At 62.0% G+C, this 57,671-nt stretch carries 45 protein-coding genes, 8 pseudogenes and 1 other annotated feature (1 of these 54 running past the window's edge); of the genes and pseudogenes, 40 read left to right on the top strand and 13 right to left on the bottom strand.

Annotated elements, in window-relative coordinates; all coding sequences use genetic code 11:
- A protein-coding gene (locus ACTJLC_RS11025; protein WP_175705371.1) for an SDR family NAD(P)-dependent oxidoreductase crosses the window boundary here: on the top strand, positions 1-562 show its 3' portion. It extends 179 nt beyond the left edge of the window; only the last 562 of its 741 coding nucleotides appear in the window; its start codon lies beyond the left edge, outside the window; its stop codon occupies positions 560-562.
- Positions 563-630: 68 nt separating this feature from the next.
- Positions 631-1,512 (top strand): annotated as a pseudogene (locus ACTJLC_RS11020) (LysR family transcriptional regulator).
- A gap of 189 nt (positions 1,513-1,701) precedes the next feature.
- On the opposite strand, the gene ACTJLC_RS11015 reads toward ACTJLC_RS11020, so the two are convergent.
- Complete coding sequence (locus ACTJLC_RS11015) at positions 1,702-2,634, bottom strand: AraC family transcriptional regulator (protein ID WP_440843889.1); 933 nt, start codon at positions 2,632-2,634, stop codon at positions 1,702-1,704.
- Between the two features lie 101 nt (positions 2,635-2,735).
- Here ACTJLC_RS11015 and ACTJLC_RS11010 point away from each other — a divergent pair, with 101 nt between their 5' ends.
- The 3 genes from ACTJLC_RS11010 to ACTJLC_RS11000 all read left to right on the top strand — a co-directional run bounded on the left by ACTJLC_RS11010 (position 2,736) and on the right by ACTJLC_RS11000 (position 6,563).
- Positions 2,736-3,647, top strand: a complete 912-nt coding sequence (locus ACTJLC_RS11010; RefSeq protein WP_440843887.1) for an SDR family oxidoreductase — start codon at positions 2,736-2,738, stop codon at positions 3,645-3,647.
- Positions 3,648-3,669: 22 nt separating this feature from the next.
- On the top strand, positions 3,670-4,659 hold the full coding sequence (locus tag ACTJLC_RS11005; protein WP_440843886.1) for an SDR family oxidoreductase: 990 nt from the start codon (positions 3,670-3,672) through the stop codon (positions 4,657-4,659).
- 197 nt (positions 4,660-4,856) lie between these two features.
- On the top strand, positions 4,857-6,563 hold the full coding sequence (locus ACTJLC_RS11000; RefSeq protein WP_440843884.1) for a CocE/NonD family hydrolase: 1,707 nt from the start codon (positions 4,857-4,859) through the stop codon (positions 6,561-6,563).
- Between the two features lie 180 nt (positions 6,564-6,743).
- Here the strand turns inward: ACTJLC_RS11000 and ACTJLC_RS10995 are convergent, their stop codons facing one another.
- Complete coding sequence (locus ACTJLC_RS10995; protein WP_279608134.1) at positions 6,744-7,067, bottom strand: winged helix-turn-helix transcriptional regulator; 324 nt, start codon at positions 7,065-7,067, stop codon at positions 6,744-6,746.
- Positions 7,068-7,336: 269 nt separating this feature from the next.
- Between ACTJLC_RS10995 and ACTJLC_RS10990 the strand changes: the two genes are divergently transcribed.
- The 16 genes from ACTJLC_RS10990 (at position 7,337) to ACTJLC_RS10915 (ending at position 22,036) form a co-directional block, all read left to right on the top strand.
- Positions 7,337-8,218, top strand: a complete 882-nt coding sequence (locus ACTJLC_RS10990) for an SDR family oxidoreductase (protein WP_440843882.1) — start codon at positions 7,337-7,339, stop codon at positions 8,216-8,218.
- Between the two features lie 32 nt (positions 8,219-8,250).
- Positions 8,251-9,195 carry a LysR family transcriptional regulator gene (locus ACTJLC_RS10985; RefSeq protein ID WP_175705365.1) on the top strand — a complete coding sequence of 315 codons (945 nt, stop codon included), beginning with the start codon at positions 8,251-8,253 and terminating at the stop codon, positions 9,193-9,195.
- The gene (locus tag ACTJLC_RS10980; RefSeq protein ID WP_175705364.1) at positions 9,192-9,437 is read left to right on the top strand and encodes an EexN family lipoprotein; all 246 of its coding nucleotides are present in this window, start codon (positions 9,192-9,194) and stop codon (positions 9,435-9,437) included. Before ACTJLC_RS10985 ends, ACTJLC_RS10980 begins: the two co-directional genes overlap by 4 nt.
- A gap of 371 nt (positions 9,438-9,808) precedes the next feature.
- A complete protein-coding gene (locus ACTJLC_RS10975; RefSeq protein WP_440843879.1) occupies positions 9,809-11,812 on the top strand; it encodes a conjugal transfer protein TraG in 2,004 nt (667 codons plus the stop codon).
- A complete protein-coding gene (locus ACTJLC_RS10970; protein ID WP_440843877.1) occupies positions 11,809-12,273 on the top strand; it encodes a CopG family transcriptional regulator in 465 nt (154 codons plus the stop codon). The genes ACTJLC_RS10975 and ACTJLC_RS10970 overlap by 4 nt, the downstream gene beginning before the upstream one ends.
- Positions 12,270-13,295: a P-type conjugative transfer ATPase TrbB gene (gene trbB / locus ACTJLC_RS10965; RefSeq protein WP_175705361.1), complete on the top strand. Its 1,026-nt coding sequence runs from the start codon at positions 12,270-12,272 to the stop codon at positions 13,293-13,295. Before ACTJLC_RS10970 ends, trbB begins: the two co-directional genes overlap by 4 nt.
- Positions 13,292-13,663 carry a TrbC/VirB2 family protein gene (locus ACTJLC_RS10960; protein WP_440843875.1) on the top strand — a complete coding sequence of 124 codons (372 nt, stop codon included), beginning with the start codon at positions 13,292-13,294 and terminating at the stop codon, positions 13,661-13,663. Before trbB ends, ACTJLC_RS10960 begins: the two co-directional genes overlap by 4 nt.
- On the top strand, positions 13,660-13,932 hold the full coding sequence (locus ACTJLC_RS10955) for a VirB3 family type IV secretion system protein (protein WP_440843873.1): 273 nt from the start codon (positions 13,660-13,662) through the stop codon (positions 13,930-13,932). The genes ACTJLC_RS10960 and ACTJLC_RS10955 overlap by 4 nt, the downstream gene beginning before the upstream one ends.
- Before the next feature lie 20 nt (positions 13,933-13,952).
- Positions 13,953-16,379, top strand: a complete 2,427-nt coding sequence (trbE, locus tag ACTJLC_RS10950; RefSeq protein WP_440843872.1) for a conjugal transfer protein TrbE — start codon at positions 13,953-13,955, stop codon at positions 16,377-16,379.
- A complete protein-coding gene (gene trbJ, locus ACTJLC_RS10945; RefSeq protein WP_440843870.1) occupies positions 16,376-17,104 on the top strand; it encodes a P-type conjugative transfer protein TrbJ in 729 nt (242 codons plus the stop codon). The genes trbE and trbJ overlap by 4 nt, the downstream gene beginning before the upstream one ends.
- Positions 17,105-17,127: 23 nt before the next feature.
- Complete coding sequence (locus ACTJLC_RS10940; protein WP_244102885.1) at positions 17,128-17,400, top strand: hypothetical protein; 273 nt, start codon at positions 17,128-17,130, stop codon at positions 17,398-17,400.
- On the top strand, positions 17,397-18,752 hold the full coding sequence (gene trbL / locus ACTJLC_RS10935; protein ID WP_440843867.1) for a P-type conjugative transfer protein TrbL: 1,356 nt from the start codon (positions 17,397-17,399) through the stop codon (positions 18,750-18,752). The genes ACTJLC_RS10940 and trbL overlap by 4 nt, the downstream gene beginning before the upstream one ends.
- Positions 18,753-18,764: 12 nt before the next feature.
- Positions 18,765-19,472 carry a conjugal transfer protein TrbF gene (gene trbF / locus ACTJLC_RS10930; RefSeq protein ID WP_440843865.1) on the top strand — a complete coding sequence of 236 codons (708 nt, stop codon included), beginning with the start codon at positions 18,765-18,767 and terminating at the stop codon, positions 19,470-19,472.
- Entirely contained in the window at positions 19,469-20,473 is a 1,005-nt protein-coding gene (gene trbG, locus ACTJLC_RS10925; RefSeq protein ID WP_440843863.1) for a P-type conjugative transfer protein TrbG, read from the top strand. The genes trbF and trbG overlap by 4 nt, the downstream gene beginning before the upstream one ends.
- Entirely contained in the window at positions 20,460-21,749 is a 1,290-nt protein-coding gene (locus ACTJLC_RS10920; RefSeq protein WP_440843861.1) for a TrbI/VirB10 family protein, read from the top strand. The genes trbG and ACTJLC_RS10920 overlap by 14 nt, the downstream gene beginning before the upstream one ends.
- Complete coding sequence (locus tag ACTJLC_RS10915) at positions 21,746-22,036, top strand: DUF2274 domain-containing protein (RefSeq protein WP_175705352.1); 291 nt, start codon at positions 21,746-21,748, stop codon at positions 22,034-22,036. The genes ACTJLC_RS10920 and ACTJLC_RS10915 overlap by 4 nt, the downstream gene beginning before the upstream one ends.
- Before the next feature lie 113 nt (positions 22,037-22,149).
- On the opposite strand, the gene ACTJLC_RS10910 is transcribed toward ACTJLC_RS10915, so the two are convergent.
- The 3 genes from ACTJLC_RS10910 to ACTJLC_RS10900 all read right to left on the bottom strand — a co-directional run bounded on the left by ACTJLC_RS10910 (position 22,150) and on the right by ACTJLC_RS10900 (position 24,797).
- Positions 22,150-23,046: an oxidoreductase gene (locus ACTJLC_RS10910; protein ID WP_175705351.1), complete on the bottom strand. Its 897-nt coding sequence runs from the start codon at positions 23,044-23,046 to the stop codon at positions 22,150-22,152.
- A 98-nt stretch (positions 23,047-23,144) separates the two neighbouring features.
- Entirely contained in the window at positions 23,145-23,759 is a 615-nt protein-coding gene (locus ACTJLC_RS10905) for an NIPSNAP family protein (protein ID WP_440843859.1), read from the bottom strand.
- A 294-nt stretch (positions 23,760-24,053) separates the two neighbouring features.
- Entirely contained in the window at positions 24,054-24,797 is a 744-nt protein-coding gene (locus tag ACTJLC_RS10900) for an SDR family oxidoreductase (RefSeq protein WP_440844031.1), read from the bottom strand.
- Positions 24,798-24,895: 98 nt separating this feature from the next.
- Between ACTJLC_RS10900 and ACTJLC_RS10895 the strand changes: the two genes are divergently transcribed.
- Positions 24,896-25,807: an AraC family transcriptional regulator gene (locus tag ACTJLC_RS10895; protein ID WP_440843857.1), complete on the top strand. Its 912-nt coding sequence runs from the start codon at positions 24,896-24,898 to the stop codon at positions 25,805-25,807.
- 68 nt (positions 25,808-25,875) lie between these two features.
- On the opposite strand, the gene ACTJLC_RS10890 is transcribed toward ACTJLC_RS10895, so the two are convergent.
- Entirely contained in the window at positions 25,876-26,550 is a 675-nt protein-coding gene (locus ACTJLC_RS10890; protein ID WP_440843855.1) for a TetR/AcrR family transcriptional regulator, read from the bottom strand.
- An 82-nt stretch (positions 26,551-26,632) separates the two neighbouring features.
- On the opposite strand from ACTJLC_RS10890, the gene ACTJLC_RS10885 reads away from it, so the two are divergent.
- A complete protein-coding gene (locus tag ACTJLC_RS10885; RefSeq protein ID WP_440843853.1) occupies positions 26,633-27,751 on the top strand; it encodes an FAD-dependent oxidoreductase in 1,119 nt (372 codons plus the stop codon).
- A gap of 346 nt (positions 27,752-28,097) precedes the next feature.
- Positions 28,098-28,320 (top strand): annotated as a pseudogene (locus tag ACTJLC_RS10880) (hypothetical protein).
- Positions 28,321-28,452: 132 nt separating this feature from the next.
- Here ACTJLC_RS10880 and ACTJLC_RS10875 read toward each other — a convergent pair.
- Entirely contained in the window at positions 28,453-31,740 is a 3,288-nt protein-coding gene (locus ACTJLC_RS10875) for an AAA domain-containing protein (protein ID WP_440843851.1), read from the bottom strand.
- A gap of 812 nt (positions 31,741-32,552) precedes the next feature.
- On the opposite strand from ACTJLC_RS10875, the gene ACTJLC_RS10870 reads away from it, so the two are divergent.
- The 6 genes and pseudogenes from ACTJLC_RS10870 (at position 32,553) to ACTJLC_RS10845 (ending at position 38,186) form a co-directional block, all read left to right on the top strand.
- Entirely contained in the window at positions 32,553-33,635 is a 1,083-nt protein-coding gene (locus ACTJLC_RS10870) for a hypothetical protein (RefSeq protein ID WP_440843849.1), read from the top strand.
- Positions 33,623-34,495, top strand: a complete 873-nt coding sequence (locus ACTJLC_RS10865) for a hypothetical protein (RefSeq protein ID WP_440843847.1) — start codon at positions 33,623-33,625, stop codon at positions 34,493-34,495. The genes ACTJLC_RS10870 and ACTJLC_RS10865 overlap by 13 nt, the downstream gene beginning before the upstream one ends.
- Before the next feature lie 10 nt (positions 34,496-34,505).
- Positions 34,506-35,873: a hypothetical protein gene (locus ACTJLC_RS10860; RefSeq protein ID WP_440843845.1), complete on the top strand. Its 1,368-nt coding sequence runs from the start codon at positions 34,506-34,508 to the stop codon at positions 35,871-35,873.
- Positions 35,874-36,347: 474 nt separating this feature from the next.
- A pseudogene (locus ACTJLC_RS10855) lies at positions 36,348-37,397 on the top strand (tyrosine-type recombinase/integrase); the annotation flags it as partial.
- A gap of 52 nt (positions 37,398-37,449) precedes the next feature.
- A complete protein-coding gene (locus ACTJLC_RS10850; RefSeq protein ID WP_440843843.1) occupies positions 37,450-37,704 on the top strand; it encodes a hypothetical protein in 255 nt (84 codons plus the stop codon).
- A gap of 62 nt (positions 37,705-37,766) precedes the next feature.
- Entirely contained in the window at positions 37,767-38,186 is a 420-nt protein-coding gene (locus ACTJLC_RS10845; protein WP_440844029.1) for a DDE-type integrase/transposase/recombinase, read from the top strand.
- 107 nt (positions 38,187-38,293) lie between these two features.
- Here the strand turns inward: ACTJLC_RS10845 and ACTJLC_RS10840 are convergent.
- Positions 38,294-38,641, bottom strand: a pseudogene (locus ACTJLC_RS10840) (Crp/Fnr family transcriptional regulator); the annotation flags it as partial.
- Between the two features lie 331 nt (positions 38,642-38,972).
- Between ACTJLC_RS10840 and ACTJLC_RS10835 the strand changes: the two are divergent.
- The 4 genes from ACTJLC_RS10835 to ACTJLC_RS10820 all read left to right on the top strand — a co-directional run bounded on the left by ACTJLC_RS10835 (position 38,973) and on the right by ACTJLC_RS10820 (position 40,500).
- Entirely contained in the window at positions 38,973-39,260 is a 288-nt protein-coding gene (locus ACTJLC_RS10835) for a DUF1488 domain-containing protein (protein ID WP_310134748.1), read from the top strand.
- Positions 39,261-39,805: 545 nt separating this feature from the next.
- A complete protein-coding gene (locus ACTJLC_RS10830) occupies positions 39,806-39,964 on the top strand; it encodes a hypothetical protein (RefSeq protein WP_310134750.1) in 159 nt (52 codons plus the stop codon).
- A gap of 104 nt (positions 39,965-40,068) precedes the next feature.
- The gene (locus ACTJLC_RS10825; protein WP_167363317.1) at positions 40,069-40,236 is read left to right on the top strand and encodes a hypothetical protein; all 168 of its coding nucleotides are present in this window, start codon (positions 40,069-40,071) and stop codon (positions 40,234-40,236) included.
- Between the two features lie 57 nt (positions 40,237-40,293).
- The gene (locus tag ACTJLC_RS10820; RefSeq protein WP_029972085.1) at positions 40,294-40,500 is read left to right on the top strand and encodes a hypothetical protein; all 207 of its coding nucleotides are present in this window, start codon (positions 40,294-40,296) and stop codon (positions 40,498-40,500) included.
- 587 nt (positions 40,501-41,087) lie between these two features.
- Here the strand turns inward: ACTJLC_RS10820 and ACTJLC_RS10815 are convergent.
- The 4 genes from ACTJLC_RS10815 to ACTJLC_RS10800 form a co-directional block, all read right to left on the bottom strand.
- On the bottom strand, positions 41,088-41,294 hold the full coding sequence (locus tag ACTJLC_RS10815) for a hypothetical protein (protein WP_073432237.1): 207 nt from the start codon (positions 41,292-41,294) through the stop codon (positions 41,088-41,090).
- Positions 41,295-41,457: 163 nt separating this feature from the next.
- Positions 41,458-41,871 carry a type II toxin-antitoxin system HicB family antitoxin gene (locus tag ACTJLC_RS10810; protein WP_440843840.1) on the bottom strand — a complete coding sequence of 138 codons (414 nt, stop codon included), beginning with the start codon at positions 41,869-41,871 and terminating at the stop codon, positions 41,458-41,460.
- Positions 41,872-41,913: 42 nt separating this feature from the next.
- Positions 41,914-42,186, bottom strand: coding sequence for a hypothetical protein (locus ACTJLC_RS10805; RefSeq protein ID WP_440843838.1), 273 nt, complete (start codon positions 42,184-42,186; stop codon positions 41,914-41,916).
- Positions 42,187-42,797: 611 nt separating this feature from the next.
- On the bottom strand, positions 42,798-43,055 hold the full coding sequence (locus ACTJLC_RS10800) for a hypothetical protein (protein ID WP_310136274.1): 258 nt from the start codon (positions 43,053-43,055) through the stop codon (positions 42,798-42,800).
- Positions 43,056-43,989: 934 nt separating this feature from the next.
- On the opposite strand from ACTJLC_RS10800, the gene ACTJLC_RS10795 reads away from it, so the two are divergent.
- The 4 genes and pseudogenes from ACTJLC_RS10795 to ACTJLC_RS10780 all read left to right on the top strand — a co-directional run bounded on the left by ACTJLC_RS10795 (position 43,990) and on the right by ACTJLC_RS10780 (position 56,285).
- Positions 43,990-52,596 (top strand): GH36-type glycosyl hydrolase domain-containing protein, encoded by an 8,607-nt coding sequence (locus ACTJLC_RS10795; protein ID WP_310136272.1) that lies wholly within the window; start codon positions 43,990-43,992, stop codon positions 52,594-52,596.
- A 136-nt stretch (positions 52,597-52,732) separates the two neighbouring features.
- Positions 52,733-53,119: a hypothetical protein gene (locus ACTJLC_RS10790; protein WP_440843836.1), complete on the top strand. Its 387-nt coding sequence runs from the start codon at positions 52,733-52,735 to the stop codon at positions 53,117-53,119.
- Positions 53,120-53,805: 686 nt separating this feature from the next.
- Positions 53,806-55,029 carry an IS110 family transposase gene (locus tag ACTJLC_RS10785; protein WP_440843834.1) on the top strand — a complete coding sequence of 408 codons (1,224 nt, stop codon included), beginning with the start codon at positions 53,806-53,808 and terminating at the stop codon, positions 55,027-55,029.
- Between the two features lie 23 nt (positions 55,030-55,052).
- Positions 55,053-56,285, top strand: a pseudogene (locus ACTJLC_RS10780) (IS3 family transposase).
- Positions 55,334-55,449: a sequence feature (AL1L pseudoknot), on the top strand. It overlaps the preceding pseudogene by 116 nt.
- Before the next feature lie 35 nt (positions 56,286-56,320).
- On the opposite strand, the pseudogene ACTJLC_RS10775 reads toward ACTJLC_RS10780, so the two are convergent.
- Positions 56,321-56,512: pseudogene (locus ACTJLC_RS10775) on the bottom strand (lipid II flippase family protein); the annotation flags it as partial.
- A gap of 337 nt (positions 56,513-56,849) precedes the next feature.
- Here ACTJLC_RS10775 and istA point away from each other — a divergent pair.
- Both istA and ACTJLC_RS10765 read left to right on the top strand, forming a co-directional pair.
- Positions 56,850-57,407, top strand: a pseudogene (gene istA / locus ACTJLC_RS10770) (IS21 family transposase); the annotation flags it as partial.
- 106 nt (positions 57,408-57,513) lie between these two features.
- Positions 57,514-57,671 (top strand): annotated as a pseudogene (locus ACTJLC_RS10765) (IS110 family transposase); the annotation flags it as partial.

Genomic DNA, 57,671 nt, shown 5'->3' with positions numbered 1-57,671 from the left:
GAGTGAGGCGGATTGGGTGCGGGTCGCCGCCGAGGTAGGGCAGAAATTCGGCCGTGCCGACATCCTCGTGCATGCTGCCGGCATTTACCCGATCACCGGGCTCGACGAGATGACGCAGGACGAATGGCGCCGCGTCATGGCTGTGAACCTCGACGCGCATGTGATCGGCGCCCGGGCGATCGTACCGCTGATGCGCAAGGCCGGTGGCGGATCGATCGTCGCGGTCGGTTCCGACGCGGTCGGCATGGTGACACCGCCCGGATTCGGCTTTTCCCATTACATCACGTCGAAAATGGGCGTGGTCGGTCTCGTGCGCGCTCTCGCCAATGAGCTCGCGGCTGACAACATCATTGTCAATGCCGTCCATCCCGGCATCACCGATACGGAAGGTGCGAGCGGCATGCCGAACGAGCAGAAGGCGCAGGTCTACATGATGCAGGCGATCAAGCGGCTCGGCACGCCAGCCGACATCGCCGGACCGGTCGCCTTTCTCACCAGTGAGGACGCGCGTTTCGTGACGGGACAGACGCTCGTGGTTGACGGTGGCCTGATGCGGCTGTGAAAAGGGAAAGGTGATTGCCCTAAATACTGCAACTCGTGACGTGGGCCGGACCGGGCGAGCGATGGCTCATGGAACTGCGCCATTTACGATGCTTCATTGGGCTCGCCGAAGAACTGCATTTCGCTTGCGCAGCGGAGCGACTTCACAACAGCCGTCGCTGTCGCGAGCCATCAAGGAGCTGGAAGAAGACCCAGGTGCCAGCTCTTTGTGCGCACAGGCGAAGCATTCGCCTGTCGCGCGCAGGAAGCTATTTCTGGAACACGTGCCGCCTGTCTTCACTGCCTTGCAGCAGGCGCGTGATAGGGTGAAGGCTGCTGCCAACCGGTTTCACAGTCAGTTGCGGGCTGCGCTCCCGGGCGGCATCGCGCCGTCGCGCCTCTTCTCCTTTCTGGCGCTGCGTCGCGAGGAGGGGTGGAAATCGAGATGCATCTGTCAGAGGTTCCTCTGGCACAGCAAATCAAAGGACTGCACGACGATCTGTATGACCTTGGGTTCGCGCGGTCCGATGAGGTCGGCGATGGCATCTTCGCCGAAGCCGTCTGGAGCGATCCTTTGATGATGGCGGTGCTTGCCCGCCATCCTCTGCTGACGTACAAGCGCATCCCACTGGAGGAACTGCTGCGCTATCCGCTGGTACCGGGAGATACCCATGCATGCGAAGGCTATTCGGGACAGGTTGAAGGAGTGCTACGGCGAGTCGATCGTGAGCCGCTGATTGCTGATCGAGTGGCGTCCCTTGACCTGATGATGGCGATGTTAGCGGCGGGCTTCGCCTTGGATCTTGCCGGCACCTCATAGATCGCCGCTAGCCGTGAACAAGGGATGGTGGCCCGGCCTCTGGCCGGTCACACGTCTGTTCTCGCAACTCGTCTGCTGCATCTGGACAACGGCCTTTCGAGGCGCTGGCTCGATTTATCGAGAGAGTAAGGATCGCCGTTCCGAGCAATTAAGGGCAGACGATCATCTCGTTCTGCGGGATCGCCCGCCTCCACTGCTTGTGCGAGTGCTCCAAAACGTCTGGTTTCCATTCCGCAAAGGCGCGGATCATGGGCGCCAGACTTCCTTGCTGCAGGCTCGGGCATAACGCGTTGCGGCCCCAGCCGATCCGGCGAGCAGGTTCCGGGAAGCGAGTCCAATTCTCACGTCGGTTCTCTGTGACCTGATGCGCGTTGTCCCCGGCCATACTGGCGCGGCGAACAGTTCATGACCCGCTTGAATGCCGTGCTGAAGGACTTCTCGGACTCGTACCCAAGCGCGCGGCCGATCCCGGCAATCGAGTCGCGGGAATGCGTCAGCCTGTCTGCGGCGAGCCTCATTCGCCAGCGCGTCAGGTAATCCATCGGCGAGACGCCGACAAGTTCCCTGAACCGAAGCGCGAAGGTTGTGCGGGACATGGCGGCTTGCCCGGCGAGCGTCTGCAGGGTCCATTTCGTGCCGGGCGCTTCGTGCATGGCATTGATCACCGCGCGCATGCGCTTGTCCGCCAAGGCGAACAGCCAGCCGACACCATCGCTGCTCCTCGCGGAAAGCTGCATCCGCAACGCCTGCACCAGCACCATGGTCGCCAGTTGCTGGGCGACGATGTCGGCGCCAGGTTGCGGCTCGCGCAATTCCTGCCGCATGCGCTCGATGCACCATCGCAATGTTGAGAGGCCAGGTTCGTCGCGCACGTGAACGATGGTGGGCAGCATGTTCAACAGCAGATCGGCCTGAGCATCAGCCAGCGTGAAAAATCCGCCGATGCTCAGGAATTCGCCGCCGCCGTTGTACGTCACGATGCGGCCGTCCTGGACTTGCGGCAGCAGCGTGCGCACATCGACCGGCTCGACTGCCATATCGCTCGCGATGCGAAAGGGCCTTCCGCTCGCGAGCAGGAAGCATTCTCCTTCCACGACTTTCACAGGCTCAGGTTCGCCTTCCACGGCGACCCAGCACTGCCCGCGAAGAACCGCATGGAACTTGATGCCGTCGTGGCGACCAAATCGCACGGCCCAGTCTCCGGCCGCGTCGAAGCCGCCTGATATGTAGCTTCGCAGTTCCAGCAACGACAGCACATCGGATAGCGGATCCATAGCGAGTTCCGAACGAATGAATACCAAATACGAACTATAAGGCATAGATGATCCCGCTCCCATGCCATAACTTGTGCTGGAACCAGAACAGGAGGTGTGTGATGCGCGTATTCGTGACGGGAGCGACCGGCTGGGTTGGCTCGGCGGTGGTGAGGGAACTGGTTGAAACGGGGCATCAGGTCACGGGCCTGGTGCGCTCGACGGAGGGCGCCGTGAAACTCACTGCCGCCGGTGCCCGGCCGCTCATGGGGTCGCTCGACGATATTCAGCGCTTGCAGGGGGGCGCTTCTCGAGCGGATGCGGTGATTCACACCGCGTTCAATCACGACTGGTCGCGCTTTGCCGAGAATAGCGCCCAGGAACGACGCGCTCTTGAGGCAATCGGCGTGACGCTCGAAGGCTCCAGTCGCCCGTTTCTGGTCACGTCCGGCGTCGCTTTTCTGGCCCCAGGCCGGATCGCGACCGAGGACGATCTCGCGCCTGCCGCCTCTGAACGTTTTCCGCGCTCGCCGGAGGCCACCGTTTCGGAACTGATCGCGCGCGGTGTGCGCGCAACCGCGATACGCCTGGCGCCGTCGGTTCACGGTCTGGGCGACCACGGATTTGTGCCGAGGTTGGCGGCTATCGCTCGCGAAAAGGGTGTCTCGGCTTACGTGGGCGAAGGGCTCAACCGCTGGCCTGCCGTGTATCGGCTCGATGCCGCTAGGGTCTACCGGCTTGCATTGGAGAACGTGACGGCGGGGCCTTTTCATGCAATCGGCGAAACGGGCGTCGCGCTCAGGGACATCGCTAAGGCCATCAGCCGTAGCCTGGGCTTACCGCTGGTTTCCGTCTCACCGGATGAAGCGGCCGCGCATTTCGGATGGTTTGCTCCATTCGCGTCAATCGACGCGCCCGCCAGCAGTGATCGCACTCGGGCGCTTCTGGACTGGACGCCGGAGCAGCCAGATCTTCTCGCCGATCTCGCGCAACCGGGCTATTTCAGCACCGGGCCGGCTGCGTCTTCCCACTGACCTGACAGCGAAGGAGGACGGAATGCGCGCTTTCGTTACTGGCGCCACAGGCTTCATCGGATCGGCCATTGTTCGCGATCTTCTCGCCGCCGGCCATCAGGTGACGGGCCTCGCGCGTTCAGGGCACGCCGCCGCTTCGCTTGAAGCCCTGGGAGCGAAGGCCTGTCGCGGGACGATCGAGAATCTGGAAGTTCTGCGCCGGGCCGCGGCAGAAGCCGACGGCGTTATTCACACCGCTTTTTTTCATGCGCTCTCGCATGCCAGTCCCCTTCGTCGCGTACGGATACTGCTCGGCGGTCGACCGACCCACATCGTCAGGCGATTCTCGACCACGGCAGTCGAAGTGGAGCGACGCGCCATCGAGGCGTTCGGTGGCGCACTCGGCGCAAAGAAGGGGTCGCTTGTCATCGCGTTTCCGACGATGGCCATGGCGCCGGAGCGTCCAGCGCTGGAAACCGACGCCTCCGATCCTGGCGCGGTGGGTGGCCTCAGGGCGGCATCCGAAAAGGCGGCCCTGGATCTGGTTCGGACCGGTGTGCGCGCTACGGTCGTCCGGCTGCCGCCGTCGGTGCATGACGAGACCCGGCTCGGGCTCGTCACGCGGTTAATCGACATCGCGCGAAAGAAACGAATATCCGCGTATCCCGGTGATGGGAAAAACCGCTGGGCCGCCGTGCACCGGCTCGATGCCTCACTGCTGTTCCGGCTCGCGCTCGAAAACGGTGAGGCGGGCGCGCGCTATCACGCGGTGGCCGAGGAAGGCCTTCCGTTTCGCAACATCGCCGAGGCCATTGGGCGCCATCTCGATGTTCGGGTGGTGCCTTTGTCACCCGAAGACTCAGCAAGGCATTTCGGCTGGCTCGCCCCGTTCGTCGGCGCGGACAACCCGGTCTCCAGCCAGGCCACGCGGGAACGGCTGCACTGGGAGCCGCAGCATTCGCCACTGATGAACGACCTCGCGGCAGCCATACACGACGCCCCGCGGCAAATGTCACGGCGTCCCGTTCCGTGAACACTGATCCCGGATACCGCACGCGCGATCACCTTCCGTCGAAGCCGGTTCGCTACCTGATGACCGGGCAGCGAAGCTCTCAACCACCAGGAGTACTTAGGATGCGTTTGACCCGACTCGTTCCACTCGCTGCTGCGTTGCTGGTTACGTTTGCCCGACCCGCTTTCGCGGAGCCCGTTAATAGTGGAGTTCCCGGCATGCTCTTCGATCATGATGTGCCCGTCACCATGACCGATGGCCTGAAGCTGCGCGTCAATATCTATCGCCCCGAGAAAGCAGGCCATTACCCTGTGCTGATGCTGATGGGGCCATACGGGAAAGACACCAGCATGGCAGACGCACCAACCTACAAGTCATCGTGGGCGAAGCTGATCGCAAAATACCCGGACCTCTGCAAGCAATCCTCATGTCGCTACATCCGGTTCGAGGCGCCCGACCCCGAACGCTGGGTGGCCAACGGCTACATCGTGATTCATGCCGACGTCCGCGGAGCCGGCGCCTCGCCTGGCGTGCTCGATCCATTCTCGCCGCGCGAGACCGAAGACTATGCAACGCTGATCACCTGGGCCGCCCACCAGCCGTGGAGTTCGGGCAAGGTCGGTCTGCTCGGCACGTCCTACCAGGCGATCAACCAGTATCAGGTTGCCGTCCTTAAACCGGAGGGGCTCGCTGCGATCCTGCCGTGGGAGAGGGCGTTCGACCACTATCGCGAGATCGGCTATTACGGTGGCATCCTCAACGTCGCGTGGGAATACTGGTGGACCCACCAGGTGGTGCCCAACCAGAATGGCAACGCGCAGACGCCGCTCGTGGATTCCATTCATGGCGGCAAGGACACCGGGGCAGCTCTTTCACCAGAAGTCCTGACGCACAACCGCGTTGATCCGGTCGGGGCCTTCGCAAGACACCCGTTCGATGACGACTATTATCGACAGCGCACGCCGGATGGGAGCCGTATCACGGTGCCGCTGCTCGATGTGGCCAACTGGACAGACTGGAGTACGGCAGGCTATCTCGCGGCCGCCAGCAAGCAGAAGTGGCTCCGCATCCAGACCGGCGACCACCTGACGCCTTTCTATTCGGATGAGGCGCTCGCGCTGCAGAAGCGCTTCTTCGATCATTTTCTGAAGGGCGCGGATAACGGCTGGGAAAAAGAGTCGCGCGTCGCCATTCAGATGCGCCGCCCGGACGGAACGGCCTGGCGTACGGCCGCCGCCTGGCCGTTGCCGGGCACGCAGTGGGAACGCTACTACCTCGATGCGGCAAACGGATCGATGAGCCCCGATGTGCAGCATGCCGCACCTGGCCAGAAGTCCTGGCCCGGGCTGGGCGATGGCGTGACGTTTACGACGACACCTTTTGCTGAGCAGACGGAATTTACCGGCCCGATTGGCGTGAAGCTCTGGGTCAGTTCCTCGACCGCGGACATGGATATCTTTGCGGCGCTAAGACTGATCGATCCGCAGGGCAGGGACGTCACTTTCATCGGCAACAGCGATCCGAACGTGCCGCTCGATCTGGGGTATCTCCGGGTATCGCACCGCGCTGTCGATACATCCAGATCGACGGAGTACCAGCCATTTCATCCACATCTTGTTTCCGAGCCGATGACGCCGGGGCAGCTCTACCCGGTCGACGTGGGATTCGCTGAACCGACGAGCATCGTGATTCCCAAGGGGTATCGGCTCGCCTTGACGATCCAGGGGAAGGACTTCGGATATGGGCCCGGTGCGAACATCGTTCATGCCAACGATTACGCGCTTCCCGACGCGCACAATTCAGGGCTCTTTTTCGCGGCGCATCCAAACCGTGACCCAGCGCTGTACGGTGGAACAGATGCCGTTGCGACCGGCGGAGAGCATATGTCCTACCTGTTGCTGCCACACATCGGACCCGGCCACTAAGATTTTTCGCGAGGTAATCCCCAGAGCGACAGGTAGCGCCACGGTGATGATCGACCTCGGTGAATGATTAAAAATTCACTTGCCGACGCTTCAAAGGGTCGCCGAACAGGACGAATTATTGACGCTCACCCATAGCTTTACCTATCGGTTCGCAACGCCTCTCGATGTTTTTTTCGACGATTATCGTGGCCGTTTGTCAAAAGTCTCTCTCGACTTTTTTATCGATTCCCAATTATCTCCAATCCACTCCACTAAATTGTGCAGAGGCTCCAACAAGCTTAGCCCGCGAGCGGTAAGCTCATACTCCACTCTCGGGGGCACCTCCGGGAAAACTTCTCGGATCACGAATCCGTCCCTCTCCAGGCCACGTAACGTCGTGCTAAGCATTCGTTGAGATATGCCCGTGACGAGTTTCTGAAGCTCGGAAAACCGCGCTCGATGCGTAGGGCGCCTTCCTAATAAGACGACCAGCATGATGCTCCACTTGTCACCAATCTTTGCCATGAATTCCCGGACGATCTTGGCTTCGTCGCTATCACACAGTAGTGCAATCGGCTCTCGTCGGGCGTTCTTCAGCGGTTTTTTCATAGTTACTTCTACCTCACTTCCTAAGGTGATAGTGCGTTCTTCCTTTCTACCACATATTCATTCATCATGTAGCTTACTAAAAGTAACTATTGCCCTCTGCCTATGTTTTTCGCGGTTGAGCCCGCCGGTGCCTCTGGGCCACCGAATTTCTATCAAGCACCATTTTTCAGAAGAGGAAATTAGTCATGCGCGTATTTTTGACTGGCGCTACCGGCCTTGTAGGATCAGCCATCATTCCTCAGCTTCTTGAGCATGGCCACAGTGTGATCGGGCTAGCTCGGTCGGAGGCGGGAGAAAAACTTCTGCGCTCCGCTGGTGCAGAAGTGCATCTAGGTCGCCTTGAAGACTTGAATGCTATTTATGCTGGCGCGGCAATGGCGGATGCAGTAGTTCATTGTGCGTTTGAGCATGACTTTTCTAAGTTTAAAGAAAATGCAGAACTTGATAAGCGTGTCATTGAGACATTTGGTGATGCGCTGAAAGGCACGGATCGCCCGCTCCTGGTGAGTACGGGCATGCCTTTGGAGTCACTTATTCGGCCGATAACCGAATCTGTTAGTTTGCCGGCCGTATCTCCAACACCACGCGTATCTGAACAGACAGCGACAGCTTTACAAGCGCGCGGCGTTCATGTGAACGTCATACGTCTTCCACAGGTGCATAGCGTCGCGAAGCAAGGCCTGGTCACTTCTTTGATAGGTATTGCGCGTGAGAAGGGTATTTCTGCTTATATCGATGACGGACTGAATCGCTGGCCTGCTTGCCACGTCGAGGATGCAGCGCGCGTCTACGCGCTCGCTTTGGATAAACATCAAGCTGGAGCCACATATCACGCAGTAGGCGAAGAGGGCATTTCGCTGAAGGCTATAGCAAAGGCTATCGGTGATGGCTTGAATATACCCTTGCTGTCGATTCACTCAGAAGACGCCGATGCGCACTTTGGCTTTTTCGGGAAACTTGTTCGGCGCGACCTCTCAGCATCAAGCGCTATCACGCAGGAATTGCTCGGATGGAAGCCTGCTGGGCCAGGTCTTATCGATGACATTAGAAAGCATTTAAAAAGGTAACCGTGATGAGTCGATGGAATGGAGTGAAGTAAATGGATCTTCGCCACTTACGTTGTTTCCTCGCGGTGGCCGAAGAACTTCACTTCGCACGCGCTGCCGAACGGTTGCATATCGAACAGTCACCTCTCTCCCGCGCGATCAAGGAACTGGAGGAGGATCTGGGCGCGCAACTTTTCGTGCGTACGACGCGCAGCACCCGGCTGACACGCGCCGGACAGCTTTTCCTGGAGCATGTCCCGCGCGTCTTCACTGCGCTGGAACAGGCGCGTGATAGCGTCAAAGCCGCGGTCAACGGCTTTCACGGTAGGTTACGGGTTGCGCTTTCAGACGGCATTTCACCGTCGCGTTTCTCGACGTTTCTGGCGCTGTGCCGACAGGAAGAACCGGAGATCGAGATACGTCTTTCCGAAGTTCCCCTGGAAAAACAGATCAAAGGGTTGCATGACGACCTCTATGACATTGGATTTGCCCGGTCGGATGAGGTCGGTGACGGCATCATCGCTGAAGCGATTTGGAGAGATCCGCTAATGGTCGCGGTGCCTGCTCGCCATCCCCTGTTGACATACAAGCGCATCCCGCTGGAGGAAGTACTGCGTTATCCGCTGGTGCTCGGAGATCCACACATGTGCGAAGGCTACGTTCGGCAGATCGAACGGGTATTGCGGCGAATCGATCGGGAGCCGTTGATCACAGAACGAGTGGCGTCCGTTGACCTGATGATGGCGCTGGTGGCAGCAGGCTTTGCCTTGGGTTTGGTCGGCGCTTCGCAGATTGCGGCAAGAGGGGAGTCAGGCGTAGTCGCAAGGCCATTGGCTGGTCCCATGCCCCCGCTTGTCACTTATCTTCTGCGGTTAGACAGTGAACTTTCGGAGACGTTGGCACGCTTCATCGAGAGAATCCATGTCGTCGAAGCGTCCGCTGTGCAATCACCTCCGGGGCTATCACGTTCCGAACTATCTGACGGAGTCGAATCGTGAACAGGATCATGTTGATGATGCTCGCCGCATTACTGGCCGCTTGCGGTAAATCCGAGCCGACCGATCCGGTCGAGTCATTGCTTGCCGATACTGAACGATTGCACAAAGTTGAACAACAGTGTGCAGAGAACGATGCCAAGGTTTCCAAGGAGGAGTGCAGTGCTGCGAACCAAGCCCGGCATCGGCTATTCATGGGCAGCGGGCCCCAGTATACGCCGCCCAAGACCGCCCCTAAATTGTGAAGCGAGGGCGCGATCTCGGCAATAAGTAACATCGCGAGATCACGGCTCCTGCCGTCTCGTGGCGCACGTCTGGGGTTGAGATGGCGCGGTTTTAACGCATCAGCAAAACCCACCGTCGCGCGTCTCGCGCTCGAAGACCGGTCAAAGTCCCGAATCGTAAATCAAGCAACACGTGATTTCGTTGGTTGCACGCTGTGCCCACGTGCGCGCGAATACCCTGCGTTGCGCTACGCATCTCTCCCGCTAGAAATCTTGCTTTTTCGATCTCGTTTATCACCGTAACGGTCTTTGACCGGCGCTGACTCGCCGCCGATTCTCCAGGCTACGCAGCACGTTTTTGCTGTGTAAAGCAGGAGAACGTCGGAGGCCGCATGAACGGGACAAGTGTGCTGTTCGGCCAGGTGCTGATGGTGTTCGGCATCGTGGTCGCGGGAACCTGGGGCGCTACCCAATGGACCGCCGCACATCTGGGCTACCAGCTACGCCTTGGTTCGCCCTGGTTTGACTGCCTAGGCATTCCGTTCTATCACCCATGGCAGCTATTCGAATGGTGGTACTGGTACGACGCCTATGCGCCGCGCCTGTTCCTGAAGGGCGGCACCATCGCGGCGACCAGCGGTGTCGGCGCCGCCTTCGTCGCCATCGGTATGTCCGTATGGCGTGCGCGGCAATCGCGTCTCGTCACGACTTACGGTTCAGCGCGTTGGGCCGATGCCCGCGACGTCCGCAAGGCCCGGTTGACGCAACCAGCTGGCGTCTTTCTCGGGTTGCATGACGGGCAGTATCTGCGCCATGAAGGCCCGGAGCACGTTCTGACCTTTGCGCCGACGCGCTCCGGTAAGGGCGTCGGTCTCGTAATCCCGACGCTGTTGAGTTGGCCGGCGTCCGCCGTTATTCACGACATCAAGGGCGAGAACTGGGCGATCACCGCGGGCTGGCGCTCGCGATTTTCGCACTGCCTGCTGTTCAACCCGACCGATGCGAGATCGGCCGCATACAACCCGCTGCTCGAAGTCCGGCGCGGCGCGCATGAAGTACGCGATGTGCAGAACATCGCGGACATCCTGGTCGATCCCGAAGGCGCACTCGAGCGCCGCAACCATTGGGAGAAGACCAGTCACGCACTGCTGGTCGGCGCGATCCTGCATGTGCTCTATGCGGGCGAAGACAAAACGCTGCGCGGCGTCGCCAATTTCCTGTCCGATCCCGCATGTCCGTTCGAGTTGACGCTGCACCGGATGATGACGACGCGGCACCTCGGTGATGCGCCGCATTCCGTGGTCGCATCCGCTGCGCGCGAAGTGCTCAATAAGAGCGACAACGAGCGGTCGGGCGTGCTGTCTACGGCGATGTCGTTCCTCGGCCTGTACCGAGATCCCACGGTGGCCGAAGTCACGTCGCGCTGCGACTGGCGAATCGCCGACCTGATCGCGTCCGAGCATCCCGTCTCGCTATATCTGGTGGTGCCGCCTTCGGACATTAGCCGCACGAAACCGCTGGTGCGCCTGATCCTCAACCAGATCGGCCGGCGCCTGACCGAATCACTTGACGGCAGCGACGGCATCGCGCGCCGTCACAAGCTGCTGCTGATGCTCGACGAGTTTCCGGCGTTGGGGCGGCTTGATTTCTTCGAGACGGCACTGGCGTTCATGGCGGGCTACGGTATCCGCAGCTTCCTCATCGCGCAGTCGCTCAACCAGATCGATAAAGCCTACGGCCAGAACCACTCGATTCTCGACAACTGCCATGTGCGTGTGACGTTCGCGACCAACGACGAGCGTACCGCCAAGCGCATCTCCGAAACGCTCGGAACCGCGACAGAACTACGCGCGCAGCGCAACTACGCCGGTCACCGGCTCGCGCCGTGGCTCGGACACCTGATGGTGTCGCGTCAGGAAACCGCACGTCCGCTGCTGACGCCGGGTGAAGTGATGCAGCTTCCGCCCGACGACGCCGTGGTGATGGTGTCCAGCCTGGCGCCGATCAAGGCGAAGAAACTGCGCTACCACACCGACACGAATTTCAAGCGCCGTGTGCTGCCACCGCCCGCACTCGCGGTTGGGCGCTACACCGATGCGCCACCGTTGCGGCCGAACGACTGGGTCCGGCTAGCGATTCCCACGGGACCGGCCGCATCGATCGCCGCTGGCCTGATCGGCGATGACACAGACACGGCCGACGACGGCGGGCCGGGCAGGCAGCCGGAGCTGTCGGAAGTCTTCGAATACGGCTCCGAACCGCAGCGCGCTGATAGCGACCTTGCGCTGCTCGATGACGACGACCTGCCGCTGCTGCTCCCTGGCCAGTTCGACCCGGCCATGCAGCGCACGGCCCGGCTGGCATCCCTCGATCACGACGATGGACTCCAGCTATGAGCCAGTATCGCCTCAATCTGTTCATCCCACCCGAACACGCCCGACGTCTCGACGAGCTGGCGACGAAGAAAGGCGTGTCGAAATCGTCAATCGTCGCGGCAGCGCTCGCGTCATGGCTTTCGCCCGATGCGGGCGATCAGCGCGAAGCGGCCATCGCCAAACGGCTCGACCGACTCTCTCGCCAGTTCGAGAAGTTGGAACGTGACCAGAACATCGAGATCGAGACGCTGGCACTGTTCGTCCGCTATTTCCTGACGGTCAGCACGCCCGTTCCCGATGCTCACCAGGATGCTGCCCGTGCGCAGGGCAGGGCGCGTTTCGAGCAGTTCGTTGAACAGCTCAGCCGCCACCTGATGCGCGGTCGCAGCCTCGTGCGGGAGGTGGTGGAGGAACTGAACCCCGACGCCGCACGGCTGGACGATGCGGCCGCGCAAGCCGAAGCACAGGAGCGTGCCTCATGAGCGCGCATCCGCAATTTTTCACCAGTACTACATCGCTCGACCGGCGCATCCGCATGTTGCGTACGGCGATGGGACCACTGATCGCCGCCGCGCTCGAAGATCCGGACGTGGTGGAGATCATGCTCAACCCCGACCACACGCTCTGGGTTGATCGCCTGTCGTCCGGTCGCGCACCGATGGGCGCGGAGATGTCCGAGGAGGACGGCGAACGCATCATTCGTCTGGTCGCTGCGCACGTTGGCGCGGAAGTGCATCGCAGTCAGCCGCTCCTGACCGCCGAACTTCCCGAAACCGGCGAGCGCTTCGAGGGCATTCTGCCGCCTGCCGCACCGGCCCCGGCCTTCGCACTACGCAAGCGCGCGGTTGGCGTTATCCCGCTGGACCGCTACATCACTGACGGCATGATGACCGCCGAGCAGGCCGCGTTCCTGCGCGATGCGGTGCGCGAGCGGGAAAACATCCTTATCGCTGGCGGCACCAGCACCGGCAAGACCACGCTCGCCAATGCCTTGCTCGCGGAAATCGCCGCCACCGGCGATCGCGTATTGGTGCTCGAAGACACTATCGAACTGCAATGCACGGCGCGCGACCACGTACCGCTGCGCACGCGCGCAGGCGTCGTGTCGATGACCGAGCTGGTGCGGGCCACGATGCGCCTGCGGCCCGACCGCGTGATTGTCGGCGAGGTGCGCGGCGGCGAAGCCCTCGATCTCATCAAGGTGTGGGGCACCGGTCACCCCGGCGGTATCGCCACGATCCACGCCGGCTCTGCACTTGGTGCACTGCTGCGCCTCGAACAACTGATCCTCGAAGTGGCCGTGAATCCGCCGCGCGCACTGATCGCGGAAGCGGTCAACGTCGTCATCCACATCGCCGGCCGCGGCCGACGTCGCCGCATCGAGCGCATCGCCCGCGTAACCGGCTTCGATACCGCTGGCTACCAGCTCTGCGACGCGATTCCTTCGCCATCGTCGCCATCCCATCCAGCCCCGCCTTCGCATCCCACCGGAGAACTCTCATGAGTCATGCCCATGTTGTGCGCTTTTCCGTAATTCCGCTTGTACGCCTCCGCGGACTGGTTCAGCCCGCGCGGCGCGGGCTGATGCTGGCTTTCGTGATGCTGGTGCTGACTGGCACGGCCAAGGCCGCCGGTTCGAACATGCCATGGGAAGCACCGCTCCAATCCATCCTCGATTCGATCCAGGGTCCGGTCGCCAAGATCGTTGCGGTCATCATCATCATCGTGACGGGCCTCACGCTTGCGTTCGGCGACACCAGCGGCGGCTTCCGGCGGCTCATCCAGATCGTGTTCGGGCTGTCGATCGCCTTCGCCGCATCGAGCTTCTTCCTGTCGTTCTTCAGCTTCTCCGGCGGCGCGGTGGTCGCGTGAACGAGCTCGCCACCACCGACCTTGGTTTCGAGGTGCCGCTGCATCGATCGCTCACCGAGCCGATCCTGATGGGAGGTGCGCCGCGCACCGTGGCGATCGCCAACGGCACGCTCGCCGCTGCCGTTGGGCTTGGCCTGCAACTGTGGATTCCCGGCATCGCACTGTGGCTGATCGGCCATTCGCTCGCCGTATGGGCCGCGAAAGTCGATCCGCAGTTCATGCAGGTCTTCGCGCGGCACCTGAAGCACAAGTCGCTGCTGGATGTGTGAGGACCGGGGGAGACATTCGCATGTTATACCTCGCCGAATACCGCCAGCGTCCCGCCATGCTCGCCGACTGGCTCCCCTGGGCCGGACTCGTCGCACCCGGCGTGGTGCTGAACAAGGACGGTAGCTTCCAGCGCACGGCCCGCTTTCGCGGGCCGGACCTCGCCAGCGCCACACAGGGCGAACTGATCGCCACGACCGCGCGCCTGAACAACGCGCTGCGCCGCCTAGGATCGGGCTGGTCGTTGTTCATCGACGCCGAACGCCGGCCAGCAGCCGGCTATCCACATTCGGAGTTCCCCGAGGCGCTGTCCTGGCTGGTGGACGAGGAACGCCGTGCCGCGTTCGAACAGGCCGGCAGTCACTTCGAGAGCGGCTATCACCTGACGCTGGTGTACCTGCCGCCGGAGGAATCGCGCGCCCGCGCGGCGAAACTCCTGTACGAGAACACGCCCACGTCCGGCGTGGACTGGCGCGAACGGCTCGCCACCTTCGTCGCCGAAACCAACCGGGTATTCGACCTGCTCGACGGCGTGATGCCGGAGATCGCGTGGCTGGACGACGGCGAGACGCTGACGTACCTGCACGCGACCATTTCGACGCGGCGTTATCGCATCGGCGTGCCCGAAGTACCGTTTCATCTCGACGCGCTGCTGGCCGACTCGGCCTTGATTGGCGGCCTCGCGCCCATGCTCGGCGACCAGCACCTGCGCGTCGTCACGGTACGCGGTTTCCCGACTTCGACCTGGCCGGGTCTGCTCGATGATCTTAACCGCCTGGGTTTCGCCTACCGCTGGTCCACGCGATTCCTCTGTCTGGACAAGGCCGAAGCGGAGAAGGAGCTGACGCGGTTGCGTCGGCAATGGTTCGCCAAGCGCAAGAACGTCATGGCGCTGCTGCGCGAGACGATCTTCCAGCAGGAATCGCCGCTGGTTGATACCGACGCGAGCAACAAGGCGATGGATGCCGATGCCGCCTTGCAGGAACTCGGCAGCGATCAGGTGGCGTTCGGCTACGTGACCGCGACCGTGACCGTCATGGATGCGGACGCCGCGGCGGCCGCCGAAAAACTGCGAATGGTGGAACGTACGATCCAGAGCCGCGGCTTCGTCACGATTCCCGAAACGCTCAATGCGGTCGAAGCGTGGCTGTCGTCGATTCCCGGCCAAGCCTACGCCAACGTGCGGCAGCCGAGCATTTCCACGCTGAACCTCGCGCACCTGATGCCGCTGTCGGCGGTATGGGCCGGTCCGGAGAAGAACAACCATCTCGACGGGCCGCCGTTGATCGTCACGCGCACCGATGGCGATACGCCGTTCCGGCTGGTGACGCACATCGGCGACGTGGGCCATACGCTGGTGGTCGGCCCGACCGGCATGGGCAAGTCGGTCCTGCTCGCCGCACTGGCGATGCAGTTCCGCCGCTATCGCGGCTCGCGCATCTTCGCGTTCGACATGGGCCGCTCAATGCGCGCCACGATCCTCGGCCTCGGCGGCGAGCACTACGACCTCGGTGCTGATGGTGCGATCGCGTTCCAGCCGCTCGCGCGTATCGACCGCGAAAGCTACCGCACCTGGGCGGCCGAATGGGTTGAAGGCCGCTTGCTACATGAAGGCATTTTGGTCGGCCCCGACGAAAAGGCCGCCGTATGGTCGGCGCTCGGTAGCCTCGCCGGTGCCCCCGTTGAACAGCGCACGCTCACGGGCCTGTCGGTGCTGCTCCAATCCAATGTGCTGCGTCAGGCGCTCGCGCCTTACGCGCTTGGCGGCGCGCACGGTCGTCTGCTCGATGCCGACCATGACCGGCTCGGCAGTGCCGACGTGCAGGGCTTCGAGATGGAGGAACTGGTGCCGAGCAAGGCGGCGATGCTTGCCGTGCTCGGCTACCTCTTCGCACGCTTCAACGAGCGGTTCGATGGGGCACCGACGCTGCTGATCCTCGACGAATCCTGGCTGTTCCTAGACGACCCGGTATTCGCGGCACGCATCCGCCAGTGGCTCAAGACGCTGCGCAAGAAGAACGTCAGCGTGATCTTCGCCACGCAGTCGCTCGCCGACATCAAGGATTCGAGCATCGCGCCCGCGATCATCGAGAGCTGCGCGAGCCGCATCTTCCTGCCCAACCCGCAGGCGACCGAGCCGCAGATCCGCACGATCTACGAAGGCTTTGGCTTAAACAGCCGGCAGATCGAGATCGTCGCTACCGCCGAACCCAAGCGCGACTACTACTACCAGTCGCGCCTCGGCAACCGCCTGTTCGACCTCGACCTGGGGCCGGCCACGCTGGCATTCGTCGGTGCGTCCACGCCACAGGACCAGCGCGACATCGACCACGTGCTGCTGAATGCCGGCACGCCCGGTTTTGCGGGCGCCTGGCTGCGCCATAGCGGCCTCGAATGGGCTGCCGACCTCATGCCTTCGTTCCTCACGTCACCGGAGATGCAGCCATGAAGAAGACCGGGCTGGCCGTCTTCACGGCCTTGCTGCTGTCGGCGTCGTCAGCGAGCTTCGCACAGTGGGCGGTGTTCGATGCGGCCAACTATTCGCAGAACCTGTTGACCGCCGCGCGCGAGCTGCAACAGATCGACAACCAGATCCAGCAGTTGCAGAACGAGGCGACGATGCTGGTCAACCAGGGTCGCAATCTCACGAGCCTGAATTTCAATTCGCTGTCGCAGTTGTTGTCCACGCTGGCGACGACGAACCAGTTGATCTCACAGGCGCAGGGCTTGACCTTCAACGTCGCGCAATCGCAGGCGACGTTCAACCGCCTGTATCCGTCGTCCTATGGCACCAGCACCAGCAACGCGCAAATGGTGCAGGACGCGCAGACGCGCTGGCAGACTTCGGTGCAGGCCTTACAGACCTCGACGCAGATGCAGTCGCAGGCCGCGCAGAACCTGCTGTCCGACCAGGGTGTATTGAGCAGTTTGGTAACGCAGAGCCAGGGCGCAGTCGGCGCCTTGCAGGCCAGCCAGGCGACAAACCAGTTGCTCGCGCTGATCGCACGTCAGGCGATCCAGTCGCAGCAACTCACCGTGTCGCAGCAGCGCGCGACGGCACTGGACCAGGCGCGTGCGGCGGCCGACGAGGCGCAGGCCCAGCAGGTCCGTACCCGCTTCATCGGCAGCGGTCCGCAGTACACACCGCAGCCGGTGAGCTTCTACGGGAACTGATGGCCATGCGTCGCGCGCTCATCATGTCCGCCATCGTCACGCTGACCGCCTGCGGTCGGCATGAATCGGCATGGACGGTCGATGCACTCGCGCACGATCGGCCCCGGCTCTACGCGCTGCGCCATCGCTGTGCCGTTGCACACGCACACATGGACAGCGCGATCTGCCACCTGGCGGACACGGCCTATGCACGGCGCTTCTTCCTCGGCCTGGGCGGATCTGGCGAATACCAGACGCTCGCTGAGCTGCCGCCGATTCCGGCGAGCTTCGAGGCACCGCAAGGAGATCGGCCATGAACGATCTTTCCGTTATCGACCAGTTCCTGGCCGTCTTCTCGCAGTACATCGACTCGGGCTTCGGTCTGCTGCACGGCGAAGTCGCCTATCTCTCGGCCACGCTGATCGTGATCGACATGACGCTCGCGGGCCTGTTCTGGGCGATGGGTGGCGAGGAAGTGCTGGCGAAGCTGATCCGCAAAACGCTCTATGTCGGTGCCTTCGCCTACATCATCGGCAACTTCAATACGCTCGCGGGCATCGTGTTTCGCTCGTTCGTGGGCCTCGGCCTGCTCGCGTCCGGCTCGTCGATCAGCATCGGCAATTTCCTGCAACCCGGACGCCTGGCCGCGATTGGCGTCCAGGCCGGTCAACCGATCCTGCAACAGGTCGGCACGATGTCCAACGGCATCACCGCGGTCTTCAGCAACATCGACATGATCGTGATCCTGCTGCTCGCCTGGGTCGTCGTGGTCATCAGCTTCTTCATCCTGGCCGTGCAGCTTTTCGTGACGCTGATCGAGTTCAAGCTGACCACGCTCGCGGGCTTCGTGCTGGTGCCGTTCGCGCTCTGGAACAAGACCGCGTTCCTGGCCGAGAAGGTACTCGGTAACGTCGTGTCGTCGGGCGTCAAGGTACTGGTGCTCGCCGTGATCGTCGGCATCGGTTCGACGATCTTCGGACAGTTCCAGACGCCGACCGGTGCCGATCCGTCGTTGAACCATGCGCTCGCCACCATGCTCGCCTCGTTGACGATGCTGGGACTCGGCATCTTCGGGCCAGGCATTGCGACCGGCCTGGTGTCCGGTGCACCGCAGCTTGGCGCGGGGGCCGCCGCTGGTACGGCGCTGGGTGCAGGGGGCCTTGCTGTCGCCGGTGGTGCCGCCGTGGCGACGGGTGGCACGGCAGTTGCCGCTGGCGCACGCCTCGCGGCGCGTGGTGCAGTCGGCACGGCACGCGCGGCCAGCGGTGCCGCGTCGGCCTATCGCGCCGGAGCAACCGCATCGGGCACCACCGGCGCGCGTGCCTTCGGTGCCGGTGTGGCCAACGTCGCGAGCAGCGGCGCGCGGGCCGCTGGCGAGCGTGTCGCGGCAGGCGCCCGTGCGGTGCGCGATCGCATAGCGCCCGCTGCTGGCGCAAGCACCGGCGGATCGTCTACCTCGCGCGAAGCCGCGAGCGAAACATCCACGTCGTCGGCGACCGCCGATAACGCATCGCCAGCCTCCACCGGCAAGCCGCCCGACTGGGCGCAACGCCTGCAACGCCGCCAGCGCGCCGCGCATGGCGCTTCGACGGCCGCGCATGTCGTGCGCTCAGCCGACCACGGCGGCGGCGGGGCCGCGCCGGACCTCAACGATTCGTCGAACGAGTAAGGGAGGCGAGCCATGCGCTTCACACGACCCGGCGTGCGCTACAGCGAATCACCCGCACCCGCCACGCCTTATCAGGCCGCCGCGCAGGTATGGGATGAACGCCTCGGCAGCGCGCGCGTGCAGGCGAAGAACTGGCGGTTGATGGCCTTCGGCTGCCTGGGCCTCGCGCTACTGATGGCCGCAGGCCTTGTCTGGCAGTCCGGCCAGTCGCGCGTCACGCCCTACGTGATCGAGGTCGATCACGTAGGGCAGGTCCGCGCGGTCGGGGCAGCGACGACACCGTACCGGCCGACCGATGGCCAGATCGCGTACCACCTGGCGCGCTTCATTACCGACGTGCGTTCGCTGTCGATCGACCCGGTGGTGGTGCGGCAGAACTGGCTCGAAGCCTACGGCTACACAACTGACCGGGGCGCGGCGACGCTGAACGACTACGCCCGCGCCCACGATCCGTTCGCCCATGTTGGGCAGGACTCAACTTCGGTTGACGTGACCAGTGTGGTGCGCGTCAGCGACGCCTCCTTCCAGGTGCGCTGGACCGAACAGCATTTCAACGACGGCACGCCCACCGGCACCGAGCACTGGACCGCGATGCTCACCCTCGTCATGCAGACGCCGCGCACCGAACAGCAGGTGCGCCGCAATCCCCTCGGTATCTATATCCACGGGCTGTCCTGGAGTCGTGACCTGGACGCGCCGGAAGGAGCGAAGAAGCCATGAAATCGTCGATCACCGCCATTGCCTTCCTTGTCCTGCTGGGCGGCCTTGCCGGCTGCGCTACGCAAGGCAAAACACCGCCGACAATCTCGCTGGACGAATCGGTCAAGGCGCAGCCATTGCCGGAGCCGCCCAAGCCGGTCGCGGTCGTGGAAGTGCCGAAGCCCTTGCCGTTGCCGGATCAGATGAAGCCATTGCCTCCCGCCGATGCAAAGCCGGCCCCTGAGCCGGCCGATGCGAAGGCGCGTGTCGAGCAGGCCAATGCCGACGCGAGCGTGGCGCCGACGCGCGACGGCTATATCAACGCGATCCAGGTCTGGCCGTTCTCCGATGGCGCGTTGTATCAGGTCTATACCAGCCCTGGCCGTGTGACAGTCATCAGTTTGCAGTCGGGGGAGGAGCTGGTGACCGTCGCCGCCGGCGATACCGTGCAATGGATCGTGGGCGATACCGCGAGCGGCAGCGGCACGGGCCGGCGCGTGGCCGTGATGGTCAAGCCGGTGCGCGCGGGGATCATGACGAACCTCGTCATCACCACGAACCGGCGCACCTACCTGCTCGAACTTACGTCCACCGCGAAAGCGTGGATGGCGTCGGTATCGTGGGAATACCCGAAGGACCAGATGCTGGCCTTGCAGGCCCAGGCGCAGGCCGCCGATGCGGTCGCGCCTGCTGCCGAGGGGCTGTCGCTCGACCAGTTGCATTTCCGCTATGCGATCACCGGCGACAGCCCACCGTGGAAACCCGTGCGCGCGTTTGACGACGGGCAGCATGTCTATATCCAGTTTCCGGCTGGTATCGCACAGGGCGAATTGCCGCCGCTGTTCGTGGTCGGGCCGGATGGCAAGGGCGAGCTGGTGAACTATCGTTTCCGCGCCCCTTACGACATCGTGGATCGCCTGTTCGGTGCGGCCGAGCTGCGCCTGGGCGGCGCCAAGGCCGCCGTGGTACGTATCGAGCGCACCGACGGCGTGGCTGCGGGAGCCGGTCATGGACACGACTGACCAAGCTCAGCCCGCGCCCAAGGTCGCACCCGAGGGTGTTGCCCTGCGCGCCGCGCCGCGCGCGGTTACGCGACTCAACCGCCGCACACTGGCCGTCTCCGCCACGCTGCTTGCGGTGCTCGTGGCCGGCGCGTCATTGTGGGCGCTTCAATCGAAGGGCCAGCGAGGTTCGGGCGATCAGACCAACCTTTACAACGTCGATCGGGTCGCCAAAGCCGACGACCTGGACCAGTTGCCGGCCGACTACTCGAAGTTGCCGGCGAAACCTGCGCCCGCAGGCCCGGCCGGCGTGCCGCAGCTCGGCCCCCCACTTCCCGGAGACTGGGGTGCCGCATCGGCTATGCAGCCGTTGTCGAGCGGCGTGGCAAACCAGGGACCATCGGCGGAGAGCGTTGACCGTCGACGTATGGCTGACGAGATTGCACGGTCGGCGGTGTTCTTCCGTACCGGCAGTGGTACCGGCAAGCCCGATGCCACCGCCTCGTCTGCGGGCACACCATCAATCGCCAATGGCCCGACGGGCGCGTTCAACCCGATGGGTGCCGGGTCGGCATCGACGGCCGCGCAGCCTAACGATCCGACGGCGGTCCAGAATCGGCAGGACCAGAAAGAAGCGTTCATGGCGAAGGGCGGGGATACAGTGACCAGTAACACGGGTGTTTTGCAAGCGCCGGCCTCGCCATACACAGTAATGGCCAGCACAACAATTCCCGCGGCGCTCGTGACGGGCATCAATTCCGACTTGCCGGGCGAGATCATCGCCGAGGTTACGCAGCCCGTGTACGACACGGCGACCGGCCACTATCTGCTGATCCCGCAAGGTTCTCGATTGATCGGCCGCTACGACAGCCAGGTGGCGTTCGGACAGCGACGTGTGCTGATGGTGTGGCTGCGGTTGATTTTGCCTGATGCTTCCTCGATCTCGCTGGACAAATTGCCCGGCATTGACCCGGCGGGATACGCTGGCTTGGAGGATGGCGTGGACTGGCATTGGGGCCGCGTACTGGCTGGTGCTGCGCTGTCCACGATGCTCGGCGTGGGCTCCGAACTGGCCGTCTCGAATCAGGGCAGCGCCAACGGCAATACGGTCATCGCGCTGCGTGACAGCTCGCAGGACACGGCCAATCAGGTCGGACAGGAAATCACGCGTCGCGACCTCAGCATCCAGCCGACGCTAACCGTACGGCCGGGATTTCAGGTGAACGTGATGGTGAACAAGGATCTGGTGTTGCGGCCATATCAGCCGCTCTTTGTGCAGCGAGGGACAGTACGATGAATACGACGCGCAAATTACGACTAGGACCGCTGCCCGATATACAGACCGTCAAGTTGGCTTTTACTTGTTCGGTGAGCCTCAAGGCCGACCTTGATCGCTACGCGGCGCTGCATGCGCAGACCTATGGCGAGCCGGTCGACGCTGTGACCTTGATCCCGCACATGCTGGAAGCGTTCATGGCGGGGGATCGAGGATTCAAGAAAAGTGGGGCGTCCCGATCGTCACCGCTGCCGCCTCGGCGAGATTCGAAGCCCATCGTAAATAGCGAGCTCCCGAAAACACAATGAATGTTCCGTTCGCCCTAAGGACGTTACCGACTTTGCGATGGTAACTCCCGAATACCGATAAGCGATCGATGGGACCGGTCAGAGGTATGGCTATCGCATCGATAGCAGAGATGTTAACCGGGGCCATCACTCGCGGCCGCCAGAAGCGGCACGACCAGATCGCTGATCGGCGTAGGGATGCCATGTAATCGACCACGTCGTTGCACGACTCCGTTTCGGCTGTCCCATTCGAGCGGGCGGCCAGCCTGCCGGTCAGCGAGAATCGAAGTGCCGAGGTCGGACGGATAATTCTGGAATGCATCGACGATCTCCTGCGGGACCTCGTCGCCCAGCGTCGCGCCCTCAGCCCGGGCAACCTCAAGACACTCCTGCAGATAGGCGAGGGCCAGCGCGGCAACGTCTGCGCGGGAGTACATGCCAGCGCGACGGCCCGCAAGAACCATTAAACCGGCGACCGCGTTCTGTAGAAGCTTGCGCCACGCGACGGACGTGAAATCTGCTGCTACATCGACCGAACACCGTGTGCCTCTCAATGCCGAAACGACAACGCTGCTCTCTGGCGTGTCTGGCAATGTAAGGCGGGCCTTGCCCCGTAGCCAGACGGAGGCGTCGGGTTCGCGTTGGGCAGGAAACCATACCACCGAGGGTAAGACTGGGCTGCCCGGAACATAAGGCGCGACAAGCGTTTTCTGTTCGACGCCGTTTTGCAACACGCAGACCACAGTCCTGTTGCCGCACAAGGCAGACAGCCACGGCGCCGCTGCCTCCACCTGTGTGGACTTCACTGCGACAAAGACTAGGTCGAACGTGCTTTCGACCTCAGCGGGACTGGTTCGCACGGGTCCCGGCACCGTGATGCGACCACCCTCGAAGCGCAACTCCAGGTGTTCGTGCGCTGAGCGGCCAAAAATCGCTGGTGTGCGGCCGACTTCATGAAGGGCCGCTGCCACGGTCGTGCCGATCGCCCCAGGCCCAATCAGGGCAATCGCTGGATTTTCTGTCATCGTCATTGTCGTCCCGGTAGTCTGTACTGGTTTGGTAGCATGCAGGCGCACCCATCAATATTCGCCAGGGACCTGCTGTGGATCTGCGCATCGCGCGCATGACTTCAGCACATGGGCGACCACGCTTCATGCAGGCAGATCGTCGAGGTCGCCCGCTCGATTTGCTGCGGGCCACCGTCAGGCGGCCATAGCCCCTCGGCATAGTGACGTGCCCGTAACGCCATACGCTCTTCGAGGCTGGAGAATCCCCAGATGTGGGTGATGCGAGGCGGGCCGTCGAGTGCATACAGGTTTGCGACCAGATGCGACGTGTAAGCTTTGGCCGGGCCGACAGCCTTCTCCCAGGCCGCGATAGTTGGCGCAATGCCACCGGGTTTCAGCCAGTAGCGGCGAAACTCGTAGAAGCGGCCAAATGTCATGGGTTCGACTTCTGGCAAAAAAGGAAACAGCGCATAGCTTTCCATGTCTATCCGGATCCGCGGGTTCTCCGTATGAAACGGCCGCTGGTCCATATAAGCCCGCTCACGTTCATGCTGGAGTTCGGACATGGTCTTGAACTTGCGCAGGACGATGATTCGCGCGAGCTCGCCAATCTCCGTTCGCCATGATCCAAGGACGATACCCGTCGCGTTGGTATCGGACACCCAGCGGCGGGCACCGTCCGATACGGTGTCCTGTTCCAGAAGGGAGCACGAAAGCGTCGTTAGCTCGTACAGCATCTGAATCTCCTTTACCGGTTCTGAAAGGCACATTCCGGTGTTTCCCTGGACTGAAAGGCGGGCGCTACCGTTGCCGGGGGCAGCATAGTTTCAGGCCGCGCCAGTCACTGGCCAACATCTGATTGGCAGAGAACCCGTCCGCCGCAGTCCACTCGCGGATCTCGCCGCGACTCTGGAGAACGGACGGCGCGAGATGTTGCCCGCTTGCGCGCTCCGCCGGGCCTGGCTGTGATCGCTTGAGTTCTGTCCAACGATGTCGGCGCGGTGACAACCTTCATGGCGTCGCCTGGGTGGTCAGCTCGCAACCCCCAAGGCCACCGCGTCGGCCCCTGCAGGAATCCGCAGCGGACTCGATGCATCGGTCACCGCACGCCACACCGCTTCGGCGACATCCTGCGAACGGGTGAGCGGCCCCGGTTGGCTGAAGCGGGCCATGAAGCCCTTGACGAGATCGGCATAGGCCTCATGGTCGAGACCCTGCATGCGAGAACTGCCATTCTCGGCGAAGCGGGTTTCGGGCGCACGTCCCGGAATCACAAGGTGCGCGCGCACGCCGAACTGTCCCAGTTCGAGCGCCATCGACTCGGTGAACGCATTCACCGCCGCCTTGCTCGCAGTATAGACAGAGACCAGAGGGAGGGCCCGCAGCGTCACGGACGATGTCACGTTGACGACGACGCCGGCCCGGCGTTTCCTGAACTGCGGCAGCACCGCCTGTGTCATCGCCATCGTGCCGAAGGTGTTGCTCTCGAAAACCTCACGTATCGTCGCCATCGAGGTGACCTCGAACGGCGCCGCCGCGCCAACGCCGGCATTGTTGACGAGTGCGTCGATCGGACCCGCTGTCCTGACGGCATGATCGATGCTTTGCGGATCGGTGACATCGAGCGCGAGCACGCGCAGGTTGTCGGAAGCAGGCAGCACGTCCTCTCGCGGCGTGCGCATCGTGGCGACCACCTGCCAGTCGCGTTCGGCGAAAAATCTCGCGGTCTCAAGGCCGAAGCCGGAAGAGCAACCGGTGATAAGAATGGTTTTCATGGGTCTCTCGGGGATGGTTAACAACACCTCCACGATAGAGTGCTCTCATCGGACGTTCTATAATCACACGTCCATGAATCGTTAGCAGGAGTCCGGAAGTGATCGATCCGCTTGCGGAGGTTGTCACGCTTCTTCAGCCGGGCGCCCGGTATTCGAAGCTCGTCCTCGGCGCCGGGCCGTGGCACATCCGCCGCTCGGATGCCGGGCAACCGTTTTATTGCGTCGTTCTCGAGGGTGCGTGCCGCCTTGTAGTTGACGGGCACGAGCCGATCGAACTCCGCTCGGGCGATTTCGTCCTGGTGCCTGAGGCGTACGGCGTGGCGATGTCCAGCATCCTGCCAGTGCCGGCGAGTGCACCCGAAGCGGTGCCCATGGCACTGGGCAGTGGCGAATTCAGGATCGGCGACCAGGACGGTCCAGCCGACCTGAGAATGCTCGTCGGCCATTGCAGCTTCAGTTCTCCCGATTCAACCCTGCTGGTATCGCTGCTTCCCCGGATCGTGCATGTGCGTGGCGAACTGCGTCTCGCCACCCTCGTCGAACTCGTACGAGACGAGTTCCGCGAACGCCGTCCAGCGCGCGAGGTCATTCTCGCGCACCTGCTCGAGGTACTGCTTATCGAAGCACTCCGCTCGACGGCAGCGACGCCCTTGTCGTGCGGTCTCGTACGAGGGCTCGCCGACGAACGCCTTGCCGTCACGTTACGCCGGATGCACGAAAGTCCCACGCGCGCGTGGACAGTCGCGCAATTGGCGAAGGAGGCTGCCCTTTCCCGTTCGGCCCTCTTTGAGCGTTTCAGTCGTGCCGTCGGTCTGGCGCCGATGGCCTATCTGCTGAACTGGCGCATGGCTCTGGCCAGGAACATGCTCCGGCAGAGCGACGCTAGCATCGCCGAAATCGCGGGGCACGTTGGCTACGGTTCGGCGAGCGCATTCAGCGTCGCCTTCACTCGACATGTTGGACTACCGCCGGCGCGTTATGCGCGGCAGCATCCTGATCCTGCATCCTGAGGAGCGCTCAAGGCCGGAAGCTCAGCATGCCTCCCTAGAATATGGCTAGCGCGTGAGCGCCGCCGGTCTCACGCGTTTGGCTTGACGCAGGCGCCGGCCAGGATGAAGTCGACGCCGGCGAGGAATTGTTGGCGGTCATCATGCTCGCGCAGTTGCGCCGCCACCCGCCGCACGAATGGACGCGATTCGGGATCATCCTCGATCCAGCGGGTGGCTATGGCCGCCAGCCATGTTCGGCGATCCGACCCGTCCGGAAGCAGGCGGGCGTTAGCCGCGTTCTGTCCGGCTACGCCGAGAATGTAGTTCGTCAGCGCGGAGGCGCAATCGAATTGTGCGTCGGCAGAGACTCCGAGCGCCTCAAGCTCCTGGCCAACCCGCTCGAAAATCTCCCCGACCGTGGGATGCCATGGTTCGTGGGAAAGATGAGCGCCGGCCCATGGGTGAGCATCGACCGCGTCGAATACCCCGAGCGCGATGGCACGGAGCGCGGCCTTTGGCTCCGCTTCGTTGGCCACTCCCGCCAGCGCAGGGGCGAAGACCTCCCTCGTTGCGGCGGCAAGCAGGTCGTTCCGATCTGCGACATGCCAGTAGATCGCACCGCTGCCCGTCGCCAGGTGGGTCGCTAGCGCCCGGAATGTCAGGGCGGCCTCGCCACGTGCATCGAGAATCTCAATCGCGGCCTGGACAATCCGCAGCCTGGAGAGGGCGTCGGCGCGCCGCAGGGTTTGTTGAGCCCGTTTCACCACAAGGTTATCCTTACACACTTGGAACAGCGTTCCAGTGAGTGTACGATGGAACATTGTTCCATCGTACACCTAGTTAATCATGACCACTTCCGTCTCCATCATCGGCGCAGGGCTGGGCGGCCTGACCCTCGCCCGCGTGCTCCACTTGCACGGCATCATGGCTACGATTTACGAAGCAGAGCCCTCCGAGCGAGCCCGCACCCAAGGAGGCATGCTCGACATTCACGAGCACGATGGCCAGCGCGCGCTCACGGCGGCAGGCCTGACGGACGCGTTCCGCGCGATCGTTCACGAAGGTGGCGACGCGACACGCGCGCTCGACCAGCGGGGCAATGTGTTGCTCGATCAGGCCGGAGACGGCAAGCGTCCTGAGGTGCTCCGGGGCGACCTGCGGCGGGTGCTCATGAACGCCTTGCCCGCCGAGACGATTCGGTGGGGATGGAAGCTGGCCGGCGCCAGGGCCCTCGGCGCCGGTCGTCATGAGCTGACTTTCACCGACGGCTCAACTGTCGAGACAGAATTACTCGTCGGGGCCGACGGCGCCTGGTCGAAGGTGCGCCCGCTGTTGTCGGCCGCCGAACCCGCCTATGTCGGCGTGTCCTTCGTCGAGACCTACCTGCATGACGCCGATCGACGGTTCCCGGCAACGGCTGAGGCGGTGGGGGCCGGGGGGATGTTCGCGCTTGAATCGGGCAAGGGGATCACTGCGCACCGGGAGCCGGCAGGCGTGCTCCACACCTATGTTCAATTGATGCGGCCTGTATCCTGGTTTGCGGACATCGACTTCAATGAGGCCGCGGCGGCCAAGGCGCGGATCGCCGCCGAATTCGCCGGGTGGGCCCCGGCGCTCACCACGTTGATCACGGACAGCGACACCGCGCCCGTTCTACGAACGATCAATGCGTTGCCAATCGGCCATCGATGGCATCGTACCCCCGGCGTGACGCTGCTTGGTGATGCCGCGCACCTGTCGCCGCCTGCCGGCGATGGCGCAAATCTGGCCATGCTCGACGGGGCTGAGCTGGGTATGGCCATCGTTGCCCATGATGGTGACATGGAGGGTGCGCTGGCGGCCTACGAGGCGGCGATGTTCTCGCGCAGCGAGGCCGCGGCCGCGGACGCGCATCGTGTCCTGGATCTCTGCCTGGGCGCAAGCGCACCTTTCAGCCTGATCGACTTTCTCGCCGCCGGGAAATGAACGTCCACGGTTGGGTTTGTAGACGACCTCCGCTTCAGGACGGGACCATCCAATATCCCGATGGGGACGTGCCTTTTGTGGGCCTCCTCCAGACCTCTGTGCGTCGATATTCGGGGCAGCCGCGGAGCCTCAGAGAGACGAAGCTGGCATTGCTGTGCGCGTCGACTACGGCTCGGCGAGCACGTTTAGCATCGTCTTCGCTCGCTATGCCGGACTACTGCCCCGCGCGCCACGCGCGGCAGCGTTCGACCTTCGCATGCTCGGCCCCGCACATGCTGGAGGCGTTCATGGCCGGAGATCGCGGATTCAAGCGGGGCAGGGAGACGACAGCCCCGGAGCTTTTCCCATGAACAACCAGAACCCGACCACCCGACCGAACATGGCAGCGGTCTATGCCTCCGGCACGGTACGCGCCCGCCGCTGGCACGGGCGAAGGCGACGTGCGCAGTTACCGTCCGCCTGCCGGCTGGACGGCGATTGCCGACCTGATGGATCTTCACCCCATCACAGGCCATGCCTTGTCGCGTGCCGCATGGTGGATTGTCGAGACGAAAGATCCCGCGTGGTGAAAATCGTGACTCGTGCTGAAAAATCGGCCCCGGCGCGGCGGCACCGGGGCCGTTCAAGAACGTCCGGGCGCTGCCTGTTGGCTGCGCCCGGTGCGACGAGCAACACCAGGCACCACCCATTCCAGACTGAGGCTATTGAGGCAGTGGAACTTGTTTGCGTGCCGGGATTTTCTGAAGTGGTAGCAGATCCATAACGTCGCAGAACAAGGCGCGGTGCTTCCAGTCGTTTCTGTCGCCGACCACGTAGAAGCGACGTTTGGCGCGCGTCGCTGCGACGTTCAGGAGGTTGGGCTCCGATACCGCCCAGTTGCGAGCACCTGATCCCTCCGTATTGCCACCCAGCACCATGATGACGACCGGCGCTTCCTTGCCTTGCATGGTGTGGATCGTGCCGGACACCATCTTGCTGCGAAGCATGCGCTTGAGATTTTGCTGGACCGCCTTGAAGGGCGTGATGACCGAAATGTCCTTGGCGGTAACACCATCTTCATGCAGCAGCGCGAGCAGCTCGCGTAGAGCCTGGCCTTCGGCGGGCACCCAGTTTCCTTCGGATGGACCGTTGGCTTGTATCCAACCTGTCGGCAGACTGGCGCGTGTTTCCTTGTCCGCGCGCGGTGCCATCGTTCCATACACCATCGCTCCATCATAGGCGATGCGGTTGGCCAACTCGTGCATGGGCCTGTCACAGCGACGATGCACGACCAGCGGCAGCCCCACCCAGGTTTTGCTGTCGGCCGGTCCCGCCATGCGCCCCCAAGGGGTGGCTTCGTCGGCCAGCGTCTGAGCGGACTGATGGTTGGGGAGCCAATGTGGCTCAACACAGTAGCGTGTGCGCATGTGTTCCAGCACCGCATCGGATACGGTGACAATGGGCTTGAGTTGCAGCGGGTCTCCCACCAGCAACGCACGGCGGGACCGCCACAGTGCCCCCACCGCCGCCTGGGGCGAAGCTTGGCCGGCCTCGTCCACGAACAGCCAGCCGATCTCGCCGGCGCCCAAAGAACCAAATGAGCGAGCGAACGATGCGAAGGTGCTGCTCAGTACCGGCACGACCATGAACAGCGAAGCCCACGCCGAGCGAATGGCCTCCCGTGAAAGCCCTTGGTAACGCGAGCCTGTCAACAGGCCGTTGATGAAATACAAGTTGGAACGCATCCGGGATGCCTCCAACTCGAAGAACGTCTGATGGAGCTTTAATGCTTGGATGAAGACGCGAGCACGTGCTTGCCGCCAACCTTCAATACGCCAAGGCTCGGCCAACTCAACGGCATCGCCACGACCGATGACACCGTCTTGTAACCACGCGAGTAGGTGGTCGGCCCGGCAGGTAGTTGCCAGTCCAGTGGCATCGCTCGTCAAGGCTTGCTCTTTGTCCTTCGATCGCTGAAGCGCGCGGTGCGCGTCGGCGATCTGCTTCTCCAAGCTCCCCCTCGATGTGTCGAGTTGCTTGGTCAGGCGTGCGATCCGCGCGAACTCGGCCTTAGCCAGATCACGCTGGCCTTCCAGTAACGCATGCGTTGTATTCCAGTCGCGTTGAGTCCTCCACAGGCTGAACAAGTTCGCCAAGAAACCCGGTTTGCGGGTTTGGTGTTGCGCAAGTGCGTCTAGGCACTGCTTGAGTGCCGTGTTGGCGGGGCGGCTTTCCTCCGCATCCAAGCGCGAGAGCTGATTGACCGCATCGGTCAACTCCTGCTCGAGCGCGCGAAGTGCTTTGGACTTGTCGGCAATCGTCCTCCTAGTTTGGCAAATTGCCTGGATCAGCTCACGGATGCGATTGGCATCGGAGCATGCCTTATGCGCTTCCGCCTTGACCGCCTCGTAATCAGAGACGGCTTGCTGCCACAAGGCTTGACGCTCCTCCGAAGAACGAGTCGCGTTGACCTCGGCATTCGCGCCTAGCCACCCCAGGAAACCCTTTGGTCCTTTCTCTGTCGCGGGTGGCGCCCCATCGTCCTGATCGACGCCGCCCTCATCGCTCTCCGCCCCTGTGGAAGTATCGGAGAACAGGCCGTCTACGATGTTGTCGAGGTCCGTATCAGATTCGAGGTCGGTATCGTCTTCGGCTGCCGAGTCAGCCTTGCCTTCGCTGCCGGAGGGGCGCTGACCATAGAAGTAACGCTCCACGAACTTGGTCCGTCGCGTCTTGCTGCCCAACGGGCCGGAAATCAGCCCCCAAGCGGGCTTGCCGGCAACCAGTTCCCCTAACTCGGCGAAATACTCGGCTTCGGGTAGCCAACTCTCGTCGATCTTGTCACGCTGGGGCAAGTCGAGCGTGACGTTCTCCACAGCACCATTGTTGGACGAAGCAACCACGATCTCGAAGCCATACAGTGCTGGGTTTAGCTTGAAACAAGCCTGCTGCTTGCCACCGTCGTTGGCGGCTTCGCGTCCGTTGCTCATGAACCCGTCGGAGGCACGGCGTAAGGTGGCAAGCACGTCGGCCCGGCGGGTGATGATGGCGGCAATCAAGTCGCGCAATAGGGTCGTCTTTCCGGTGCCAGGCGGGCCATTGACGCCTAGTAACCCCTTTCCATTGGCCAGAGTGGACAGAATCGTGTTGACGGCCAGTTGCTGGGAATGCACGAGGCCCAAATGATGCTCCGTAGGCCAGCAGCTATCGGCATAGGTATCTGGCATCAGTCGATCGATCAGTGGCAGCGATGCACGGTGATCGTCCACGTGCAAACGCGGCTTGGGATCGTGCCGACGCAAATACTGATCCAACGGCTCACTTCTCACGCCCTTGCCGATGTTGTCGGCAACATCGGCAAGATCATCGAGCAGGAAACTGTTGAGCAGATCGTCTTCCGATTCGGGCTTGTCGGGATTCACGGGCTGGGAGCGAAAGCGAAATCGATGGCGATCCATGTCGCCAAAGAAGTCAGCTACGCCGAGAAACTGGAGAATCCATTGGGTCAGTTCGCGCAAAGCGTTGCTGGACACCTGTTCTTCGAGCAGCGTCTTCGCGTGGTCGCCGATGGTCTTTTGATCGTCCTCAAATCCTCGGGTCCAGTCCTTTCCGGCCAGCACCCGTCCCAGGAACCACGCTTCACTGGAAAGCACGAAGCTGTCATCCACCAACCGGCCTTCCATGGTGAATTTTGCCGCGAACAGCGCCGATTCGCGGAACTGCGGCTCTCGATAGCCTTGATCGGCGCCATAGACTTCGTTGAGCTTGTTGGCCACGAGGCGACTGTCATACAGATGGGCAAAAAGCGTATGGCTCCATACGCGTCTCTTGGGTAAGCCCTGCTTGCTGACGACGCTTTCCGCTACCCACGGAACAATGGGGCGCTGGATGGGTGTGTCGTGGATGAACGCCTCGTATCGGCCGCTACGTTTTTTCAGCTTGGGTGCCGACTGTGGTTGCAGCAACTCGACGGCATGCCAATAACGGACGATGCTCTCTTGGTCCTTCAATATTTCTTCTCCTCAATAGCCACTCGGATCCCCTCAGTGATGGGCGAGGTCCGACGTTCAATTCGATGCATAGAAGCGGCATTGGCGCGTCAACCTTGAAGCCCTGAGTGCCAAGAGTGCGCAGATCCAGAATAATCGCATGTCACGGCGATGGTTGGCGCGTTGACTCTTGCCGTGACTCTCTGGACCGGGTTGTGCACGTGCCTGCCATCTTCGATGCTGGTGGTTCACCGCCTGTACGTCACGAAGGGCGGTTCACCGACACGCCGCCCGGCCTTGCTATGGAGCTTCCATGCCACGCCTCAACTATGAGGGCCGCCTGCTGGCGAGGGGCATTCGTGTCTTGTCGCTGGCGATTGTCCTTGCCCGCGTTAGGGCGCAAGCCGGTAAAGCCATCGCCGGCCACGTCACCTTCGGAAGCGGGCGTCCAAGCGTCCTTGGCTTGTCGTGAATCGTGGCGGGGACGCGGCTGCGCCTTGGGCTTCATGGCCGCAACCTTCCAGCGAAAACAATTTCCCCTGCGCTGCGCGCATTCCTCGCGGGGCAAATTCTTTTCGCTTCCAGGTTCGCCATTGTGTTGCGACCGCAAGCGGTGCGGCCGGGCCTGCCAGTCAGCATCATCGTCAACCGCGAGAAAGGGGCAGGGGGCTGATCTTCAGCAAGGATTTCGATAACCGTCGTTGTCACAGCTTGGCTACTACTGCCTCAAAACCACAAATTTTCAGTGTTATGGCCTATTTCAGCAAGCGCTGAAAATGGACTTTATGGTGAAATTCACGTACTGATTTCAGAAAATGTGCTAGTTTCAGCGCATGTTGAAAGAGGCATATTTGATGAAAGAGGCTGAGTCCCGTGCTGGCGAAGCACTGCGTAAGATGCTTGAGAAGGTTCCGATCCTGCAGATCGAAGCCATCGACGCCGAAGTCATGTCCGACGATTGGGAGCCGGACTTGATCGCGCGGTTGCTCGTTGACGGACGGCCGCACCTACTTATCTGCGAGTACAAGTCGAACGGGCAACCGCGATACGCCAGGTCCGCGCTGCTGGAGTTGCGGAACTACGTTGCGCACCGAGCCCCCGCGGCGACGCCCGTCTTCATTGCCCCCTACATCGCGCCGGCAGTGAGGCAGATGTGCGAAGAAAAGGGCGTCGGCTATCTCGACTTGGAAGGAAATGCCCGGATCGCGTTCGGTGGCGTGTTCATCGAGCGCGCAGTGGCGGACAAGCCGGTGGCCGAACAGCGCGAACTCAAGTCGCTGTTCAGGCCAAAATCTGCGCAAGTGCTGCGCGCCATGTTGCGTGAGCCGGGCCGAGCGTGGCGGGTCACCGAGTTGTCGGAAATTTCCGGAGTCAGCTTGGGACATGTCAGCAATGTGCGTGCAGGCTTGATTGATCGGGAATGGGCACGCGCCTCGGAGGATGGCCTGGTTCTCACGGAACCCGATGCACTGCTGGATGCCTGGCGGGAGAGTTACACCGCGCCACCCGGTGAGCGGTTGCGCTTCTACACGCCACTGCATGGCAGCGCACTTGAAGATTCGGCTCGAAGCGTTCTGCGCGCGGACAACAGTCCTGGCCGCGCGACCTTCGCATCGTTTTCGGCGGCACAGTGGCTTTCTCCATATGCGCGCACTGGCTCGCATTATTTCTTCGCGGACGACGAAGGCCTGCGCAAGCTCAAGTCTGCGTTGCAGCTCACGCCCAGCTCGAAAGGGGAGAACGTGGTCGTCACTGTGCCGAAGGACTTGGGACTCCTCGCCGATACCGTTGAGCCAGCGCCAGGTGCGATCTGCACGAGTCCGGTTCAAACCTACCTAGATCTTTCCATTGCCGGCGAGCGTGGCGCTGAGGCGGCGAACCACTTGCGACAGGAACGACTCTCATGGCCCAAATGACACCCCCACAGGAACCGCAGTCGGCGGCCGAATACGACGACCGCACGACTGCGGCAGTGAAGTCCGTGCTGATCGAAATCGGGCAGATCCTTGGCGGCTTCAAAGGCAAGTTCGCCATCGTCGGCGGCGCGGTTCCCTGGCTGCTGCTGGCCAGCGAGGACATGCCCCACGTCGGCACGCTCGACGTGGACGTCGGGCTGGACGCAGAAGCACTCGGCGATGGTGAGTACGCCACCTTGATCGGTGCGCTTCAAGGTCATGGATATGTCCAGCGCGAGGGGCTTCGGCGTTTCCAACTGGTTCGCCAGGTCCCCGCGCGAGATGGCGGGGAAGCAATCGATGTCGTCGTCGATTTCTTGATGCCCCGCGACGCCGAGATCGTCAAGAACGATCCGCCGCTGATCAGCGACTTTGCCGTGCAGCGGGCGGATGGCGCCGATCTGGCGATGCGCTTCTATCAACTCGTGGCGGTGACAGGGTCGATGCCGGATGGCGGGACAAACCGCGTGGAGATCGCGGTATGTTCCATCCCGGCTCTGCTGGCGATGAAAGGCCACGCACTGGCGGGCCGCTACAAGCAGAAGGATGCCTACGACATCTACTACTGCGTGCGGAACTACCCCGAGGGGATCGACGCGCTGGCACGGGAATGTCAGCCGCTCCTGGTGCATCCAAGCGGCGAACGGGGTTTCCGCTACATCGCCGAGAAGTTCGACACCTTCGAGGGATACGGGCCGACCTGTGTGAGGCGCTTCGTCGAAGACACGCATGCGCTGGGTGATCGTACGCCCGAGCAGTGGCAGCAGGATGCCTTCGGTCAGATCGACGCGCTGTTGCGCGCCATGATGCTGCGAGCTTGAATCGTACTCAATGGACTACGCGCAACTTCGCTCCCTGTTGGCTCCGCTCATCATGGCGTTAAAAGACGCCGGCACGCATACCATGCTGCCGACGCTTTGCGAGGAATTGGGGTTGCCCCTGCCCGCCACTGACGGCTCAAAGCGTGACCGCATGACCTTCAGCTTCGAGGCGGCCGCCGACGCTGATCTGCCTGCGGTTGCACGCAAGCTGTTGGTTCGCCATCCACCCAATGCCACGACGCGCAACCAGATTCAGGACATTCTATGGAGTGACGGCGGGTGTCCGCCGATCCCGAAGCGGTATCGGCGCGAGGTCGCTCGAAGACTCAACAGCGAAGATCTGTATGGGGATGCTCGCAGATTCGATGATCTTCTGGAGCGGTTGTGGATCTTGGATGCCGACGACTGGCTTAATTTGCTGGGCGGCAAGCCCAGCGGGTTGCGCGCGGACATTCAGCAGCACGTCCATCGGAATCCGGAGGACTGGCCTGCTGAAACGCTGTTCGACCAGTTGGGCGCCTATGACGCTTCCGATCGGCGCTTTGCGCTATTTCTTGAGGGGCTGGCTTCGGCCGACGTGCGACCCGACGAGGCAGCGCAACGCCACTTCGTTGCTTGCGTCAACGAGTCGCTGCGCAATTGCGGTGTGGAGCTGCGCGAGACGGATTCGGAGGGAGGTTACCCGGTCTTCTCGATGGTCTCGTTGCACGCGGCGGTCAAAGGCCGCCCGAAGAATCTCATCTTCGCCTCACCCGACAAGCCTGACCTACGTTTCCGTGACGCGTTGGACAACGACGTCGAAATCGTCACCAATGCCGATAAAGTGCTTGTTTATGACCGTCCCATCGGCAATGACGGACTGCGCTGGAATGACCTACAGCAGTGGTGGGGCGATACCGAGCGGATTGCCGATGCCACGCAGGCCAAGCGCTCGTTGTACGCACGTCTGAGGGCTAGCTTGCCCCGTAATTCCCCGCCGCAATCCTTGCTGTTCGATGCTTTCTTCGAGGGCTTCCGCGGTGCCGTGCCGAACCTGCCCGCACTGCTGCCGGAAGTATGGCTTCACTGGGACCCACGCACGGTCAAGGAGCGGGGGCCGGATGCGCTGCTGCGCTTTCGCATGGACTTCCTATTGCTGCTACCACAGGGCGTGCGGGTCGTCATCGAAGTGGACGGCAAGCACCACTACGCGGACGGCGCCGGGTGCGCCGACGTGCAACGCTATGCGCAGATGGTCAAAGGCGACCGCGAACTCAAGCTTGCGGGATACGAAGTCTTCCGCTTTGGGGCAGCGGAGCTGCAGGCACCTACAGCCAAGGCGGATGTGAAGGGCTTCTTCGACGCGCTGTTCAAGCGCTACGGTGTTCCGACGAGCTGACAACACAACCTAGTGCTAACACATGCAATTCCTTGGGGAGCAGTGCCGAAGAGCCTGAAGTCTTGCCACCTATTCGGTATGATTGAACCTGATTGATGATGGGTCGGTGCTCCGCAAATCGTCCCGAAGCCCGCGCCAGAAAAGAGCATGTTTTCCCGACGGTAAAAGCGACGGTAAAGACCCATGTCGATCACTGCAAATCCCTTTAACCATGTGGACTTGCGAGCCTCGTTGATGATCGAGTGGGAGTGATTTAGACTGCTCCCAAGTCGTTCAGGGAGGTCCGGTTTTCCATGTTTTTCCGTTTAAAAACATGAGGTTGTTGTCCGGCGTGTTCTGCTGTTATCCGGGCAATGCCTGTTGGAAATGTCGGTATCGATGACGGTACAGACGTTTCTTCCTCGGACGGCCTGGTCCGATACCGTCAAGTCAGTCTGACGGTATCGGTTGACGGTATACGTTCGAGGAGTCCCTATGCATGACATGCAGTTGCGAGCGCTGAAACCGGCCAAGAAGATCTACAAGGTTGCCGATTAGCGGGGACTATATGCGGCAGTGACGCCTTCAGGCGCGGTGAGCTTCCGGTACGACTACCGGGGTGAACGGTCGCCGGGAGACCCTGGTAATCGGCCGGTACGATCCATCACTTTCTGCACGGAAGCCACGCAAGCCAGACGAACTCGGATTCGGAATGACTATCAGCCTCCTGGAAGCCCGGCTTCTACGCGACCAGGCCTACGGAGCAATCCAACGCGGAGAGAGTCCTTCACGTGCGAAAGTCGAGAAACGGGTCGCGGCGACCGAGGCGCTAACGTTTGGTAAGTGGGCGGAGAAATACTTTATGGAGACTGCTCTTGCCGACTCCACACGGTCGATGCGCGTATCGGTATACGAGCGGAATCTCGCGTCGGAATTTGGCCGGCTGAAGTTGGAAGAGATCACGCCCGCGCGACTGATGGCGCGCTGCGAGAAGATCAAGGAGAGGGGTGCCGCGGCCCCTGCCGTGCAGGCGCGCGACATCGTTCTGCAGATCTACCGTTTCGTCCAGGCGCGGGGACTAAAGGTGGACAATCCTGCGGAGGCCATCCGCCCGTCTGCCATCGCCAGCTTCAAGCCGCGCGATCGGGCACTGTCGCCTGCCGAAATCCACGTGTTTTTTCGTGCATTGGAGCAGACGCCGACGATGCCTACGCTGCGTCTTGCTATCAGATTCATGCTGCTCACGCTGGTGCGCAAGTCCGAGTTCATTCTGGCGATGTAAGGTGAGATAGATTTCGACGCCGCAGCTGGACAATTCCGAAGGAACGGATGAAGGCCGGTCGCCCCCACATTGTCTATCTGAGCCAACAGGCTCTGGACATTCTGGTCGCATTCGAGACGTGCTTCGGAGCGAGTTCGTACGTGCATCCCGGCCGCTATGAGGCGGCCTCCCCAATAAGTGCGGCGACTCTGAACCGCGTCATTGACAGCACGGTCAAGCTGATACGCGACGGCGGGGCAGATTTTGATCCTTTCACGGTTCACGGCTGAGCCGATTGACAGGCCAGACAGATTCAAGCTCGAGTAAGATTGTGTGATGAAGAATGCAAAATCGCTTTACCACGGTCATCGCTTTCCAGCGGCGGTCATCAGTTGCGCGGTGCGCTGGTATTTCAGGTTTCAGTTCAGCCTGCGTGATATCGAAGAGCTGCTGTTCGAGCGCGGGGTTATCGTCAGCTACGAAACGGTCCGACGCTGGTGCGATAAATTCGATGCGTGTTTCGCACACCGCTTGAAAGCGGTGCGTCGCAAGCCCGTCGCCACATGGCACCTTGACGAAGTGTATTTGTGACGTTGCGCGGCGAGCCTTGCCTACTATGACGCGCCGTTGATCAACACGGGGCTGAACTCGATATCCTGCTACAGAAGCGCCGCGATAAGGCAGCAGTGAAGCGGTTTTTCAAGCGCGTGCTTGCCTCATGTGCTGAAGCACCGCGCAAGAATCGTGACCGACCAACTGCGCAGCTATCCGGCGGCGAAAGCCGAGATTCCCGCACTGGCTCACGTCAAGCACGTTTCGTCAAAGCGAGCGCGCGGATCAATAACCGGGCTGAAAACAGTCATCAGCCGACGCGCGAACGCGAGCGGCGCATACGTGGGTTCCGCGATCCTGAACGCACGCAGGCTTTCTTATCGAACTTCGGTCCGATCCGTCAGCACTTCGCGCTCAAGCGACACCTGCTGCGCGCCTCACTCTATCGCAAACAGCTCGCCGCACGCTTCGCCGCCTGGCATCGTTTCACTGAGGCCACCCAAGTTCCGTCCGTTTTCTGAGCAGAGGCGTGTCCTCTCCGCTGTTGCGTCCGAACAATTTAACGTGACAGAGCCATCCTGACCATTGCATGAAATTGAATTTGCGTCGAGAGAAGCTCACGCCATTTCTATAGCGCTTTCAAAGCGGGTAACAGCCGGTCGAATTCGCGCTTCACTCCGCCGTAACATTCGCACACACGCATTTCGAGTCCCGGTCTGTCTAATCCCTCGATGTGGTCACGGTTGTCGCGGATCAGCCCAGCATCTGCAGTTTCGGTGCAGCCCCGGTTCCACCGGACCGGCACACGCCCAGCATGGGCGATCAGTTCCTGGGTCGTTTTCATTTCGTTTGCCGATCGATGCTGAACAGTCGCCACCTGCTCAGCTGCAGGTCAATACGAATGGTATCGGCTACACACGGCGGTGGTCGCCATTTGGATGATCAGCGCCTGCGGATGGCGGAGCAAAAAGCGCTGGACAAGCGACTGGCGGTCGCCGTCCGAGCGAATTCTTCGATGTCGACTTGCATAACGTTTCGGAAAACTGAACTCCAAGGATTTCAGGTAAATAAAGACGTCGGTGCTAGCCAAAGGGTATACAGTGGGTAGACCGGTCGCCCATGAGCGACCTCCAGCTTAGGGGCCCCATCATGCGATCGCAACTCAAACCTGCTTCGGCTGCAATTGGCAGGGAGAGCGAGTACGCTGTCGAATGCAGGACGCGTGCTCATATACTCGGCGCAGCGGATGCTCTGAGAGCAGAGAAAAGACGCGCCAGTTACGCCACGATCGACTCCAACGCCACTAAGTGGCGCTACTCGGCCGTGTACGAGAAAAACTGATCGCGGTGCTTCAATTTCCCAACCCCAGCCGTAGCTACGATGCCTCCCGACATTGCGTGTGTTTCTGGGGGTACGACAATTCGCGGGAAATCACCTTCATGCTCGACGACGCGATGCTCAGAAATCTGCAGCCTGGCGTTGGATCCGACGAGCGCTCGGTGCTTGGCGCCTTTGACGAGCTTCGTGAAAAGGTTCTCGAAATCGCAAACAAGCAGTTTGTCGCCGGGCCACAGAATCGGTATTTGATTTCATGAGCTACAGCCCTGTCGCGAGAATGTTTCCTGATCTGTCAATTCCCGGCTTCGTGGAGTGCCCTATACACCTTTAAGGGGGCGACGCCGCTTGGCTTCTGACGGCGATCAGGGGTGCCACCATCGCCTGTGCTGCATTTAAGAGCAAGGTAGCCCGAGTCGGCCTTTCGTCCAGGCGCCAGCTCAACGGCAGCGTCCGAGGTGCAGCGGTCATTCGTGCCATCGTTCCGGCGGGATTGCGAAGCGAGCATGGATTCGACGCCGTAGTTGGCCAACGTCCCGCCTGCAATAAGACTCGTACCGAAGATCCACGCTGGCCCGGATGGTGCAGCGCCCGGGCATGTGCCGGCTCGCCACCGTCTCCAGATTGTTTCTGACGTGGATCTCCCGCGGGCGAGTTCGCCTGACGGCGACGGTCGAGAAAGCCTGTCTCGCACTATGCAGCTGCGAGGTTCGCGCGAAACAAGGAGCGTTGAACGAAGATGGCTCCTGCTATTTCTCTGGTCACCTAAAATATAAGCATGCATTTGACCTCAAAGGGGGTTGCCATGAGCCAGTCAATGATCAGTTTTGTCGTGGGGATCGTGGTGCTGCTATGCGTCGCGATATTCGCAGCGGCACGATACAGGCGAGAACACAAGGACGAGCCGGTTACCCGTTGGCTAGACGCGCATCCGATCAAGGACTGGCTGCGCCATAAGCACTGAGTGATTCAACATGATTTTTGGAAACGCTGGGGTGCGCGCGTGCTATTTCTCTATCGTGCGGTCTGTCGCCTGATGTAAAGCGAGAACAGATTGAAAAGGATGATATGACGTACGCAATGTGGGGAATCGCGGTCGGGCTGGCGCTGATGTTCGGCGTGTCGCTGCAGCGGTACAGGCGCAGCCTTCTGCGCAAGCGGGAGATCCGTTGGATGGGTGAACACCATGTATTGGACAGGCTACGCAAGCAATTGGGATTGTCGCTCCAGAAATGACACGCGCTGGGGCAGATTGCCAGGTTGCAAGGAATACTTTTTGGAGGAGTTGGCGAAATGACCATGAATTACGCAGGCAGGTCGCACGATGAAGCCGTGGCAGCGCGGCACAGGCAGAAGCAAAAGGCACAGGAACAGGCCGGCGGCGAAATGGCGATAGAAGGGACGGAGGCCGACGCGGAGCATAGTTGCGGCGAGCTCTCCGAGCGGGGAAAGCAGGTATGGCGAAGTGGAAGCGGGATCAACGGTGGGGGAAAGGAGTGATAGGCCTCGTCGATGCGATGCAGGCGGAAATTCTCTTCGCCCGCCATCGTGAGCAGGCCCCATTCCGCCACTCCGGCACCATTGGACCCACCCGTCTACGCGGTCTTGAGAGGCGTCACCGCAGCCTCCCGCTACCTCAGGCATGTCTGCGTGCTGCACCTTGATGAAGCGGGAAGTCGAGCGCCTGTTGCCGGATTTGAAGACCCTGTGACCGAGACGTAAACTCGTCACGGTTCATCCCGGTGACCGTCGGGCGGTGGCCTTGCCTGATATCAATGCGCGCTCGACTTCATCGAATACGTTAAGCAGTCGGGTTACGCGCCTGGTTCCGTCGGGAAGCAGACTCTGCTGCGGCGATAGCGACGAAACGCGACGCCGCCAGTACGCTAGCGCGAGGGGATTTCCGTGCACAAGTAACGGAATGATCCGTTCGAGATGCGTCAGGTCTCCTTCGAATTGGTAGCGCGCCATCAATGGTCCTCCTACCGGGACGATGCCGCGCCACCGCAAAAAAACCGACGCTTCGCCGGTTCTTCCACTTCCGCCGCTCAGGGCGGAACAGTATCTTCCTAATGAGTCGCTGACGTTCAAGGTCGCATAAAGCCGCTTCCAGCACCCAGCAATTTCCTTGCGTGCCTGACCCATTGCTTCGGCCCTCTGTATTGAGTCCCGTCGACGACCCGCTTTTCATCTTCGGGGGCCACCGGCATGCCATCATCCGTCGCATTCGCCGCGGCCTCTCTCTGTTTCCTGCTTTCTGCCAGTTCTTCGGCATTTACCTGGTCATCAATCATGATGCACTCCTGCTATGGAAAAAAATTGATTCGCCAACGGGCGGTTGGCGTCGCCCCCGATAACCGGGACGACGCGACACATCGTAAGGTCGGGTTTTGAATGCTGACGCGGTCGTGGCGCGCGATGTAAGCCGTCCGCGAACACCCACCGGAAAACCGGCGTCTAGGACAATTGCCCTTCGCCCCGGTTTCCAAGTTCGTGTACAGCAGCCAGCGTAAAGAACGTAGAGCGCGTCGAGTGTCGCTCTTTTGTTGCAGCATCTACTCTCTGCAGCAGACTCTCGGGCAGACTGAATTGAACGCTCACGGCTTTCGAGGTAACCCGCGTCAGATTGATCTCGATGAACATCCAGATCCCTTGCCCATCGTCCATGTCGAGCGATTGCAATTCCGATGTACTGCGGGTGGGAGCGGGTATGAGTTGCTCGCTGCGGTCATACATCAGTTCGACAACGGCTTGCGCGTTGCGTTTCAGTTCATCGAACGAATGGCCGTGCGCAACTGCTCGGGGAAGATCGGGAAAACTGGCGCGAAAGCCGGCAACTCCATCACGGTGCACATAAAGCGGATATTGCATGACCTGCTCCCCTCAGTTGCGGGCTGACTCGCATTCGGTATGTCATAGTTCGGTCGCCTCAACCTTGCCATCGACGATGTCTTTGCCGTATTGCATCGCGAGGTCGATGGCGGCGCCCACGGTGGCGGGACTTACCGCGTCGAACAACGTTGCATAGCGCCGAACCTTGACTTCGCTGGACGGAATGGTGTCGATCCGTACGAACGATGAGAACTGCCGTGGTCCTTTGGCATACGGATCACGATGCAAGGGGAATACCTGGTGAGAGTACGCACGTAGCTCGTACCCTCTGTATTCGATAGCGGGGATGGTCATGATCGCGCGCTCCTCAAGCGATACTGACCGTCATGAACCGATACCTGTCCGGATGTGAAAAAGGGCGGTCAGGTACATCTGGATCTTTTCACCATGCGCTCAAGGCCGTCGAAAAGCAAACTAAATCTTGACGTGGTGAAAGGGAAAGCTTGCGTCGTGCCGGCATCGCCGGGACGACCTGCTCATGCAGGGCATCGTTTCCGTGCTTGCACGCGAGCCGCGCATCGCTATCACCTACGCAATGTCGGGTACCGCGGTACCCGGCGTCCGAGTGCCGGCGCGAGCTTGACGGATTCCTGCTTCATGCCCTGAGCCTGCATCACCCAGCCGATTGCAGAGCGTATCGCGTTAAAGGCAGCGTCCGCGCGAAAAAGGGGGCTGTCGCGTCCTGTTGGTTATGCAGGTCTTCGCCTGTATCTGTCACAGCCGCGTAACTGCGCGGGTCAAATGCCACGTCGCCGGATTTTTGAAGGGCCGTTAATCGACGAACCCGGAAGAACGCCGTCAGTCCGAACGGCGGTGGACGTGGTCGAACTTCGAACTTCCCGACCCGACCCACTGCCGCCAGTCGCACTGTCAGGGGTTCAACGGCGGGTAACTGAGTGGTCCGGTCATCCAAGCCGGCTTCTCGGGGACAGCATATCGGCCTCACTGTTCCATTCGTTGCCTTTGTGGTCTCGATAAAGGGGCGTCAGCGGTTTATCCGTTTCGATGGCAGCGGGAAGATTTCCGGCGCTTATTCCATATTCGGCCATGCGCCGGCGAATCCAGACGATCAGGCGATGGCGGGCTTCTCCATCAAAATTTCGATGCGGTATGCATGGAGCAGCTGGCAAGCTCACCACATGGCCTTGTTTGCGTAAAAGCATGATTACCTCAACGTAACGCCATGGGCCGGCCTGCAAGGCAGCAGTTCAGGGGACAACCCGGTTCGTTACGTCAGTCGTGTTGGCCGGGCCGGAGAGAAGGAAATAGTCTGGAATGCCGAAAATCGGGAAGCCACGCAGCGGCCGTCGTGAACAAGAGACTGCACGACGGCAGCATACGCTATATTCGTCGCCGTTGAGTTGGCCGGCTCGTCCAGAACATGTCTACACGGCACTCGAAAAATAAAAATCGCGACACGGTCGCCAGATGCGCTCACACTGGGCGACATGGCCGTCGCTTTCGCGACGGGCAAATCTGGAGAAACATATTGGCGAAGAGCACGATGCGCGGTAATCGCGAAGTTAAAAAGCCCAAACAACCCAAAAAGGTGATGTCTCCTGCGGTTGGCGTGTCCCCAGCGCTCGCGCCGAAGACCACCGCAGGCAGCGCACCGGCCAAGAAGAAATAGCAGGCGCCTGGGACACGGATCCGTGTCCTTTCTGCTCCACGCTTTCCGTATGTTCAGCCGGAAGCTGCGTCGACAGGGCTGTGCGCACGTGCTCATGTCCCTCACTGATTGCCGCACCGGTTTGATCGAAGCGCATCTGACAAATTTAGCGTGCCCCTCGACGGCAGCTACCGTTTTGCGCGGGGGCGAGTCATCGCCGACCGTGTCCGCAGAAGCTGTATCCCTGCTTTGTCGTCCTGACGGTTCCTCGCGTGTCCACCCGCACCGTGAATCAAGCCACATCTCGCAGGCGTGCATGCACGCGACACGTGTGGTGTGGCCTCCCCGAAGGAAGATCCGATCATGTCCCAACTCGATGAGCCGTCGGTCGCTATTACGATGGCAAACCCTGTGCGCGCCGCTAGCATGACACGCCACCGCGACCAGTCCACGCCACCGAACTCATCGACACCGCAGGAAGTGCGCCGTTGAAAACGATCCTTCGATATGTCGCGCGACATCGCTCGCCGTCGCCGCCGTGGACTGACACCGCGCCGGTGCGCGAAGAGCTGTTCGGCGTCGAACGGCTCGAGCAACACGCGGAGAGCCTCGCTGCCGCGCAACCGGTCACGAAGACACCGCCTGCTGTTTTATCGCTGCACACGAGACTGAACGATAACGCCGCAGTCCTGCTCGCGGCCTACCGGGCGAGCGCCGAGGAACTGGAGGGCGGCCGCGGGGTGGTGCCCGCCGCGGAATGGCTGCTCGACAACTATCACCTCGTCGAGGAGCAGATCCGCGAGATTCGCGACGACTTGCCGCCCGGCTACTACCGTCAGTTGCCCAAGCTTGCCGCAGGTCCGTTCGCCGGGTATCCGCGCGTATTCGGTCTCTCGTGGGCGTTCGTTGCGCATACCGACAGTCACTTCGATCCGCAGATCCTGCGGCGTTTCATCAGCGCGTATCAACGGGTTCAGCCGCTGACAATCGGCGAATTGTGGGCTGTGGCGATCACGTTGCGCATCGTGCTGATCGAGAACCTGCGACGCCTGACTGACCAGATCACCGCAGGCCGTAGCGCACGCGCCGACGCGGATGCGCTCACCGACCGTCTGCTCGCATCCGGCAGCGCCCGGTCGGCGCTCGAGGCGGACATTTCTACGCGCTCCTCAGGCCTGTTGTCGGAGCTGTTCGCGGCACAGCTTGTAAAGCGGTTGCGCGACCAGGATCCGCGTACCACGCCGGCACTTGGCTGGCTGGAAGAGCGGCTCAAGCTTCAGGGCGCTTCCGTCGATGAAGTCGTGCAACACGCGCAGCAGCGACTGGGTGCGTCGAACGTCACCGTGCGCAATGTGATCACCAGCATGCGGCTGATTTCCGACATCGACTGGACGGAACTGTTCGAGAGCGTGAGTCTTGTCGACGCGCGGTTGCGCGCGGACAGCAGCTTTGCCACGATGGATTTTCCGACGCGCAACCTGTATCGCAGCGCGATAGAGCAGCTGGCGCGCGGCTCGTCTTTCACCGAACTCGAAGTCGCCGGGTTAGCACTGGAATCGGCGCTGGCGGCAGCGCTGGAAGCAGGCGATGGAGCGCATGCGGAACGCGCCGGCGACCCCGGCTATCACCTGATCGCCGAGGGCCGGCGGGCGCTGGAGCACGCGATCGGATTCCGTCCGCCAGCGCGTCTGCGGATCACGCGGTTCAACGTCCGCCTCGGCATCGGCGGCTACGTCGGCACGATCCTGACGCTCGCCCTGACGTTACTCGCGCTCGTGTTGTGGGTACTGTGCACGCAGGCGCCGCGCGGTCCCGAAGCCTGGGTGCTCGTGCTGTTTGCGGTATGCGGATTCCTGCCCGTCACCGAGGTTGCGACCGCGCTCATCAATCGCGCGGTGACATGGAGTTTCGGCGCAATCACGTTGCCGGCTCTCGAACTGACTGCCGGCGTGCCGTCGTCATTGCGCACACTGGTTGCCGTGCCGACGCTTCTGACGAGCGAAGCCGATCTGCGCGAGCAGGTCGAACGTCTTGAGGTGCATCACCTCGCGGGAGCCGGTGGCGACCTGTCCTTCGCGTTGCTGGCGGACGGGCTCGATGCGGATCAGGAAGTGCTGCCCGGCGATGCGCATCTGCTCGCCGTGGCCGCCGACGCCATCGATGCACTGAACCACCGTTACGAGCCAAGCCCAGGCGGCAGCCGTTTCCTGCTGCTACATCGCCGGCGCGTGTTCAACGCGAGCGAAAACAAATGGATGGGCTGGGAACGCAAGCGCGGCAAGCTGCACGAACTCAACCGCCTGCTGCGCGGTGCGACGGATACGACCTTTATGTCGATCGCCGGCCGTGCACCGCAGGTGCCGCCCGACGTGCGCTACGTCATCACACTCGACGCCGATACGCGTCTGCCACGCGACGCCGCGCTGCGGCTGATCGGCAAGATGGCGCATCCGCTGAACCGGCCGACATTTAGCGACGCCGATCAACGCGTCGTCAACGGATACGCGATCCTGCAACCGCGTGTCACGCCGTCGCTGCCCGTCGGCCAGGAAGGGTCGCTGCATCAGCGCGTCTTCTCCGGCCCCGGTGGGATGGACCCGTATGCGGCGGCGGTGTCCGATATCTATCAGGACCTGTTCGGCGAAGGGTCGTATACCGGCAAGGGCATTTACGACGTCGACGCATTTGAAGCGGCTTTGCGTGGACGCGTGCCGGAAAACGCGCTGCTCAGTCACGATCTGTTCGAAGGGATTTTTGCGCGCGCCGGACTCGCGTCGGATGTCGAGGTGGTCGAGGAAGTGCCGTCGCGTTACGACGTCGTTGGCAAGCGGCAGCATCGCTGGACGCGTGGCGACTGGCAATTGCTGCCGTGGATCGTCGGCTATCGCGGCCGGGACCGACACGCAATGCCGTCAATCGGCCGCTTCAAGATGCTCGACAATTTGCGCCGCTCGCTGCTCGCCCCCTTCATGGTCGCCGCGCTCGGCCTATGCTGGCTGATGCCGATCCGCGCCGGGATGGCAGGCGCGCTGCTGGCGCTCGGCGCGCTTGCGATTCCCGCTTTCCTGCCGACGCTGTTCGCGATCGTGCCGCGCCGCAGCGGCATCCATCTACGCAATCATCTGGACGTGCTGGCCGCCGATGTGCGGCTCGCCGTCTTGCAAACAGTTCTGTCGACCGCGTTCCTCGCCGACCAGGCGTGGCGCATGGGCGATGCGATCGTCCGGACGCTGATACGGCTGTTCGTGACCCATCGCCGGCTGCTCGAATGGACCACCGCTGCGCAGTCGAAGGGCAGCCCTCGTCTCGATCTGCGCGGCTTTTATCGGCAGATGACAGGCGGTGTCGCACTCGGCCTCGTAGTGCCGGCCGGTGCGATCGCATTCGCACCGTCGCACTGGCCGCTCGTGCTGCCGTTTGCGCTGTTATGGCTCGCCGCGCCGGCGCTCGCGCTGTGGTCGAGCCGGTCGCCGCCCGTCGCTCGTGGTTTCGCGATGGCGGAGCCGGACGCGCGCAGCCTTCGCCTGATCGCGCGACGCACGTGGCGTTTCTTCGAGACCTTCGTTACGCCCGCAGAGAATATGCTGCCGCCCGATAACTTCCAGGAAGATCCGAAGCCGGTCGTCGCACACCGCACCTCGCCGACCAACCTCGGGCTCTATCTGCTGTCGGCGGTTGCTGCGCGGGATTTTGGCTGGGCGGGGACGACGGAGACCGTCGAACGGCTCGAAGCGGCGTTCGCTTCGATGCACAAGCTCACGCGTTTCAAGGGGCATTTCTATAACTGGTACGGGACGCTCGATCTCCAGGTGCTGGCACCGGCGTATGTTTCGTCGGTCGATAGCGGGAATCTGGCCGGTCATCTGATCGTTCTCGCCAACGCGTGCGAGGAGTGGCCGCATGAATTGCTCGCACCGGCCGCGCGGCCCGGATTGATGGATAACCTGCAACTCGCGCGTGAAGCCATCGACACGCTGCCCGCCGCAGGCGGTGAACAGGGAAGGCAACTGGTTGCGATCCTCGAAGAGATCAGCAAGCAGTTGCACGGCCCGCAGGCGTTCGAAGCGCTGTCGCCATCGCTCACGCGGCTGACCGAAAAGGCCGCGAAGGCAGCGCGTGAACTCGTGCCCGCCGGCGGCGGCGATAGTTCTGCCGACCTGATGTTCTGGATCGACGCGTTGAGCAAAAGCCTGGTCGAACATGCCCGCGACCGGCAACAACTCGCCGAGGCACCAGATCTTTTGCAGGCACGCCTGAAGTCGCTCGCCGATACGTCGCGGGCGATGGCGCTCGAGATGGACTTCGCGTTCCTGCTCGATCCGGAACGCAAGCTGCTCTCGATCGGCTATTCCCAATCCGACAACAGCCTGGACGTGAACTGCTATGACCTGCTGGCGTCCGAAGCGCGTCTCGCAAGCCTGTTCGCCATCGCGAAAGGCGACGTGACGACGCGCCACTGGTTCCGCCTCGGTCGCGCTGCAACGCCGGTCGGTGACGGCTCGGCGCTGATCTCGTGGTCGGGGTCGATGTTCGAATATTTGATGCCGTCACTGGTGATGCGCGCGCCGGTCGGCAGCCTGCTCGAGCAGACAAGCCGTCTGGTGGTGGAACGGCAAGCCGCGTATGGGCGTTCGCTCGGCATCCCGTGGGGCATTTCGGAATCGGCGTACAACGCTCGCGACATCGAATTTACCTACCAGTATTCGAATTTCGGCGTGCCGGGCCTTGGCCTCAAGCGGGGGCTTTCGGAGAACCACGTGATCGCACCCTATGCAACGGGGCTAGCCGCGATGGTGGACCCACTAGCCGCGCGAGAGAACTACGCACGACTCGCCGCGCTCGGCGCGCTGGGTCGCTATGGTTTCTACGAAGCACTCGATTTCACCCGCTCGCGGCTACCTGAGAACGAGGATGTTGCGATCGTGCGCAATTTCATGGCCCATCATCAGGGCATGACGATCGTGTCGATCGCGAACACGTTGCTCGACGCGCAGATGCGGACCCGTTTTCATCGCGAACCCATGATCCAGGCCAGCGAACTGTTGCTGCAGGAGCGTATGCCGCGCAATGTCGCCGTCGCGCATCCCCGTGCCGAAGAAGTGAAAACGTCAGCAACGGTCGCCGGCGTCGTGCCGCCGACCGTACGGCGGCTCACAGCGTCGGCCGTTGCCGGCGCGGCGCCCGTGACACACCTGCTGTCGAATGGACGCTACGCCGTCATGCTGACTGCGACCGGCGCCGGCTACAGCCGTTGGCGCGATCTCGCCGTGACGCGCTGGCGCGAAGACGCAACCCGCGACGATTGGGGTTCTTTCATCTTCCTGCGCGACACGCAGAGCGGCCACGTGTGGTCGGCAGGCGCAAAGCCGGCTGATAGCGCTGCCGATTACGAAGAGGTTGTGTTCGGCGAGGACCATGCAGAATTCATCCGCCGCGACGGCTCGTTGACAACGACGATGGACGTACTGGTTTCTGGTGAAGCAGACGGTGAAGTGCGCCGCGTCTCGTTGGCCAACAGTGGACGCCGTGCGCGCGAGATCGAACTGACATCCTATGCGGAAATCGTGCTCGCGACGCCCGCTGCCGACAACGCGCATCCGGCGTTCTCGCGGATGTTTGTCCAGACCGAGCACCTTGCGGAATTCGGCGCGCTGGTGGCCACGCGCCGTCTGCGTTCGCACGAGGAAAGACAGCTGTGGGCCGCGCATTTCGCGGTTGTCGACGGCGAGATTGTCGCCGATCCGCAATACGAATCGGATCGCGCGCGCTTTCTGGGGCGCGGGCGCAACGCCGGCACGGCGGCCGCGATCTTCGACGACCAGCCCTTGACCAACACCGCCGGGACCGTACTCGACCCGGTTTTTGCGCTCAGATATCGCGTGCTCGTGCCGCCGGGCAAGGTCGCGCGCGTGACGTTCTGGACAGTAGTGGCCGAGTCGCGAGCGCTGTTGCTCGATCTGGTCGACAAACACCATGACCGCAACGCGTTCGACCGCGCCAAAACGCTAGCCTGGACGCAGGCTCAGGTGCAGTTGCGTCATCTCGATGTCGAAGCCGACGAGGCTGCGGATTTTCAGCGCCTCGCCGCGCCCGTCATTTACGCCGATGCGCGTTTCAGGGCGCCCTCGGACACGATCGTGCGCGGGGCAGGTCCTCAGTCCGGACTCTGGCCGCACGCGATCTCGGGCGACCTGCCGATCGTGCTGCTGCGTATCGATGACGTCGAGGACATCGCGCAAGTCCGGCAACTATTGAGGGCGCACGAGTACTGGCGGATGAAGCGGCTGGACGTCGATCTCGTCATCGTCAACGAACGGGCTTCGTCCTATATCCAGGAGTTGCAGGGTGCGATCGAAACAGCCGTGCGCAGCAGCCAGTTGCGGCCGCGTATCGGCGAAGAGCTCGCGCAAGGGGCGGTCTTTACGCTGCGCGCCGATTTGATGAGCGTGGAGGCGCGGGCGCTGCTGCAATCGGTCGCGCGTGTCGCGTTGATCGCGCGCCGCGGTTCGATCGCCGACCAGCTCGCGCGCTTGCCGCAGTCGCCGGGAGAGCCATTGGCGTTACGCCGGCAGAAGCCGCCGATGTCGTCGCCATGGCCCGCGGCGCCTCGTCCGCCTCGCGCGCTTTCGCCGGTTGCGTCGAGGCTCGAGTTCTTCAACGGTCTGGGCGGCTTCGATAAAGACGGCCGGGAATACGTGAGCGTCCTCGCGGCGGGCGCGACCACGCCCGCGCCGTGGATCAACGTGATCGCGAACTCGGGCTTCGGCTTTCAGGTCGCGGCGGAAGGCAGTGGCTACACCTGGGCCGAAAACAGCCGCGAGAATCAACTCACGCCGTGGTCGAACGACCCCGTCGAAGACCCGGCCGGCGAAGCCATCTATGTGCGCGACGAAGTCACTGGCGAGGTATGGGGCGCCACCGCGTTGCCAATCCGCGACGGCGGGACGTATGTGGCGCGTCACGGGCATGGCTATAGCCGCTTCGAACACGAGGCGAATGGCATCGCGCTCGACCTGCTGCAATACGTGCCGCTCGCCGATCCGCTGAAGATTTCCAGGCTGACGTTGCGCAATCTGTCCGGCATGCCGCGCCGTCTGTCCGTGACGACGTGGATGGAATGGGTGCTTGGCACATCGCGCGGCGCGTCGGGACCCTTCATCGTGACGGAAATCGACTCCGCTACCGGCGCGATGCTGGCGCGCAATCCGTGGAGCATGGGGTTCGCGGGGCGAGTCGCGTTCGCCGACCTGGGCGGCCGGCAGACCTCGTGGACGGCCGACCGCACCGAATTTCTCGGCCGCAACGGGCGGACTGCGGGACCCGCCGCGCTGAGCGGCAACGCGCCGCTGTCTGGCGCAACCGGCGCGGGCCTCGATCCATGCGCGGCGTTGCAGCGCGTGATTGAGCTGGGCGTGGGCGAGACCGTCGAAGTCGTGTCGTTCGTGGGGCAATGCGCGTGCGTCGAACAGGCGCGCGCATTGATCGAGCGTTATCGCAAGGCCGACCTCGACGCCGTCCTCGGCGAGGTGACGACCCAGTGGCAGAACATGCTCGGCACCGTCCAGGTGAAGACCCCCGACCGCGCGATGGATCTGATGCTAAACGGCTGGCTGCTGTATCAGACGCTCGCATGTCGCGTCTGGGCACGCTCGGCGTTCTATCAGGCGAGCGGCGCGTATGGCTTTCGCGATCAGTTGCAGGACGGCATGGCGTTGACGCTGGCGCAGCCGGACGAGGCCCGGCGGCATTTGTTGCGCACTGCGGCGCGGCAGTTCATCGAAGGCGATTTCCAGCACTGGTGGTTGCCTCAGTCGGGGCAAGGCGTGCGCACGCGGATTGCCGATGACCGCGTGTGGCTCGCGTTCGCAACGGCGACGTACATTGGCTGCGCGGGTGACGTCGCGATTCTCGACGAGATCGTGCCGTTTCTCGATGGGCCGCCACTGCGACCTGGCGAGCACGATGCGTTCTTCCAGCCGATGGTCGCGGATGAATCAGCGTCGCTGTTCGAACATTGCGCGCGCGGTTTGGATCAATGCATCGAACTGACCGGTGAGCACGGCTTGCCTTTGATCGGCACGGGCGACTGGAACGACGGGATGAACCGCGTCGGCGCGCACGGCAAAGGGGAAAGCGTGTGGCTCGGCTGGCTCCTATTGCGGACTATTGCGTTGTTCGCCCCGCTGGCTGAATCGCGCGATGCGGGTTCTGTCGCGCGCGCCGCACGCTGGCGCGCTCATGCGGCCTCGGTGCGTGAGGCGCTGGAGCGTGAAGCATGGGACGGCGAATGGTATCGCCGGGCGACGTTTGATGACGGCACGTGGCTTGGCTCGCAAGACAGTGACGAATGTCAAATAGATTCGATCGCACAGTCGTGGGCGGTGCTGTCGGGCGCAGCAGATCCCGCGCGTGCGGCGCTGGCGATGACGTCGCTGGAAAAGCACCTTATCCGTCGCGACGACGGGCTCGCTTTGCTGTTCACGCCGCCGTTCGATAAAACGTCTCACGATCCAGGCTATATCAAGGGCTATCCGCCGGGGTTGCGTGAAAACGGCGGGCAGTATAGCCACGCGGCGATGTGGGCGATCCTGGCGTTCACCAAAATGCGCGAAGGCAACAAGGCCGCCGCGCTGTTTTCACTGCTTAACCCCGTCAATCATGCGCGCACGCCGACGGAAGTCGACCGCTACAAGGTCGAGCCCTATGTCGTCGCCGCCGATGTCTATTCCGTGGCGCCGCATGCCGGGCGCGGTGGCTGGACCTGGTACACGGGATCCGCTGGATGGATGTACCGGGCGGGTGTCGAGGGCATTCTCGGGATTTGTCGCGAGGGCGGTTTTCTTGTGATCGATCCTTGTATTCCGGACACGTGGCCGGGGTTTGAAGCAACGGTGACGCTGGATTCGACGCGGTATGAGATTCACGTCGAATCCGCTGACGAGCTCGATGTGACGCGCGCGGTGCTCGACGGCGCGAGTCTCGAATGTGGTGATGGACGGGTGCGCGTGTCGCTCGATGCCGGCTCGCACAAGCTCCTGATTTCGCTTTGTCTCCGCGTAAGGGAAGACGTGAACTCGGGCGCGCAGGTCGCGTGACGAAGCACGCATCGTTCTCCGAAAGGAAAACAGGAGACGAATAGTGGTAATGACAGGCAAATCCGACCGGAGCAAACGATGTTGGCATGGCACTACACCACGGGACAAAAGTTCCGGCAGATCAGCGCAAAGCGGGATGCTCATCCCCGGCGGCATCGGGGCCGAGTCGACCGGAACGCCTGTGCTGTGGTTTTCGCGAAATCAGCATTGGGAGCAAACCGCCGGCGACGAGTGCCATGAGACCGGGCAATCGGTGCGCCGCCTGACGATGCGTGAAACTTACGTGGCGAGCGGCGGACTCGTGCGGTATGGATGCGATGTTAAACGCCTGTACGCCAGCGAAGTGCTGCGGCGAAAAGCACAGATGACCCACGAGGTCTGGGCGGCCTTGTATGCCGTTGGGAAGCTGCAGCAGGCGTATCCTGCCGCGTGGTGCGGCTCGGTTGACTCAATTCCGGTTGATGGCCTGGTAGTGCACGTCTTGAGCGAATCATTCAAATGGCAGCGCTTCGAGGCATGCTAGCGCATTGTCCGTCATTGAATAATCGGGCTTTCTGGATAACGACCTTGACGTCTGCGATGTGATGAGGGACTGCTTGCGACGGCGACGTTTTGGCGATCGACAGGCCGCGCGATTTTCTCCAAAGCCGACGTCCGTGGCAAAAGCGACCGGTATGCGAACGGCCGTTTCGACCGATCAAGCAACGTTCACCATCGCGAATTGAATGGCCGCTTCCTGGGTGGAAAACGACGTCTGAATGTCCGAGCGACGGTGCGGGCGAATGACGCTTCATGGCCGCACTGGGCCGGATAACCACCTAAGGCGAGACATTCCACGGCGAAAGCTGTGTATTAGGGGGTGTGTCCGACGCGGCTGACTATGAGTTGACAGAAGCGCTCGATGAATCGCCCCGGATTTTGTGGAGGCTCCAACTCTTGAGAGTGATTCATCGGGTTTTTGCCCGACCCCGAAGGATGAAGCGCACGACTGCTGCAGGCGGATCTGGGAAGGAATACGATCATGAGGCAGCGGTGGTCGAGGTCGGCCCATTATCTGGTGCACTGAGCCCGTTTGAGAGTTGGACCCGCAACCCTGCGAGCACCCCGAATTGTGACCGAGGGCACATGTTGCCCTGCCGGAGCACGCTTACCAGAATCCGATAACGAGGGTTGTCGCCGCTGCCATTCTCTATCTTGCAGGAGGGCAGCATGCAGGTACTCTATCCGCGCTGTGCAGGACTGGACATCCATAAGGACATCATCGTCGCCTGCGTCCGTTGTGTGTCTGCGCCAGCGCATCATGAAGTGCAGAGCTTCTGCAGTACCACGAAGGGGTTGCTGGCGCTGTCGGACTGGCTGGCCGCCCATGGCTGTTCCCACGTGGCCATGGAAGCCACCGGCGTTTACTGGAAACCAGTGTGGCACGTGCTCGAGGGCTCCTTCGAACTCGTGCTGGGCAACGCTGCGCATATCCGGAACGTGCCGGGCCGTAAAACCGATGTGAATGACGCGACGTGGATCGCGGACCTGCTCGCACATGGGCTGATCCGCTCAAGCTTCGTTCCGCCTGCGGCGATCCAGGAGTTACGTGATCTGACACGCACACGCAAACAACTGACGCGTGAGATCGCCCAGCATTGTCTGCGTATCCAGAAGCTGCTCGAGGATGCCAATCTCAAACTGGGCAGCGTCCTTTCTGACGTACTTGGCGGCAGCGGGCGCGCGATCCTGAAGGCTATCATCTCGGGCGAGAACAATCCGGTGCTGCTCGCGGCACTTGCGCAAGGTCACGCGCGCAAGAAGACGGGTGAACTACGCGAAGCATTGCGCGGACGCATAACGTCCCATCACCGTACGATGCTCGCGCTCCATTTGCAGCTCATCGACGCCCTTGAGCACGCGCTGACTGATCTGGATGCGGCGGTGGGACTCGCGCTGACGCCAATCCGGCAGCACGTTCAACTGCTGAAAACCATTCCCGGCGTCGGTGACCTGACCGCCCGGGTCCAGGTGGCCGAGATTGGCGTCGACATGATGCGCTTTCCCGATTCCGCTCACCTCATATCGTGGGCTGGACTGTGTCCCCGCAATGACGAGAGCGCCGGTAAGCGCCGCAGTACGCGCGTTCGCAAGAGCGGCACATGGCTCAAGACGGCACTCGTGACTGCCGCATGGGCCGCAGTACGTACGAAGAACAGCTACCTGTTCGCCCAGTTTACTCGCATCAAGGCGCGGCGCGGCTCAAAGAAGGCAATCATCGCAGTGGCTGCATCAATGCTCACGGCAGCGTGGCACATGCTTCGTAATGGAGTGGAATATGCAGATCTCGGTGCAGACTATTTCACCCGGCATGACATGCAGAACACCGTCAAGCGATTGCTAAAACGCCTCACGGATCTTGGATATCCGGTGCAGCCAGCTTCTCCGTCATAAGGGCTTCTTACCAGAATGGAGCTATGAACAAGAAGGTAACGAAATTTTCCCCGGAAGTCCGGGAGCGCGCAGTGCGCCTGGTGCGCGAGCAGCGTAGCGAACATCCGTCGATGTGGGCGGCGGTCGAATCGATTGCGCCGATGATCGGCTGCACACCGCAGACACTGCACGAGTGGGTCAAGCGCGACCAGGTCGACCACGGTGAGCGCGATGGCGTGACCACGGACGAGCGCGAACGCCTCAAGGCCTTGGAGCGCGAAGTTAAGGAGGTGCGTCGTGCCAACGAGATTCTCAAGGTCGCGAGCGCGTTTTTCGCCAGGCGGAGCTCGACCGCCGTTTCAAGTCCTGAAGGCCTTCATCGATCAGCATCGCGACACCTTCGGGGTCGAGCCGATCTGCAAGGTCTTGCGGATTGCCCCGTCAGGCTACCGACGCCATGCCGCGCAGCTTCGTGATCCGGCGCGGCGGTCTGTTCGCGCAATCCGCGATGAACGTCTGCGGCCGGAGATCGAGCGTGTGTGGCAGGCCAACATGCAGGTCTACGGCGCGGATAAAGTCTGGAAGCAGATGAACCGGGAGCGTATCGCGGTGGCGCGCTGCACGGTCGAACGGTTGATGAAGCAACTGGGTTTGCGCGGCGTGATGCGAGGCAAGCGTGTTCGCACGACGGTTCCTGATGCCGTAGCCTCGCGCCCGCTGGATCGGGTCAATCGCCAGATCGAGGCGGCACGGCCGAACCAGCTCTGGGTTTCGGACTTCCTACGTTTCGATGTGGCAGGGCTGGCTGTATGTGGCCTTCGTGATTGATGTGTTCGCTCGCCGTATCGTCGGCTGGCGAGTCAGCAGCTCGATGACTACGGACTTCGTTCTGGATGCTCTTGAGCAGGCGCTTTACGCGCGGCGCCCGGGCGACGACGGAACCTTGATACACCATTCGGACAGAGGGTCCCAATACGTCAGCATTCGCTACAGCGAACGGCTGGCAGAAGCGGGCATCGAACCGTCGGTCGGCAGCCGAGGCGACAGCTATTGACAACGCCCTGGCTGAAACGATCAACGGCTTGTACAAGGCTGAACCGATTCATCGCCGCACCTGGAAAAGGCGGGAATCCGTTGAACTGGCAACGCTGGAGTGGGTGGCCTGGTTCAATCATCATCGGTTGATGGAACCGCTTGGCTATATCCCACCCGCCGAAGCTGAGGCAAACTACTATCGGCAACTTGAAACAGCCGCCGCTGAATCCGCATCAACTTAAACCAACCAGCCTCCACGATTCCCGGGGCGGTTCACTACGCGCTTAGCTATGAATGGCCCTTGAAAGGCGTTCGCCGTTCGGGAGACAAGGGCGATGATCCCGAACAGAGAGAATGACACAGCGATACGTCGCGTGCGGACGCCAGCGATCCGTACCGCGTAGGCCAACGTCGCGATGACGTGGATTACGAATGTTAGTCCGCAGATGATGAAAAGCTGGGTGTCCATAAGATCGCGACGAGGTTGGCCAAGAGTTGAAGTCTACCGGAGCGCCGTTTCCCTTTGTTGTTACCAAACTGAAGGCCGATACCCAATGTCCGAAACTGGCGTGCGCCGTGCAAAGGCGGCGCTTTCCCAGTGGGTGTAAGCCCCACCCGGCAACCGCTCCAGCCGGAAGCAACCGGAGCAGCTGTGGAGGTAACAAAATGGCTGAAGCCTTCGGTGTAGCGGGTCACGAATTACGGTGACAGCGCGAGTGTGTCATCGGCACCTGTAAATTGATACACCGTCGGCACTGAGGAATTGATACACCTCGACGAAGGGATAATGGCCGCTTTGAGCGGCGATGATCTCGTACGAGGGATACATGCAGATCAGGATATTGCACAAGCAGGGTAAGAGCCTGCGTGCCATTGCTTGTGAGGTTGGCTGCTCAGTCAACACGGTACGGAAGTATCTGTCGTCGCAGGATGCGCCGACGTTTCGGCCCGCAGCGACTCCGCGCGAGTCGATACTGAAACCGTTCGAGGCCTACCTACGCGCGAGGATCGCAGCGGCATCACCGGACTGGATACCAGCGACAGTTCTGTGGCGCGAGATTCAGTCGAAGGGTTTCGACGGCGGCGAGAGAATCGTGCGCAAGTTCGTTGCCACATTACGGCCTGTACCGGCGCCAGATCCTCTAGTGCGATTCGCGACTGCCGCAGGCGATCAGATGCAGGTCGACTGGGTCGAGTTCCGCAGGCGCAAAGGAGCGAATCTGTTCGCATTCGTGGCCACTCTTGGCTATAGCCGTGCGACATATGTCGAATTCGTTTCCGACATGCGGCTCGAGACTTTGCTGAGGTGTCACGCCAACTGTTTCGACTGGTTCGGCGGTGTGCCACGCCGCGCGCTGTATGAATGAAAGGGACTTCCCCGTCCCGAATCAGGTGCCCGTTGCGGGCGACGGCATCAAGGTGCCACGATGGGGTTCTCACGCTCCATCAACTCACTCGAAGGGGAAGTCCATGGCAATCGTAACGCTTGGAATTGATCTGGCCAAGAATGTCTTTGCGCTGCATGGCGTCGGGACAACCGGCAAGCCCGAACTGGTTCGTCCGGAGGTCCGCCGCAGCAGATTGCTCGAAGTCGTGGCCTCACTTCCTCCATGTCTTATCGGGATGGA

This window comes from Paraburkholderia sp. 22099 (genome assembly GCF_052045835.1).
GTDB classification, from domain to species: domain Bacteria; phylum Pseudomonadota; class Gammaproteobacteria; order Burkholderiales; family Burkholderiaceae; genus Paraburkholderia; species Paraburkholderia terricola.
This window is presented reverse-complemented; position numbering and strand designations above follow the sequence as displayed.

Coding starts and splice junctions, on each gene's coding strand:
- ACTJLC_RS11015 (WP_440843889.1), bottom strand. CDS start 2,634: ATGGATCCGCTATCCGATGTGCTGTCGTTGCTGGAACTGCGAAGCTAC.
- ACTJLC_RS11010 (WP_440843887.1), top strand. CDS start 2,736: ATGCGCGTATTCGTGACGGGAGCGACCGGCTGGGTTGGCTCGGCGGTG.
- ACTJLC_RS11005 (WP_440843886.1), top strand. CDS start 3,670: ATGCGCGCTTTCGTTACTGGCGCCACAGGCTTCATCGGATCGGCCATT.
- ACTJLC_RS11000 (WP_440843884.1), top strand. CDS start 4,857: ATGCTCTTCGATCATGATGTGCCCGTCACCATGACCGATGGCCTGAAG.
- ACTJLC_RS10995 (WP_279608134.1), bottom strand. CDS start 7,067: ATGGCAAAGATTGGTGACAAGTGGAGCATCATGCTGGTCGTCTTATTA.
- ACTJLC_RS10990 (WP_440843882.1), top strand. CDS start 7,337: ATGCGCGTATTTTTGACTGGCGCTACCGGCCTTGTAGGATCAGCCATC.
- ACTJLC_RS10985 (WP_175705365.1), top strand. CDS start 8,251: ATGGATCTTCGCCACTTACGTTGTTTCCTCGCGGTGGCCGAAGAACTT.
- ACTJLC_RS10975 (WP_440843879.1), top strand. CDS start 9,809: ATGAACGGGACAAGTGTGCTGTTCGGCCAGGTGCTGATGGTGTTCGGC.
- ACTJLC_RS10970 (WP_440843877.1), top strand. CDS start 11,809: ATGAGCCAGTATCGCCTCAATCTGTTCATCCCACCCGAACACGCCCGA.
- trbB (WP_175705361.1), top strand. CDS start 12,270: ATGAGCGCGCATCCGCAATTTTTCACCAGTACTACATCGCTCGACCGG.
- ACTJLC_RS10960 (WP_440843875.1), top strand. CDS start 13,292: ATGAGTCATGCCCATGTTGTGCGCTTTTCCGTAATTCCGCTTGTACGC.
- trbE (WP_440843872.1), top strand. CDS start 13,953: ATGTTATACCTCGCCGAATACCGCCAGCGTCCCGCCATGCTCGCCGAC.
- trbJ (WP_440843870.1), top strand. CDS start 16,376: ATGAAGAAGACCGGGCTGGCCGTCTTCACGGCCTTGCTGCTGTCGGCG.
- ACTJLC_RS10940 (WP_244102885.1), top strand. CDS start 17,128: ATGTCCGCCATCGTCACGCTGACCGCCTGCGGTCGGCATGAATCGGCA.
- trbL (WP_440843867.1), top strand. CDS start 17,397: ATGAACGATCTTTCCGTTATCGACCAGTTCCTGGCCGTCTTCTCGCAG.
- trbF (WP_440843865.1), top strand. CDS start 18,765: ATGCGCTTCACACGACCCGGCGTGCGCTACAGCGAATCACCCGCACCC.
- trbG (WP_440843863.1), top strand. CDS start 19,469: ATGAAATCGTCGATCACCGCCATTGCCTTCCTTGTCCTGCTGGGCGGC.
- ACTJLC_RS10920 (WP_440843861.1), top strand. CDS start 20,460: ATGGACACGACTGACCAAGCTCAGCCCGCGCCCAAGGTCGCACCCGAG.
- ACTJLC_RS10915 (WP_175705352.1), top strand. CDS start 21,746: ATGAATACGACGCGCAAATTACGACTAGGACCGCTGCCCGATATACAG.
- ACTJLC_RS10910 (WP_175705351.1), bottom strand. CDS start 23,046: ATGACGATGACAGAAAATCCAGCGATTGCCCTGATTGGGCCTGGGGCG.
- ACTJLC_RS10905 (WP_440843859.1), bottom strand. CDS start 23,759: ATGCTGTACGAGCTAACGACGCTTTCGTGCTCCCTTCTGGAACAGGAC.
- ACTJLC_RS10900 (WP_440844031.1), bottom strand. CDS start 24,797: ATGAAAACCATTCTTATCACCGGTTGCTCTTCCGGCTTCGGCCTTGAG.
- ACTJLC_RS10885 (WP_440843853.1), top strand. CDS start 26,633: ATGACCACTTCCGTCTCCATCATCGGCGCAGGGCTGGGCGGCCTGACC.
- ACTJLC_RS10870 (WP_440843849.1), top strand. CDS start 32,553: ATGTTGAAAGAGGCATATTTGATGAAAGAGGCTGAGTCCCGTGCTGGC.
- ACTJLC_RS10865 (WP_440843847.1), top strand. CDS start 33,623: ATGGCCCAAATGACACCCCCACAGGAACCGCAGTCGGCGGCCGAATAC.
- ACTJLC_RS10860 (WP_440843845.1), top strand. CDS start 34,506: ATGGACTACGCGCAACTTCGCTCCCTGTTGGCTCCGCTCATCATGGCG.
- ACTJLC_RS10850 (WP_440843843.1), top strand. CDS start 37,450: ATGAAGAATGCAAAATCGCTTTACCACGGTCATCGCTTTCCAGCGGCG.
- ACTJLC_RS10830 (WP_310134750.1), top strand. CDS start 39,806: ATGAGCCAGTCAATGATCAGTTTTGTCGTGGGGATCGTGGTGCTGCTA.
- ACTJLC_RS10825 (WP_167363317.1), top strand. CDS start 40,069: ATGACGTACGCAATGTGGGGAATCGCGGTCGGGCTGGCGCTGATGTTC.
- ACTJLC_RS10820 (WP_029972085.1), top strand. CDS start 40,294: ATGACCATGAATTACGCAGGCAGGTCGCACGATGAAGCCGTGGCAGCG.
- ACTJLC_RS10815 (WP_073432237.1), bottom strand. CDS start 41,294: ATGATTGATGACCAGGTAAATGCCGAAGAACTGGCAGAAAGCAGGAAA.
- ACTJLC_RS10810 (WP_440843840.1), bottom strand. CDS start 41,871: ATGCAATATCCGCTTTATGTGCACCGTGATGGAGTTGCCGGCTTTCGC.
- ACTJLC_RS10805 (WP_440843838.1), bottom strand. CDS start 42,186: ATGACCATCCCCGCTATCGAATACAGAGGGTACGAGCTACGTGCGTAC.
- ACTJLC_RS10800 (WP_310136274.1), bottom strand. CDS start 43,055: ATGCTTTTACGCAAACAAGGCCATGTGGTGAGCTTGCCAGCTGCTCCA.
- ACTJLC_RS10790 (WP_440843836.1), top strand. CDS start 52,733: ATGCTCATCCCCGGCGGCATCGGGGCCGAGTCGACCGGAACGCCTGTG.
- ACTJLC_RS10785 (WP_440843834.1), top strand. CDS start 53,806: ATGCAGGTACTCTATCCGCGCTGTGCAGGACTGGACATCCATAAGGAC.